The sequence below is a fragment of the Vibrio sp. T13N genome, assembly GCF_032970445.1.
GTDB lineage: Bacteria > Pseudomonadota > Gammaproteobacteria > Enterobacterales > Vibrionaceae > Vibrio > Vibrio diabolicus.
On sequence record NZ_JAWJYE010000006.1, the window covers coordinates 115,343 to 173,013 of the forward strand.

Annotated in this window: 51 protein-coding genes and 1 other RNA gene (2 of these 52 running past the window's edge); 13 read left to right on the forward strand and 39 right to left on the reverse strand. The window is 46.3% G+C overall.

The window, feature by feature from the left end:
* The 15 genes from ftsZ to rsmI all read right to left on the reverse strand — a co-directional run.
* Positions 1-345: the beginning of a cell division protein FtsZ gene (gene ftsZ / locus R2S67_RS11815; RefSeq protein ID WP_012842149.1), read on the reverse strand. It extends 894 nt beyond the left edge of the window; only the first 345 of its 1,239 coding nucleotides appear in the window; it begins with the start codon at positions 343-345; its stop codon lies beyond the left edge, outside the window.
* A 30-nt stretch (positions 346-375) separates the two neighbouring features.
* Positions 376-1,638: a cell division protein FtsA gene (gene ftsA / locus R2S67_RS11820; RefSeq protein WP_012842150.1), complete on the reverse strand. Its 1,263-nt coding sequence runs from the start codon at positions 1,636-1,638 to the stop codon at positions 376-378.
* A complete protein-coding gene (locus R2S67_RS11825) occupies positions 1,631-2,413 on the reverse strand; it encodes a cell division protein FtsQ/DivIB (RefSeq protein WP_012842151.1) in 783 nt (260 codons plus the stop codon). The genes ftsA and R2S67_RS11825 overlap by 8 nt, the downstream gene beginning before the upstream one ends.
* A gap of 192 nt (positions 2,414-2,605) precedes the next feature.
* A complete protein-coding gene (murC, locus tag R2S67_RS11830; RefSeq protein WP_237284632.1) occupies positions 2,606-4,063 on the reverse strand; it encodes a UDP-N-acetylmuramate--L-alanine ligase in 1,458 nt (485 codons plus the stop codon).
* Positions 4,064-4,085: 22 nt separating this feature from the next.
* Positions 4,086-5,153, reverse strand: coding sequence for an undecaprenyldiphospho-muramoylpentapeptide beta-N-acetylglucosaminyltransferase (gene murG, locus R2S67_RS11835; RefSeq protein ID WP_317344419.1), 1,068 nt, complete (start codon positions 5,151-5,153; stop codon positions 4,086-4,088).
* Positions 5,140-6,336 (reverse strand): cell division protein FtsW, encoded by a 1,197-nt coding sequence (ftsW, locus tag R2S67_RS11840; RefSeq protein WP_005396444.1) that lies wholly within the window; start codon positions 6,334-6,336, stop codon positions 5,140-5,142. The genes murG and ftsW overlap by 14 nt, the downstream gene beginning before the upstream one ends.
* An 18-nt stretch (positions 6,337-6,354) precedes the next feature.
* Positions 6,355-7,668: a UDP-N-acetylmuramoyl-L-alanine--D-glutamate ligase gene (gene murD, locus R2S67_RS11845; protein ID WP_317344421.1), complete on the reverse strand. Its 1,314-nt coding sequence runs from the start codon at positions 7,666-7,668 to the stop codon at positions 6,355-6,357.
* A 39-nt stretch (positions 7,669-7,707) separates the two neighbouring features.
* Entirely contained in the window at positions 7,708-8,790 is a 1,083-nt protein-coding gene (gene mraY / locus R2S67_RS11850) for a phospho-N-acetylmuramoyl-pentapeptide-transferase (protein WP_005372931.1), read from the reverse strand.
* A complete protein-coding gene (locus R2S67_RS11855; protein WP_203342985.1) occupies positions 8,790-10,154 on the reverse strand; it encodes a UDP-N-acetylmuramoyl-tripeptide--D-alanyl-D-alanine ligase in 1,365 nt (454 codons plus the stop codon). The genes mraY and R2S67_RS11855 overlap by 1 nt, the downstream gene beginning before the upstream one ends.
* Positions 10,151-11,632 (reverse strand): UDP-N-acetylmuramoyl-L-alanyl-D-glutamate--2,6-diaminopimelate ligase, encoded by a 1,482-nt coding sequence (gene murE / locus R2S67_RS11860; protein WP_317344427.1) that lies wholly within the window; start codon positions 11,630-11,632, stop codon positions 10,151-10,153. The genes R2S67_RS11855 and murE overlap by 4 nt, the downstream gene beginning before the upstream one ends.
* A 62-nt stretch (positions 11,633-11,694) precedes the next feature.
* Positions 11,695-13,488 (reverse strand): penicillin-binding transpeptidase domain-containing protein, encoded by a 1,794-nt coding sequence (locus R2S67_RS11865; protein ID WP_006743237.1) that lies wholly within the window; start codon positions 13,486-13,488, stop codon positions 11,695-11,697.
* On the reverse strand, positions 13,485-13,802 hold the full coding sequence (ftsL, locus tag R2S67_RS11870) for a cell division protein FtsL (RefSeq protein WP_012842154.1): 318 nt from the start codon (positions 13,800-13,802) through the stop codon (positions 13,485-13,487). Before ftsL ends, R2S67_RS11865 begins: the two co-directional genes overlap by 4 nt.
* Before the next feature lie 5 nt (positions 13,803-13,807).
* Complete coding sequence (rsmH, locus tag R2S67_RS11875) at positions 13,808-14,758, reverse strand: 16S rRNA (cytosine(1402)-N(4))-methyltransferase RsmH (protein ID WP_006743238.1); 951 nt, start codon at positions 14,756-14,758, stop codon at positions 13,808-13,810.
* Positions 14,759-14,987: 229 nt separating this feature from the next.
* Positions 14,988-15,415, reverse strand: an RNA gene (rnpB, locus tag R2S67_RS11880) — RNase P RNA component class A.
* Positions 15,416-15,581: 166 nt separating this feature from the next.
* The gene (rsmI, locus tag R2S67_RS11885) at positions 15,582-16,445 is read right to left on the reverse strand and encodes a 16S rRNA (cytidine(1402)-2'-O)-methyltransferase (RefSeq protein ID WP_006743239.1); all 864 of its coding nucleotides are present in this window, start codon (positions 16,443-16,445) and stop codon (positions 15,582-15,584) included.
* A gap of 68 nt (positions 16,446-16,513) precedes the next feature.
* On the opposite strand from rsmI, the gene R2S67_RS11890 reads away from it, so the two are divergent.
* The 4 genes from R2S67_RS11890 to R2S67_RS11905 are packed head-to-tail and all read left to right on the forward strand — an operon-like array spanning position 16,514 to position 19,961.
* A complete protein-coding gene (locus tag R2S67_RS11890) occupies positions 16,514-18,325 on the forward strand; it encodes a penicillin-binding protein activator (protein ID WP_164666731.1) in 1,812 nt (603 codons plus the stop codon).
* Complete coding sequence (locus R2S67_RS11895) at positions 18,312-18,680, forward strand: YraN family protein (protein ID WP_012842156.1); 369 nt, start codon at positions 18,312-18,314, stop codon at positions 18,678-18,680. The genes R2S67_RS11890 and R2S67_RS11895 overlap by 14 nt, the downstream gene beginning before the upstream one ends.
* Positions 18,681-18,683: 3 nt before the next feature.
* A complete protein-coding gene (locus tag R2S67_RS11900) occupies positions 18,684-19,274 on the forward strand; it encodes a phosphoheptose isomerase (RefSeq protein ID WP_005372901.1) in 591 nt (196 codons plus the stop codon).
* 21 nt (positions 19,275-19,295) lie between these two features.
* Positions 19,296-19,961 (forward strand): BON domain-containing protein, encoded by a 666-nt coding sequence (locus R2S67_RS11905; RefSeq protein WP_005396458.1) that lies wholly within the window; start codon positions 19,296-19,298, stop codon positions 19,959-19,961.
* A 70-nt stretch (positions 19,962-20,031) separates the two neighbouring features.
* Here R2S67_RS11905 and sspB read toward each other — a convergent pair whose 3' ends face one another.
* From sspB to zapE, 8 genes are all read right to left on the reverse strand, one after another.
* Complete coding sequence (sspB, locus tag R2S67_RS11910; protein ID WP_031780550.1) at positions 20,032-20,517, reverse strand: ClpXP protease specificity-enhancing factor; 486 nt, start codon at positions 20,515-20,517, stop codon at positions 20,032-20,034.
* Between the two features lie 17 nt (positions 20,518-20,534).
* The gene (gene sspA / locus R2S67_RS11915; RefSeq protein ID WP_005372897.1) at positions 20,535-21,170 is read right to left on the reverse strand and encodes a stringent starvation protein SspA; all 636 of its coding nucleotides are present in this window, start codon (positions 21,168-21,170) and stop codon (positions 20,535-20,537) included.
* Between the two features lie 96 nt (positions 21,171-21,266).
* A complete protein-coding gene (locus R2S67_RS11920) occupies positions 21,267-22,004 on the reverse strand; it encodes a cytochrome c1 (RefSeq protein ID WP_005372881.1) in 738 nt (245 codons plus the stop codon).
* On the reverse strand, positions 22,001-23,266 hold the full coding sequence (locus R2S67_RS11925; protein ID WP_005372880.1) for a cytochrome b: 1,266 nt from the start codon (positions 23,264-23,266) through the stop codon (positions 22,001-22,003). The genes R2S67_RS11920 and R2S67_RS11925 overlap by 4 nt, the downstream gene beginning before the upstream one ends.
* Complete coding sequence (petA, locus tag R2S67_RS11930) at positions 23,266-23,856, reverse strand: ubiquinol-cytochrome c reductase iron-sulfur subunit (protein ID WP_005396462.1); 591 nt, start codon at positions 23,854-23,856, stop codon at positions 23,266-23,268. The genes R2S67_RS11925 and petA overlap by 1 nt, the downstream gene beginning before the upstream one ends.
* Positions 23,857-24,474: 618 nt before the next feature.
* On the reverse strand, positions 24,475-24,867 hold the full coding sequence (gene rpsI / locus R2S67_RS11935) for a 30S ribosomal protein S9 (protein WP_005372876.1): 393 nt from the start codon (positions 24,865-24,867) through the stop codon (positions 24,475-24,477).
* A 15-nt stretch (positions 24,868-24,882) separates the two neighbouring features.
* Complete coding sequence (gene rplM / locus R2S67_RS11940; RefSeq protein WP_012842158.1) at positions 24,883-25,311, reverse strand: 50S ribosomal protein L13; 429 nt, start codon at positions 25,309-25,311, stop codon at positions 24,883-24,885.
* Between the two features lie 250 nt (positions 25,312-25,561).
* Positions 25,562-26,665, reverse strand: coding sequence for a cell division protein ZapE (gene zapE / locus R2S67_RS11945; RefSeq protein WP_005395918.1), 1,104 nt, complete (start codon positions 26,663-26,665; stop codon positions 25,562-25,564).
* Between the two features lie 195 nt (positions 26,666-26,860).
* Here zapE and zapG point away from each other — a divergent pair, with 195 nt between their 5' ends.
* The 3 genes from zapG to degS all read left to right on the forward strand — a co-directional run bounded on the left by zapG (position 26,861) and on the right by degS (position 30,130).
* On the forward strand, positions 26,861-27,304 hold the full coding sequence (gene zapG / locus R2S67_RS11950; RefSeq protein WP_005395919.1) for a Z-ring associated protein ZapG: 444 nt from the start codon (positions 26,861-26,863) through the stop codon (positions 27,302-27,304).
* Positions 27,305-27,507: 203 nt separating this feature from the next.
* Positions 27,508-28,875 (forward strand): Do family serine endopeptidase, encoded by a 1,368-nt coding sequence (locus R2S67_RS11955; protein ID WP_317344438.1) that lies wholly within the window; start codon positions 27,508-27,510, stop codon positions 28,873-28,875.
* Between the two features lie 190 nt (positions 28,876-29,065).
* Positions 29,066-30,130, forward strand: a complete 1,065-nt coding sequence (degS, locus tag R2S67_RS11960; protein WP_046873999.1) for an outer membrane-stress sensor serine endopeptidase DegS — start codon at positions 29,066-29,068, stop codon at positions 30,128-30,130.
* Between the two features lie 38 nt (positions 30,131-30,168).
* Here degS and parC read toward each other — a convergent pair whose 3' ends face one another.
* The 6 genes from parC to nudF form a co-directional block, all read right to left on the reverse strand.
* Positions 30,169-32,454: a DNA topoisomerase IV subunit A gene (parC, locus tag R2S67_RS11965; RefSeq protein ID WP_006743360.1), complete on the reverse strand. Its 2,286-nt coding sequence runs from the start codon at positions 32,452-32,454 to the stop codon at positions 30,169-30,171.
* A gap of 3 nt (positions 32,455-32,457) precedes the next feature.
* Positions 32,458-34,338 (reverse strand): DNA topoisomerase IV subunit B, encoded by a 1,881-nt coding sequence (parE, locus tag R2S67_RS11970; protein ID WP_006743361.1) that lies wholly within the window; start codon positions 34,336-34,338, stop codon positions 32,458-32,460.
* 249 nt (positions 34,339-34,587) lie between these two features.
* The gene (yqiA, locus tag R2S67_RS11975; protein ID WP_046874000.1) at positions 34,588-35,172 is read right to left on the reverse strand and encodes an esterase YqiA; all 585 of its coding nucleotides are present in this window, start codon (positions 35,170-35,172) and stop codon (positions 34,588-34,590) included.
* Between the two features lie 47 nt (positions 35,173-35,219).
* Positions 35,220-36,026, reverse strand: a complete 807-nt coding sequence (gene cpdA, locus R2S67_RS11980; RefSeq protein WP_005395929.1) for a 3',5'-cyclic-AMP phosphodiesterase — start codon at positions 36,024-36,026, stop codon at positions 35,220-35,222.
* A gap of 61 nt (positions 36,027-36,087) precedes the next feature.
* Positions 36,088-36,531 carry a DUF1249 family protein gene (locus R2S67_RS11985; RefSeq protein WP_005395930.1) on the reverse strand — a complete coding sequence of 148 codons (444 nt, stop codon included), beginning with the start codon at positions 36,529-36,531 and terminating at the stop codon, positions 36,088-36,090.
* On the reverse strand, positions 36,531-37,181 hold the full coding sequence (gene nudF, locus R2S67_RS11990) for an ADP-ribose diphosphatase (protein WP_074192032.1): 651 nt from the start codon (positions 37,179-37,181) through the stop codon (positions 36,531-36,533). The genes R2S67_RS11985 and nudF overlap by 1 nt, the downstream gene beginning before the upstream one ends.
* Positions 37,182-37,410: 229 nt before the next feature.
* On the opposite strand from nudF, the gene tolC reads away from it, so the two are divergent.
* Positions 37,411-38,739: an outer membrane channel protein TolC gene (gene tolC / locus R2S67_RS11995; RefSeq protein ID WP_012842165.1), complete on the forward strand. Its 1,329-nt coding sequence runs from the start codon at positions 37,411-37,413 to the stop codon at positions 38,737-38,739.
* A gap of 178 nt (positions 38,740-38,917) precedes the next feature.
* On the opposite strand, the gene hldE is transcribed toward tolC, so the two are convergent.
* The 3 genes from hldE to R2S67_RS12010 all read right to left on the reverse strand — a co-directional run bounded on the left by hldE (position 38,918) and on the right by R2S67_RS12010 (position 44,629).
* Entirely contained in the window at positions 38,918-40,348 is a 1,431-nt protein-coding gene (gene hldE / locus R2S67_RS12000) for a bifunctional D-glycero-beta-D-manno-heptose-7-phosphate kinase/D-glycero-beta-D-manno-heptose 1-phosphate adenylyltransferase HldE (protein WP_012842166.1), read from the reverse strand.
* Between the two features lie 67 nt (positions 40,349-40,415).
* Positions 40,416-43,259, reverse strand: coding sequence for a bifunctional [glutamate--ammonia ligase]-adenylyl-L-tyrosine phosphorylase/[glutamate--ammonia-ligase] adenylyltransferase (gene glnE, locus R2S67_RS12005; RefSeq protein ID WP_317344441.1), 2,844 nt, complete (start codon positions 43,257-43,259; stop codon positions 40,416-40,418).
* 113 nt (positions 43,260-43,372) lie between these two features.
* Positions 43,373-44,629 (reverse strand): methyl-accepting chemotaxis protein, encoded by a 1,257-nt coding sequence (locus R2S67_RS12010; RefSeq protein WP_005395942.1) that lies wholly within the window; start codon positions 44,627-44,629, stop codon positions 43,373-43,375.
* Between the two features lie 105 nt (positions 44,630-44,734).
* Between R2S67_RS12010 and R2S67_RS12015 the strand changes: the two genes are divergently transcribed.
* Positions 44,735-45,508 (forward strand): potassium channel family protein, encoded by a 774-nt coding sequence (locus tag R2S67_RS12015; protein ID WP_006743197.1) that lies wholly within the window; start codon positions 44,735-44,737, stop codon positions 45,506-45,508.
* 40 nt (positions 45,509-45,548) lie between these two features.
* Here the strand turns inward: R2S67_RS12015 and R2S67_RS12020 are convergent, their stop codons facing one another.
* Complete coding sequence (locus R2S67_RS12020) at positions 45,549-47,081, reverse strand: inorganic triphosphatase (protein ID WP_005395946.1); 1,533 nt, start codon at positions 47,079-47,081, stop codon at positions 45,549-45,551.
* Between the two features lie 212 nt (positions 47,082-47,293).
* Here R2S67_RS12020 and R2S67_RS12025 point away from each other — a divergent pair, with 212 nt between their 5' ends.
* The 3 genes from R2S67_RS12025 to R2S67_RS12035 all read left to right on the forward strand — a co-directional run bounded on the left by R2S67_RS12025 (position 47,294) and on the right by R2S67_RS12035 (position 50,155).
* The gene (locus R2S67_RS12025; protein WP_031780508.1) at positions 47,294-47,974 is read left to right on the forward strand and encodes a TIGR00153 family protein; all 681 of its coding nucleotides are present in this window, start codon (positions 47,294-47,296) and stop codon (positions 47,972-47,974) included.
* A gap of 131 nt (positions 47,975-48,105) precedes the next feature.
* On the forward strand, positions 48,106-49,365 hold the full coding sequence (locus tag R2S67_RS12030; protein WP_005395948.1) for an inorganic phosphate transporter: 1,260 nt from the start codon (positions 48,106-48,108) through the stop codon (positions 49,363-49,365).
* A 178-nt stretch (positions 49,366-49,543) separates the two neighbouring features.
* A complete protein-coding gene (locus tag R2S67_RS12035; protein WP_031780509.1) occupies positions 49,544-50,155 on the forward strand; it encodes a TIGR04211 family SH3 domain-containing protein in 612 nt (203 codons plus the stop codon).
* Positions 50,156-50,245: 90 nt separating this feature from the next.
* On the opposite strand, the gene ggt is transcribed toward R2S67_RS12035, so the two are convergent.
* From ggt to R2S67_RS12050, 3 genes are all read right to left on the reverse strand, one after another.
* Entirely contained in the window at positions 50,246-51,976 is a 1,731-nt protein-coding gene (ggt, locus tag R2S67_RS12040) for a gamma-glutamyltransferase (RefSeq protein ID WP_317344443.1), read from the reverse strand.
* A gap of 279 nt (positions 51,977-52,255) precedes the next feature.
* Complete coding sequence (locus R2S67_RS12045) at positions 52,256-52,939, reverse strand: general secretion pathway protein GspB (protein WP_005395951.1); 684 nt, start codon at positions 52,937-52,939, stop codon at positions 52,256-52,258.
* Positions 52,939-54,555: an ExeA family protein gene (locus R2S67_RS12050; protein WP_150916238.1), complete on the reverse strand. Its 1,617-nt coding sequence runs from the start codon at positions 54,553-54,555 to the stop codon at positions 52,939-52,941. Before R2S67_RS12050 ends, R2S67_RS12045 begins: the two co-directional genes overlap by 1 nt.
* Positions 54,556-54,693: 138 nt before the next feature.
* Here R2S67_RS12050 and R2S67_RS12055 point away from each other — a divergent pair, with 138 nt between their 5' ends.
* On the forward strand, positions 54,694-55,914 hold the full coding sequence (locus R2S67_RS12055) for a multifunctional CCA addition/repair protein (RefSeq protein WP_317344445.1): 1,221 nt from the start codon (positions 54,694-54,696) through the stop codon (positions 55,912-55,914).
* Between the two features lie 218 nt (positions 55,915-56,132).
* On the opposite strand, the gene R2S67_RS12060 is transcribed toward R2S67_RS12055, so the two are convergent.
* The 3 genes in view from R2S67_RS12060 to folB are tightly spaced (at most 9 nt apart) and all read right to left on the reverse strand, a layout consistent with a single transcriptional unit that may run on beyond the window.
* The gene (locus R2S67_RS12060; RefSeq protein WP_006743204.1) at positions 56,133-56,936 is read right to left on the reverse strand and encodes an undecaprenyl-diphosphate phosphatase; all 804 of its coding nucleotides are present in this window, start codon (positions 56,934-56,936) and stop codon (positions 56,133-56,135) included.
* Between the two features lie 9 nt (positions 56,937-56,945).
* Positions 56,946-57,434: a 2-amino-4-hydroxy-6-hydroxymethyldihydropteridine diphosphokinase gene (gene folK, locus R2S67_RS12065; RefSeq protein ID WP_012841141.1), complete on the reverse strand. Its 489-nt coding sequence runs from the start codon at positions 57,432-57,434 to the stop codon at positions 56,946-56,948.
* Positions 57,431-57,671: the 3' portion of a bifunctional dihydroneopterin aldolase/7,8-dihydroneopterin epimerase gene (gene folB, locus R2S67_RS12070; protein ID WP_005436044.1), read on the reverse strand. Its footprint extends 119 nt past the window's final position; the window shows 241 of its 360 coding nt (coding positions 120-360); its start codon lies beyond the right edge, outside the window; the stop codon is at positions 57,431-57,433. Before folB ends, folK begins: the two co-directional genes overlap by 4 nt.

Genomic DNA, 57,671 nt, shown 5'->3' on the forward strand with positions numbered 1-57,671 from the left:
AGGTGCTGCACCAGTACCTGTACCGCCACCCATACCAGCTGCGATAAACACCATATCGGCGCCAGTTAGGGAATCTTTAATTCTATCTCTGTCTTCGAGAGCTGCGTCACGGCCAACCTGTGGATTAGCACCTGCACCCAGACCTTTGGTGATATCGCCACCGATCTGAATAACATTGCCAACGCTTGTCTTACGAAGTGCTTGCGCATCAGTGTTGACGCTGATGAATTCCACACCTTCGATGGATTCACGCACCATGTGTTCAACGGCGTTACCACCGCCGCCACCAACCCCAACGACCTTGATTACTGCATCGTCAGACATTTCCATCATCGGTTCAAACATGTGTTGTCTCCGTTTATCCTGCAACTCAGGTTAAAACTCTTTTTGTATCCAGTTACGCAATTTATCGAAAAAGCCAGTAACAGATGAGCGTTTAGGTTCATTATAATCGCTATCGTCGCTAGACTGCATGTCTCTTGCGTAATGAAGTAATCCAACTGCCGTAGAATGGTACGGCTCTTTTACATAGTCAGTTAATCCGCTGACTTCGAGCGGTTTGCCGACCCTTACTTGATTGCGGAATACGCGTTCCGCACATTCTATCACTCCGTCCATTTGCGCAGCACCGCCGGTGAGTACAACTCCCGCAGCTAGATGGTGCTTTATACCCTCTTCGCGCAATTTCGCTTGTACAGAGTCAATAGTTTGGTTAACCAGTCCCATAAGCTCAGAGTAGCGTGGCTCAATCACTTCTGACAACGTTTGACGTTGCAGACTACGTGATGGTCGCCCACCTACGCTTGGTACATTAACCGTGTCATCCTTACTGACCAGTTCACTCAAAGCACAGCCATATTTGACTTTTATTTCTTCAGCATCGCTCACTGGCGTACCAAAAGCAAAAGCAATATCGCTGGTTACAGCATTTCCTGCGTACGAAAATACTTCTGTGTGACGTAACGCACCGCCAGTCCAGATGGCCACATCCATCGTGCCGGCGCCAATATCCACCACACAAACTCCAAGCTCTCTTTCATCCTCGGTGATTACTGCATTACTTGCAGCAAGCCCAGAAAATACGAGTTGCTCTACTTTAAGGCCGCATCGTTCTACCGCCTTAATAATATTGCGTGCCATGTCATTATGGCATGAGATAAGGTGGACACTTACTTCCATTCTTACCCCAGATAAACCAAGCGGATTTTTGATTCCCTCTTGGTAATCAATGGTGAACTCTTGCGGAATCACATGAAGGATTCGCTGTTCATCACCGATTTTAATCGATTTTGCGGTATGGATAGCGCGATCCATGTCTTCTTGAGACACTTCTTCATCTGAAATCGTGCCCATACCTTTTTCAATTCGGCTTGCGATATGCTTACCAGACAACGAAATGAAGACTCGGCTGATCTGGCACTCGGCCATCAATTCAGCTTGATCAATTGCACGTTGTACTGATTTTACAACCGACTCCAAGTCATTCACGCCACCTTTATCCATGCCACGTGAAGGGCTACTACCTGCGCCAATAATATTAATTTGACCGTCTGGTAGAACCTCACCCACTAGAGCCGATACGGTTGCAGTGCCTATATCAAGACCAACAATAATGTTGTCATCAGCGGCCTTAGTCATCTGTACTCTCTTCTAACTCTTGTTCAGGAAACCAACCAACTGCGGCTCCTGTATCGTACCTAAGATCGATATAACTGATTCTTTGCGTGTCACTGCCAAGCTTGTTATAGAGCTTAAAAAATCGCTCTATACGCTCAAGAAGAGACTCTTTACCGAGCTCTAATCGAATACCGTTATCAAGGATGATTTGCCAAGCTCGTCGCTCGTTTAATACCAGAGACGATATCGCTAAACCCAATTGCTGAAACTTAGGACTCAAATCACGGTAAGTCTGTAAGACTTCTGGTCCGCTGTCTTTGGGTCCGTACAGTTTCACTTTTTCTTCTTGTAACAGAGCCACATCGCCATCAAAAACAAACCCGTTTTTATCTAACAGTTCGTTGCCATTCCAAATGGCTTCAGGTTGATGCTCTGTCAAAAAAACTTTTACTGTATCCGGCCACTGCTTTCGGATTGCGGCATGCGCCACCCACGGCAGAGCTTCGACACTTTGCTGTAATACATCAATATCCTGAGACATAAATGTACCGATGTGATCTATTCGACTAAATGCAGCCTGCACATCGTCAGCTTGGACATACTCCAGTTTTCCCTGAAGTACTATTTTGGAGAGAGGTAACCTTTGGTCATCCCACATCCAACTGATCGCCGAGTACAAAACAGAACTAATTAAGGTCACAACCACAACGAAAAATAACGCACCCAAGATTTTCTCTTGGCGACCACGGTTATTATCCGTGTTTGGTCGCTCGTCATTCAGTGCAATATTCAACAACGTCTTCGTTTCCTGACTTTTGTCGTGTACTTTTTACCCACATAATTACGCAGAGGTAAAAGTCTTGACTTTAACCTTGGGATTATACTGAGCTCTTGTAAACTATCAAACACTGATAGCAATAAATCACAATGATATTGACGCAAAATCGAGATCTGAGTCTTTATCTGTCCTTCGCGCCAACAATCTATGTTAACCAAGCATCTTGTTTATATTTAATTCAAGACCTGCCAGTTGTTTCGCCACTTTACCAACATCACCCGCACCTTGCGTTAAGATTAGGTCGCCGTCTTGTATAACGTTAGCTAAAACTGAAGGTAATTGCTCGATTTCTGGAACAAAAATCGGATCTACCTTACCTCGGCTGCGAATTGTGCGACACAATGAACGTCCATCAGCTCCTGCAATTGGCTTTTCACCTGCGGCATAAACATCCAACATGATTAATACATCAACTTGCTCTAGAACATTCGCAAAGTCATCGTACAGATCACGAGTACGGCTATAACGGTGTGGTTGGAAAATCATAACGAGACGTTTATCTTGCCAACCGCTTCGCGCAGCATTAATGGTCACATCAACTTCTGTTGGGTGGTGTCCGTAATCATCCACTAACATGGCATGACCATTACCGGTATCAAACTCGCCAAGGTGATCAAAACGTCGTCCCGTGCCTTGCGTTCCGGCCATTGCTTTTAGAATTGCATCGTCTTCAATGTCATCTTCGGTAGCCACTGCAATCGCAGCCGACGCATTAAGTGCATTGTGACGACCTGGAATGTTCAGAGTGATATCTAGGTTGGCACGCCCTTTACGTACTACCGTAAATTTGCCTTGCTGACCTTCTTGACGATAGTTTTCAATGCGTACGTCAGCATCTGCGGAGAAACCGTAAGTAATCACTTGACGACTAATACGTGGGATTAACTCTCGAACCACAGGATCATCAATACAAACAATAGCTTGGCCGTAGAACGGTAGATTGTGTAGAAAATCAATGAAGGTTTGCTTTAACGTTTCAAAGTCACCCCCATAAGTATCCATATGATCGGCTTCAATATTAGTGACGATACTTACCATTGGTTGCAGGTGCAGGAATGACGCGTCGCTCTCATCCGCCTCAGCAATTAGAATACGACTCGAGCCTAAACGAGCATTTGTACCTGCGCTTTTCACCAAGCCGCCGTTTACAAACGTTGGATCAAGACCGGCTTCAGAATAAATTTGTGTCACGAGCGCCGTCGTCGTCGTTTTACCGTGCGTGCCCGCAACGGCAATACCATGACGGAAGCGCATCAATTCAGCCAACATCTCTGCGCGGCGTACGATTGGGATACGTAACTCCCGCGCAGCTATCACTTCTGGGTTTTCTTCGTTGATAGCGGTTGAAACCACAACCACACTGGCTTTTTCAACATTGCTAGCTTGGTGCCCGATAAATACCGTCGCACCTTTTGATACTAAACGCTCTGTCACAGGGTTTTCTGATAGGTCAGAACCCGTGATTTGATAGCCTTCATTCAACAGCACTTCTGCAATGCCGCTCATGCCCGCACCACCAATACCGATGAAGTGGATGGATTTCACGCGGCGCATCTCTGGCACCATGGCGCGAATCTGAGCTAAGTCTTGTGTATGTTGGATTGTCATCAATTCTATTCTCAATAATTCGTTAACGCTTTTCGGTCAAAGCGACAATGGCTTGTGCGACAACTCGGTCGGCATTCAATTTAGCAGCGCCACGCGCTTGCTCAGCCATCGTAAGTAAAGCTTGGCGATCCAATTGTTGGATCTGCTGAGTCAAAGACTCAACGGTTAAATCTGGTTGTTCAATCATTTTCGCTGCGCCGCATTCTACTAGATGATCGGCATTCAGTGCTTGTTGGCGATCTTTATGCATAAAAGGAACAAAGATAGCCCCTACGCCTGCCGCTGATACTTCAGAAACGGTTAACGCCCCTGAACGACAAACTAAAAGGTCAGCCCATGCATAAGCCTCTGCTACGTCGTCAATGAACTCTGTGACCTCTGCATTTACCACACCATTAGCTTGGTATGCGGCGTTCACTTCTTCGGCGGAACCTTTGCCCGCTTGATGACGAATACAGTAATCACCGCCCAACTTTGACATCACTTCTGGCAGAGTTTGGTTAAGAATGCGTGCACCTTGGCTACCGCCCATCACCAGAATACGAATTGGGCCTTGGCGATCTTGCATTCGCTCTGCAGGCGCTTCTAATCTTGTTAGGTCTTCACGCACAGGGTTACCGACTACCTCAGCATCAGGGAACGCGCCAGGAAAGGCCTGAAAGACTTTCTTAGCAATTTTTGATAGCCATTGGTTTGTCAAACCCGCAACCGCGTTTTGTTCGTGCAGAACAACAGGAATACCGCTCAACCAAGCCGCAATACCACCGGGACCACTCACATAACCACCCATACCTAACACGGCATCGGGCTTCCAATGCTTCATGTGCGCCCGAGCTTGCATGATGGCATTAATAATTTGAAATGGAGCTGCAAGCAGACGCTTTACGCCTTGACCTCGTAACCCTTTCACTTTGATAAAATCGATTTCAATGCCATGTTTTGGCACCAAATCCGCTTCCATTCGATCCGCCGTGCCTAACCAACGGATCTCCCAGCCTTGCTCTTGCAGCTGTTTTGCTACAGCTAACCCTGGGAATACGTGACCGCCAGTACCACCAGCCATCACCATCAAACGTTTATTTTGTTTCATTAGTTTGTTGTTCTGATTGTTGTTGCTCGCGTTTCAAGCGGCATTCGTAATCGATACGCAGCAATATGGACACTGCGACGGACATAATAATCAGACTGGAACCACCATAACTGATTAGCGGGAGTGTTAAACCTTTGGTTGGTACGATACCGGCTGCAGCACCAACGTTAACCAACGTCTGGAACGCAAACCAAATACCGATACCGAAAGCCAGATAACCGCCGAACATTTCGCCTTCTTCAAACGCACGCTTGCCTATGTAAACCGCTTTTAACACTAAGCTAAAAATCAACATTAAGACCAACACAACGCCAACAAAACCGAGCTCTTCAGCAAGTACGGCAAACACAAAGTCGGTATGCGCTTCCGGTAGATATTCCAGTTTTTGAATTGAATTACCGAGACCTTGACCGAACCATTCACCACGACCAAACGCCATCAAAGACTGAGTCAACTGATAGCCACTGCCAAATGGGTCTTCCCACGGGTCAAGGAAGGAGGTTACTCGTCGCATACGGTATGGTTCGACTAAAATCAAACCTACCACAGCGCCGATACCTGCCACCATCAACGCGAGAAACTGAGTCAGTTTTGCGCCTGCGATAAACAGCATGCCAAACAGTGTTACTAGCATCACGACGACCGTACCCAAGTCTGGCTGACCAAGCAGTAATACTGCGAAGAAAGCAAACACCATGATTGGCTTCATAAAGCCACCAAAGAAGGTTTGTCGTACTTCGTCTTGCTTTCGAACTAAGTAACCAGACATGAAGATAAACAGCGATAGCTTCGCGACTTCCGCTGGCTGAAGGTTAAACAGCCCAAGGGGAATCCAACGAGACGCACCATTAACCGACTTACCCGCCAAGAGCACGATGATCAACAGCGCGAAAGAAGCCCAAAGTAAGTAATGGCTCTTCTTAAACCACTCTTGCAAAGGCACTTGCAAAATAACAGCGGAGGTCCCTAACGCCAGCACGAGAAACGTCGCATGACGAAACATAAAGTGGAACGGCTGTTCCGTTAATCGAGAGCTGATTGGAAATGATGCAGAGGTTACCATGACCAAACCAGTCAACATCAAACCCAGTGCAATCCACACTAACTGACGATCAAACATCGCCTCTGGTGCTGGATGCTTGAGCCAATTGCCAATACTGCGTTTAACGTTACCTAAACCCACGAAGTGTGTAACCTTTAATTATGCATATTTCTGAGCAAGAGCAGCGAAAGCATCACCTCTTGCCATAAAGTTGTCGAATTGATCAAAGCTAGCACATGCAGGAGACAGCATCACCATATCACCTGGTTTTAACTGCGAAGATACTTGTTGAATCACATCTTCCATGGTGTCGAAACGTATTGCAGATTCATGCAGTGGCATAAATTCATCGCCATCAGCGCCAAAGCAGCACAGTTGCAAGTTAAGCGTCGCGAAGATCGGTTTTAATGGCGAGAAGTCAGCACCTTTGCCAACACCACCAACGAGCAAGTAGAGCTTACCTGTCGACTCCAAACCAGATAGCGCAGCCATAGTGCTCGCAATATTAGTTGCTTTAGAGTCATTCACCCATTTTACGCCTTGATTATCCGCAACCACCTGGCATCGGTGTGTCAGTCCCGTGTAATTTTTAAGTGCATTCAATGCGTTGTGATAATCAACGCCCGCAGCCTTTAAGAGCGCTAAAACGACCAATGCATTGGATAAGTTGTGTTTACCAACCAACTTAAGCTCATCACTTGCGACAACTCGTTGACCATGATCGAGTAGCCAAGTGCGATTGCCATCCACCTCGAGACCAAAGTCCTGATTGTCGCTGCCAAATGTCACCAATGGCATCTCTGCGTCTGGGAAGGTTTCTTGATCATCACGGTTCACTACCGCAAGAGCAGCGTTGTCAAAAATACGCAACTTGGCTTGTCGATAATCAGACATGCCTTGATAACGATCCATATGATCTTCAGAAAGATTCAGGAACGCTGCAGCTTTGAGCTTTAAGCTTGACGTTGTTTCCAACTGGAAGCTTGAGAGTTCAAGCACATATAGGTCTGCGTCATGTTCTAGTAAATCCAAGGCAGGAACGCCGATATTGCCACCAACGCCAACTTCCAAACCCGCGGCCTTAACCATCACGCCTGTGAGATCGGTGACAGTGCTCTTACCGTTTGAGCCCGTAATCGCAATCACAGGCTTCTGCACCGCCCAGGCGAATAACTCAATATCACCAACTACTGTCGTGCCTTTTTCCAATACGGCTTGGATCTCTGGTGTCGCTAGCGCAATACCAGGGTTGGTCACGATAAGATCCGCGTCAGAAAGCCAGTCTGTATTCCAACCACCACTATGCAGTTGAACATCTTCCGGCAAACGCTCTGCACCCGGAGGGTTTACGCGAGTATCAATGACTTTGACCACAAGCTGTGGCTGATTTTTTCTTAGGTGTTTAACGACAGAGAGCCCGGTAATACCGAGCCCTACGACGACAACACTATGTATGTTTTGCCAACGTTCCATATTTGATCACACTGTAAATCTTGTTCTTGGAAAGTGCGATTAACGCACTTTCAATGTCGCAAGACCAATCAGAACAAGAACCATAGAAATAATCCAGAAACGCACGATTACGCGAGGTTCTGGCCAACCTTTCAATTCGTAGTGGTGGTGAATAGGTGCCATACGGAAGATCCGCTGACCACGCAGTTTGTATGAACCCACCTGTAGAATTACCGACAGCGTTTCCATCACAAACACACCGCCCATGATCACCAACACCAACTCTTGACGAACGAGAACAGCAATAGTGCCTAACGCGCCGCCAAGCGCTAGTGAGCCGACATCACCCATGAACACTTGTGCTGGGTACGTGTTAAACCACAAGAAACCAAGGCCTGCACCGACGATTGCTGTACATACGACAACCAACTCAGAAGCATGTGGTAGGTATGGAATATGAAGGTATTCAGAGAAGTTAACGTTACCCGTCGCCCATGCAATAACCGCGAAGCCTGCAGCAACAAGAACCGTTGGCATGATTGCCAAACCGTCTAGACCATCGGTCAGGTTAACCGCGTTACTCGTACCGACAATCACAAAGTAAGTCAGGATAATGTACATCAAACCAAGTTGCGGCATGATGTCTTTAAAGAATGGCACCACGAGCTGAGTGGCTGCAGTGTCTTTACCGTAAGCGTACAATGCAAAAGCCACGACAAACGCGATCAACGATTGCCAGAAGTACTTCCAACGCGCGATCAAACCATCGGTATTTTTGCGCACCACTTTACGATAATCATCAACAAATCCGACTGCACCGTAGCCAAGCAAGACCGTCAATACCGCCCATACATATGGGTTGGATAAGTCAGTCCAAAGCAAGATTGTGATTGAGATGGCCGCTAAGATCATGATACCGCCCATCGTTGGAGTACCACGCTTACTAAAGTGAGATTCAGGACCTTCGTTACGTACTACCTGACCAATTTGCAGCATTTGCAAACGCTTGATCATGATTGGTCCCATCCATAATGACAGACCCAGAGCGGTTAATACGCTTAGAATTGCTCGAAAAGACAAGTATTCAAACAATCGGAAAAAAGACAGGTATGGCTGTAGCAGCTCGGCAAGCCAAATAATCATTAATAATACTCCTTCAAAGCAGCAGCGACTTCAAACATACGTGCACCGTTCGCTCCTTTCACCAAAATCGTATGGTTTTCAGGAACGGCTTGGTCTAGATGCTGCTTGATGTATTCAATCATCTCTTGGTGCGTCTCAAAATGAATGCCTTGGCAAAGCTCACTGATCACCTTGGCGTCTGCACCATATGTGAGAACATGTTCAAATTTTTGTGGGGCAGCATGTTCCCCGACTTGACGATGAAGTGCAAGACTTTCCTCGCCCAATTCCGCCATATTACCTAAAATCAGCCAGCGCTGACCTGGGAAAGCAGCTAATAAGTCAACCGCCGCTTTCATGGCTGGCACGCTTGCGTTGTAGCTGTCATCAATCAATTTGATTTTTTCGCTCAGCGCTTCAACCTCGACGCGACCTTTCACTTTGTTTAAATGTTTAAGGCCAGCGCGAACCTCTTCTAATGTGGCGCCCATTTGCAACGCAATAATAGAAGCTGCGATTGCATTCGCCACGTTGTGTTGACCTATAATACCCAGAGACAGTTCAATTTCTTGTGAGCTTGCTGCGATATGTAGGTTAAAGCTGGCCTCTCCCGCGGCATTCATCACGATATTTGATGCATAGTAATCAGCCGCAGAATTACTTTGTGAGAAGGTGATAACTTCCTTATCCGCCAGCACGCTTTCCCACTTTGTTTCGCCATTGCTGTCTAAATTGACAATCGCAATACTACCTGCAGCAAGACCTTGGTAAATTTCACCTTTGGCTTGTTTCACGCCATCAATAGAACCAAAGCCTTCAAGGTGCGCGGCGGCTACATTATTCACTAACGCGATATCTGGTTTTACTAACTGCGTTGTGTAAGCAATTTCACCGATATGATTAGCACCAAGCTCAATCACGGCATAATCGTCATCCTGCTGTGAGCGCAATAACGTCAACGGAACACCAATATCATTGTTGAAGTTACCTGCAGTAAACAGCACTTTGCCTTTCAATTGCAGAATGCTCGCGACCATTTCTTTGACGGTCGTTTTACCGCAACTGCCTGTGATGGCAACGGTAGGTGTTTGGCAAGTTTGATGCACCCAAGAGGCTAACTCACCCAGTGCCATTTTGGTGTCCGACACCACGACTTGTGGCACATTCACATCTAGACGTTTTTGTACGAGTAAAGCACCAGCGCCTGCATCCACCGCTTGCTGGCAAAAGTTGTGCGCATCAAAGCGCTCACCCACCAGCGCAACAAATAAAGCACCGTGGTCAATCGCTCGTGTATCAGTAGAAACCGCGCCGATAAGTAGATCATCGCCGAATAGCTCACCGCGAGTGATGTTGGCAATTTGAGATAACGTTACTTTGATCATGAGGACAATCCTAAAAGCTGCATAGCAGACTCACGGTCGGAGTAATGAATCGTTTCGCCATTCCGAATTTGATAATCTTCGTGGCCCTTACCCGCTAACAAGATGATGTCTTTCGGCGAAGCATTCTCAACCGCATAAGACAGTGCTTTGAAACGATCATGCTGCACAATCGCTTCGGCAGGTTTTGACAGCCCGGATAACATGTCTTTTACAATCTGAACCGGATCTTCACTGCGTGGGTTATCGTCAGTCAACACCACTCTGTCGCCTAGACGCTCTGCAATTTCCGCCATCATTGGGCGCTTACCTGCATCGCGATCGCCTCCGCAACCAAAAATAGCCCAAAGCTGCCCCTCACAGTGAACTCGTAAAGCTTGCAGTGCTTTTTCTAGTGCATCAGGAGTATGGGCATAATCGACCACGACTTTGGCACGGTCCTCTGTCTGGAATAACTCCATTCGGCCGAGTACAGGTTGTAACTGACCTGCGGTTTCGAGTAACGCTTGTTTATCCTTACCCAAGCTTAATAAGGTCGCAAAAGCGAGCATTATGTTGGTTGCGTTAAACTCACCAATCAGTGGCGCGTGCAATTGACCTGAGCCAAATTTACCATCAAATTGGATAGTAATCCCCGACTCCGCGTAACGGACATCTGTCGCCCAAATAGCGCTTTCAAATTCAGTGTTCGGTTTGAGTGACACCGCAATCGCATTGCTTAACTGCGACGCCCATGCATGACCGACTTCATCATCGATATTGATAATGGCACGTTCACATTGATGTTGTGTAAACAACCCCAGCTTTGCATTGGCGTACTCTTCCATCGTGCCATGATAATCTAGGTGATCACGACTTAGATTAGTAAACACACCCGCCGCAAACGACAACGCCTTGACACGGCCTTGCGTTAAGCCATGAGAAGAGACTTCTAGCGCGGTGTATGCGGCTTGTTGATTTGCGAGAGAGGAGAGCGTTTTCTGAATTTCTACAGCATTCCCTGTTGTATTCGCGGCTTGCTGTAAATTGTCGAGAAAACCATTTCCCGTCGTGCCCATCACTGCCGCTTTGTGGCCAAGTAGCTCTAGCCATTGTGCAATTAGCTGAGTAATGGTGGTTTTTCCGTTGGTGCCGGTGACACCAATCAAATCCATATCTGGGTAAGCATAGAGCTTTCCAGCAATTGCAGATAAACGTTGATCCAACGTATCGAGGTAAATAACGGGAACGTCATCGATGATTTCCACCGTGCCGTGTGCTTTTACATCACAGGCTTGCGCTAGAACCGCATTGGCGCCTTGCTCAATGGCAGAAGCAATGAAGTTACGCCCATCCACAACATGGCCAATCACCGCGACAAACGTGGTTCCAGGTTGAACTCTTCGGCTGTCGAGCTCCAATTCAGAAACAAGAACGGACGATAAGCTAGGGCAATCCACCCAAGGGGAAAGCAGCACGTCCATACTGATGGCTTTAGTCATATTTGTTCTCCGAGCTTTGGCTCAGGTTTTCTTAATTTTGTTTGCTCAGTAAGCCACTCGGCTTACTGCTGGAATTTGTTTTCGTCTGGTGCAACATTGAGTATTTGTAGCGCGCCTTTCATGATTTCAGAGAAGACAGGAGACGCTACCGAACCACCATAGTAATCATCACCTTGAGGCTCGTTTACGATCACAACCAATGCAATTCGCGGATCGCTAACCGGAGCAAGCCCTGCCGTATAAGTGATGTACTCATCGCTGTATCCACCTGCAGACGCTTTACGTGAGGTACCTGTTTTGGCTCCCACTCGATAACCAGGAACTGCCGCTCGACGAGCTGAGCCTCCTTTTTGGGTTACGGTTTCCAGCATGTCCAAGACCTGGCGTGCGTACTTTGCACTCACTACTTGGCGCGACATGTCATGATCATTGCTTTCGATAATATGGATTGGCTCGTATTTGCCGAGATTTCCAAGCGTCGCATAGGCATGCGCTAACTGGATTGGCGTTATCGATAGACCATAACCAAACGCAATCGTGGCACGTTCAATAGGAGACCATCGTGTTCGTGTCGGGAAGATACCAGTCACTTCCCCAACGAGGTTCAGACCAGAAAGCTCACCAAAGCCCACAGAGCTGTACAGACCGAGCAGCGCCTCTACTGGCATTTGCATTGCCAGCTTCGTCACACCGATGTTACTCGATTTTTTGAGGATCGTGGTCAAGCTCGCTTTACCCACGCGGGATACATCTCTTACTCGGCTACCACCTAAACGAAGTACACCATTACCGGTATCTACGATGGTATCTTTATCGGCTACCCCATTTTCTAAGGCGGCTAAAATAACGAAAGGCTTAATGGTAGAGCCTGGCTCCATCGAGTCCGTGATCACTCGGTTACGCATTTTATAGCTTTGCCAGTCGCTACGATTGTTAGGGTTGTAGGAAGGCGCATTCACCATGGCCAATACGGCGCCGGTTTTCACGTCCAACATAACAACGGAGCCTGACGTGGCGCGATGGTCCGCAACAGCTTGTTTAATAGCACGATAAGCAATCGCCTGTAGGCGCTGGTCGATTGTCAACTGGAGTGACTTACCTTCTTGCTTGTCTTGCCACGCAATGTTTTCTACGACGCGACCATAACGGTCTTTACGAATGGTTTTCTTACCTGCGGCGCCAGTAAGCCACTCATCGTAGCTACGCTCAACACCCTCTAGACCATGCCCATCAATCCCCGTCACCCCAACTAAGTGAGCACTAACCTCACCGGCAGGATAGTAACGACGAGATTCTGACTTAAGACCCACACCAGGCAGCTTTAGCTCACGAATATAGTTCGCCATGGCTGGACTCACTTGGCGCTGCAAGTAAATAAAGCGGCGCTTTTCATTGTGCTTGATCTTGTCTATCAACCCTTGTCGGTCAACACCAAGAACATCCGCTAATGCATACCAACTCTTGGTCTGGCTTAAGGCATTTTCTTTAAATATCGTCGCGGGATCCGCCCAAACGGCCTCAACAGGCACACTGACAGCGAGCGGCTCACCATTTCGGTCCGAAATAATACCGCGTGCAGAAGGAATGGATTTCACACGAACCGAGCGTAGGTCACCTTGTTTAATCAGGTTATCCGGTTCAATGATTTGAATATAGGCTACGCGCGCCACCAAAAGTGCAAATGCACAAAAGACAAAAAACAGTAATAGATGGAAGCGCCAACGAATCAGAAAGGATTCTTCAACCGCCACTTTCACTGCTTTTTTCTCGGTTTTCGTATCCCCCGAAGCGTTTTTTTCTTTCGCGACAGGTTTACGCTTGTTGCTTGGTTTCGTGTTGGTTTTCTTTCTAATCATTTGAGCGTGACAACCACTTCTTTATCGCCATCAGGTCGTTTCATTTCAAGTTCTTTTTTGGCAAGGTCTTGAACACGACTGTGTTCCGCGAGGGCCGTTTCTTCCAACATCAGGTTGCGCCATTCGCTATCTAAACGCTCTCGTTCAACCAAAGTGTGATCTTTTTCGGTGATCGCTTGACGCGCATGGTGGGTAGCAAATACCACTCCCATTGCCGATGCCACGATCAATAGCAACAACAGTAATGGCCAGCGACCAACGGTGATAAGATCCGTTGCAATCAACTTAGCAAGGTTAGGAGTGGGCTTAGTCATAATAATTAAAGCTTTTCTGCAATTCTTAGCACAGAGCTGCGCGAACGAGGGTTCATTTCAATTTCTTGTTTGCTTGGCTTAATCGCTTTGCTCACCGCTTTCATATTCGCACTACCAAGAGCACGAATTTGCTCTTCAGTCATTGGAATGCCGTGTGGCACTTCAGGTCCTTTGCTCTCTTTACGGATAAAACGTTTGACCATACGGTCTTCCAGAGAGTGGAAACTGATGACAGATAAACGACCTTCAGGAGCCAGAATGCTTGCCGCACCTTTTAATGCCGTATCAATTTCTTCTAACTCACTGTTGATGTAAATACGAAATGCCTGGAACGCACGAGTCGCAGGGTGTTTTTTCTCTTTAAAGCTTTTGGGTGCAGCATCTGAGATCAGCTTCGCGAGCTGGCCAGTACGTACCAAAGGTTCATTTTCTTCGTCTTCACGGTAGGCAACAATCGCTTTGGCAATGCGGCGCGCGTGTTTGTCTTCACCAAACTCACGAATCACCCAAGTAATATCATCTAAGTCAGCTTCCATTAGCCATTGAGATACGGGAATACCTGATGTTGGGTCCATACGCATATCTAGCGGGCCGTCTTTCATAAAGCTAAAGCCACGCTCTGCGTCGTCTAACTGCGGAGAAGAAACACCTAAATCCAGTAGAACGCCATCAACTTTGCCAACCAAGTCATACTCTTCAGCATACTCAGCAATACCAGAAAATGGACCATGAATGATGGTGAAGCGAGGATCATTGATTTTGCCTGCTTCAGCTATCGCTTGAGGGTCACGATCGATACTGTACAGTCGGCCGTTTTCTCCGAGTTTAGATAGAATAGTCCGGCTGTGACCGCCACGGCCAAATGTTCCATCGATATAGATACCGTCTGGTTTGATAGCTAAGCCATCAATGGATTCATTTAATAACACGGAAATATGTTGGAAGGTTTCGGTCATAGCTTTCTCGTTGAATGATCTTGAAGCGATTTTAAGATATGTTGCTCTCTCATGCTGAATACTTATAGCAAAAGATCAACCTACCATAGTGTACTGATTTCCCACATCATCGCCACCTCAAGTCTAAAGTCAGACGTGATTTAACGCCAAGTTTATTGGTAATGACAGGGTTTGCGTCAATAAAATGCAAAAAACCCATCACTACAAAAAGTAGTGATGGGTCTCGAATAGTTGGAGTCGACACATAAGCCGGGTTCTGTTCCGCTTGCGCGGCGGTAGCCATTCGTCTAGGCCAGCAATCGCTCACTGGCTCAAGCAACCTACCCGCCTCCTTACGCGAGCAACGCAATGTGGAGGCCTATTTGGTCTTGCTCCGGGTGGAGTTTACCCTGCAACGAACTATTGCTAGTCGTCCGGTGCGCTCTTACCGCACCCTTTCACCCTTACCTGTGCCCTAGGGCCATCGGCGGTCTTCTCTCTGCTGCACTTGTCGTAGGCTTGCGCCTCCCAGGCGTTACCTGGCACCCTGCTCTATGGAGCCCGGACTTTCCTCCCCTTTACCAGTCTCCCGAAGGACGTCAACGTCAGTCTCCCAAAGGACTTCAACGTCAGTCTCCCGAAGGACATCAGTAAAGCAGCGACTACCCAGTCAACTCCGAGGGCGGATTGTATAGAGTTATCCACTCTGAGTCTAGTGAGATCACAGATATGATGAAATGAATGCATTGAGTGGTGTTTTTTTAACCTAACCATCAAACATTGAGCCTAAAAAGGCCGATATTTTCACATCGACCCGCTTTACCATGTGTCTCGTTAGCAGTGCTTAGTCTAAGTTTTCTAAGCCCCACTTATACAACGCATTCTTCTTCAAGTTATGAATTTCTGCCACCAAAGCCGCTGCTTTTTTCAAAGGCAGCTCTTTGGTTAAAATCCCTAATGTACGCAAAGCATCATCTGGCAATGAGTCGTCCGCGGTTTCGCGATGGCCATGCACCAACAATACCATTTCGCCACGCTGTTGGTTATCGTCACCTTTCACCCACTCAATTAACTCACCTAATGGCATGCCTTGAATGGTTTCAAAGGTTTTCGTTAGTTCTCTCGCCAACACGACTTCTCTATCTGGGCCAAGAACGTCTAACATGTCTTGTAGAGAGTCCAAAATACGGTGCGGTGACTCGTAAAAAATACACGTACGCTCTACCGAAGCAATCTCTAGGAATTTATCCTTACGGCCTTTGCTTTTCGGTGGTAAAAAGCCTTCGAAGCTAAAGCGATCGGATGGCAAGCCTGATGCACTTAACGCCGTAATGACCGCGCAAGCACCAGGAAGCGGCACAACTCTAACGCCCGCTTGACGACATTTTGTCACCAAATGGTATCCTGGGTCGCTGATAAGTGGCGTACCAGCGTCAGAAACTAACGCGATAGACTGACCGGAAAGCAGCTTTTCTACCAAAACCTGTGCTTTTTGCTGTTCATTGTGATCATGCAGAGCAAAAGTTTTGGTTTGAATATTGAAGTGAGACAGTAATTTACCCGTATGTCGAGTATCCTCAGCAGCAATGATGTCCACCGTCGACAGAATTTCGATAGCACGTTGGGTGATATCCGCTAAATTTCCGATTGGAGTCGGTACGATATAGAGAGTTGGCCCCTCATTCGGCAACTTATTTTTATCTGTCATTTGTTTACCATCACTTCAACGATTAATATAGAGACAATTTTGTACAAAATTATAGAGAACTCACGGCAATGATTAACCATAAGAGACTCAGTGTACCACGCATACTTACTCCTGTTGCACTAGCAATTACGCTCGCCGCCTGTTCTTCAGGTCCAAGACAGCCTGATGGCGTTGATGTAACACTTGAGCCTACTCAGTCTGTTCAGAACTATATGATCCAAGCTGATAGCACGGAAGGCAGTTTACAAAATGACTGGTTGATCATGGCAACCAAAGCCGCTATTCAAGCGAACCAGTTTGATCAAGCAGAACTGTTGATCAAACGTCTGGCTCGACAACAGTTGACCGAAGTTCAGCAAGCGGAGTGGCAACTGGCGCGTGCGACCATACAGCAAAAGCAAGGCAATTACTCGCAGTTGCTGCAATTGTTAAACTTTAAACCTTGGTGGAAATTGCCAAACGAGCAATGGAAAGACTATTACTTGATGCGTGCCGACGCTTATCAAGGCCTCAACCAAGCGTTTGAAGCAAACCGCCAGCTGGTTGCATTTGGTCAATACGCCTCGTCAGCAGAGCAGAGGGAAATCTCTAGCCGTATTTGGATGAACTTTGGCAGCTACTCAGAATATGAACTCACCTCATTAGAAACAGAGCCGAATGAGGATGTTCTAGACGGCTGGCTTCAGCTGGCTGTTTATGCAAAAACGCTGTCGGGCAACCTGTCCCAACTTAAAAATACGCTAGAGCGCTGGTTAAGCGAAAACCCTTCGCACCCAGCTGCTATCTATACACCAGAAGAGATTCAAAACATTCTCTCTCTTGATATCGTGAAGCCAAACAATACTGCTTTATTGCTGCCGCTGACGGGTAAGTTCTCGCCACAAGCGCAATTAATTCGTGATGGTTTTGTGTTTGCGATGATGAATGATCGTAATCGAGATCCTAGTGCAACACTTACGGTGATTGACACCAATGCGTATAACGCTGACCAAATTAAACAACGCTTGATCAATGAAAACATCGATTTTGTTGTTGGCCCTCTAGAAAAAGAGAACGTGGAGTTGTTGCACACAACCATGGATGGCTCAGCAAATGGCCCTACCATTCCAGCCCTTGCGCTAAATATCCCCGAGGATGTGCAACCAGATAGCAATATTTGCTACTTGGCATTATCACCGGAACAAGAAGCCGCACAAGCTGCAAAACACTTGTTCAGCGAAGGCTACAACTTCCCTCTTATTCTTGCACCAAAAGGCAGCTTTGGAGAGCGTGTAACTGAGGCTTTCAACAAAGAATGGCGAAAGTACAGCTCTAACAAAGTCGCAGCAAGTTACTTTGGTGACAAGCGCCAACTTCAAAAAGACATCAATGAAGTATTTGGCCTGCAAGAGAGCAAGCAGCGTATCGCCCAGATGCAATCATTAATGCGAGTTAAGCTTGAAACACAGCCACGTAGCCGTCGTGATGTTGATGCGGTTTATATCGTAGCTAGAAGCACTGAGCTGACTTTGATCAAGCCGTTTATCGAAGTAGCGATTAACCCTGATGCGAAAGCACCACAGATCTTCTCTAGTTCGCGTAGCAACAGTGGCGGCGCGACATACGAAGATCTAACAGGCATCATCTACAGCGACATTCCATTGCTGATTGACCCAGATCCTAGCGTAACCGCTGAAATGAACGAGCTTTGGTCAGAGCAATCTAACATGGAAAAACGTTTGAAAGCACTCGGTATGGATGCATATAAATTGATCGGTGAACTTCCACAAATGAAGGTCGTTCCTGGTTACTCAGTCGGTGGCCAAACCGGTATTTTAAGTATAGACAACAACTGTGTTGTACAGCGTGAATTGAGCTGGGCTGAGCGTGGGGCTCTTTAGTAAGCGCCAAATCGGAAATCAATATGAAGCTCTGGCGAAGCACTATTTGCAACGCCAGGGCTTGCGCTTTATTGAACAAAATTTCCTGACCAAGGTCGGTGAGATTGATTTAATCTTCCAACAAGGTGAAACTATCGTGTTTGTTGAAGTCAAATATCGTAAGAACGATCACTTTGGCTCAGCAGCAGAAATGGTAACGCACGCAAAAATGCGCAAGCTAATCAAAACTGCACAAGTTTGGCTTAGCCAACAAAAGCGCTTAAAACACAATATCGATTATCGGTTTGATGTCATCGCTATTCATGACAATGGGCGAGATATCAACTGGATAGAAAACGCAATCTCTGAAGGATAAGCGATGCTAGACAGCATTAAAGACAGCTTTACAGAAAGTATTCAAATTCAAATCGCAGCAGCAGAGGCGCTGCCCGATGCCATTACTCACGCGGCCCAAGCGATGGTCTCAAGCTTGCTCAATGGCAACAAAATTTTATGTTGTGGTAATGGCGGCAGTGCTTCAAACGCTCAACAATTTGTTTCTTGTCTTTTAAACCGTTTTGAAACTGAGCGCCCTAGCCTACCTGCAATGGCCTTAACAGCCGATAATACAACCCTGACCGCTGTTGCAAACGACTACCACTACCAGGAAATTTTCTCAAAACAGGTACGAGCGTTTGGCCAGCCAGGCGACATTCTGCTTGCCATGTCGACTAGCGGTAACAGCAAAAATATTATCAAAGCGATGGAAGCGGCCGTAACTCGAGACATGACGATTATCGCGCTAACAGGAAAAGATGGCGGTGAGATGGCAGGACTGCTTGGTGAGAACGACGTCGAAATTCGCATTCCATCACACCGCACTGCACGTATTCACGAAGTACATATGGTGACACTCCATTGTCTTTGTGATCTTATTGACCAGGTGCTTTTCCCTGCTCATGAAGAGTAACCAAGACTGAGGGTCAGAATTATGATACGTAGCCTCGTTATCTTATTAACAGCATTGAGTTTAAGTGGTTGCGCTGGCTTGTTTATCGCTGGTGCTGCTACCACAGCAAATATTGTCACGGACACACGCAGTACAAAACAAATTTGGCAGGACAACAACATCGAATTCGAAGTTGCAGCGATCGGTAACAAGGCGCCGTTTAAAGGTGAAGTTCGTGTGGTTGCCAGCTCCTATAACGGTACGGTTGTTCTTATGGGTCAGGCTCCAACGCAAGACCTTATCCATGCTTTGGAGCGAAGAGCTCGAGAAGTTAGTGGTGTGAAAGTCATACACAATCAAATCAAACAAAAAGAGCCACTCACTGTCACTCAAATTAGCAACGACAGCTGGATCACAACCAAAGTAAAATCAGCCTTGCTGACCGACTCTGAACTCAATGGCGTTAAGGTTAAAGTGATCACCGAAGACGGCGACGTTTTTCTGTTTGGTTATGTCACACCAGAGCAAGGCGAGCGAGCGACAGAAATCGCGCGCAATATCTCTGGCGTAAAACAAGTCATTAAAGGGTTCCAATATGGCGAAATGGAACCTGTTGAAGTGGACTTACCGAGTGACGGTGTACAAACAATAGAAAGTGAGACAAACGCGGAAAATGAAGCCAACGTCGAAGCATTTACGATTGAGTAATTGCGAAACATCACTTGAAAACACGTCAAGACACCAAAAAGAAAAAAAGCAGCGTTACGCTGCTTTTTTATTATTTAATCACTCTTAAGCTTGGTTTGCCTTTTGGTCGAGGAGCATCGTCCTCTTCGGCATCCGAATCAGAGGCTAACTCAGAAGGCTCATCGCTAACCGTTGTAAACGATGGGGATGATTCTTCCTCGGTCATCGCTTCTTCTTCGATGTGAGTGTACGCTTCTTCTGGTTCAAACATAGTACCAGCACCATTCTCACGCGCATAAATAGCTTGGACAGCATACACAGGCACAATTACTGAGTGTGGACGACCGCTAAAGCGAGCATGGAAGGTAATCGCATCATTACCTAACTCAAGATTACCCACCGCACGTGGTGCAATATTCAAAATAATTTGACCATCTTGAATAAACTCAACCGGTACACGTACGCCCGGCATCGTTGCATCCACCACCAAGTGAGGAGTCAAGTCATTGTCTACTAGCCAATCGTAAAATGCACGAAGCATATACGGACGGCGAGCAGTCATTTTTGCAATATCCATAACGTGTTCTAAATCGCTTAGCGAACTAGGCGCATTTCACGTTCAGCTTCAGTTAAAGAAGCAAGGAACGAATCACGTTCAAATACGCGGTTCATGTACACCTTGATTTCTTTTGAACCAGGGCCAACCAGATCGATACCAAGTTGAGGCAAACGCCACAATAGTGGAGCCAGGTAACAATCGATCAAGCTGAATTCTTCGCTCATGAAGTACTCATATTCAGCAAAAATTGGCGCTAACGTCAGAAGATCATTACGCAGCTTTGTGCGTGCTTTTTCTGATTCTTCTGCATTACCTTTCATCACTTTTTCAGCGAGTGAATACCAGTTGCGTTCGATACGGTACATCATCAAGCGGCTGTTGCCACGAGCAACAGGGTAAACCGGCATTAGAGGTGGATGAGGGAAACGCTCGTCCAAGTACTCCATGATGATTTTTGAATCGTAAAGAGCTAGCTCACGGTCAACAAGAGTTGGCACTGATTTATATGGGTTTAGCTCAACAAGCTCAGCAGGAAGGTTTGCTTCGTCAACAAGCTCAACTTCAACACTTACGCCTTTTTCAGCTAGTACAATGCGAACCTGATGGCTATACAAATCTGATGCACTTGAGAAAAGAGTCATCACAGAACGTTTATTGGCAGCTACAGCCATGGAGCCCTCCAGTACACTTACAAATAAAAACAATGGAGGCTAAGCCTCCATTGTACATCAATTAAAATTGGGAATTAGCACGGTATTTTAGCACAATTAATGCACATCGCGCCAATACTCTTTCTTGAGCATCACGACAACGATAGTTAGAAGCACTAAGAAGCCCATTACCCACCAACCTAAAGCATGACGCTCAAGCTGTACTGGGTCACCTGAATAAACCAAGAAGTTCACTAGGTCGCCAACCGCTTTGTCGTATTCGCCTTCGCTCAGCTCCCCCGTACCGTCTGTTTCAGTACCAACAACAACTTGTACTTCTTCGCCATCTACGATTTTCGTATCGTAAATCGGCGTCGGGATACCTTGTAGCTCTTCGAGCACATGTGGCATACCAACACTCGGGAAGACAATGTTGTTCACGCCGAATGGACGAGATGGATCAACATAGAAAGAGCGTAAGTAAGTGTATAACCAATCAGCACCACGAACTCGTGCAACCAACGTAAGATCTGGTGGTGGAGCACCAAACCAGTTTGCCGCTTGCTTCGGTGGCATTGCGTTGACCATTAGATCACCGATTTTCGCTTCAGGATTGAAAATCAGGTTTTCTTTCATTAAGTCTGTTGGAATTTCCAAGTCTGTTGCTACACGCTCATAACGCTGATACTGCGTTGAGTGACAAGCAAAACAGTAGTTCATGAACAACTTCGCACCGTTTTGTAGCGAAGCTTTATCCGTTAGGTCAACATTCGCTTTATCCAGCGGAACATTGGCCCCAGCTGCCATCGCTAGTGATGGCAACATCGCAAATAGAATTACAATCCACTTCTTCATTTGAATGTCACCCTCTCTGGTAATGGTTTGGTTGCTTCATTTTTGCTGTAGAAGAACAGCAACACAAAGAACATGAAGTAACACAAGCTAAAGATCTGAGATAGTAGTGTGTACGTTGGTGTTGCAGGTAACGCACCTAAAATACCCAGAGCGATAAAGGCGATAGTGAACTGTACAATATTCAACAGATGAAGTTTGCTACGGTAACGGTATGAACGAACTTTACAGCGATCCAACCAAGGTAGAACAAACAGCACTGCAATTGACGCACCCATTAGGATAACACCTAATAGTTTGTCTGGAACCGCACGTAAGATTGCGTAAAACGGCGTGAAGTACCATACCGGAGCAATGTGCTCTGGTGTCTTCAGTGGGTTGGCCGCTTCAAAGTTAGGCGGTTCAAGGAAGTATCCTCCCATTTCTGGGTTAAAGAACAGCACGTAACAGAAGAAGAACAAGAAACCAGCCACACCAACCAAGTCCTTAACCGTACCGTATGGGTGGAAAGGAATAGAGTCGATAATGTCGTATTTCTTCGTGTAGTAATCGTGGAACTTGAACTGTGTCTTGTAATCATCGCCCATTGAACCTTTTGGTAGCTTAGTTTCGATACCATCAGGGTTGTTTGAGCCGACTTCGTGCAGCGCCAATACGTGCAGAACCACAAGAAGAAGTAGAACGATAGGCAGTGCAATAACGTGTAGTGCGAAGAAACGGTTTAACGTTGCACCAGAGATGATGTAGTCACCACGGATCCAAAGCGTTAGGTCATCACCGATAACAGGAATCGCACCAAACAAAGAAATGATTACCTGCGCACCCCAGTATGACATCTGACCCCATGGCAGTAGGTAACCCATGAATGCTTCAGCCATTAGAACGAGGAAGATCAACATACCGAAGATCCACAGTAGTTCACGAGGTTTTTGGTATGAGCCGTAGATCAGGCCACGGAACATGTGCAAGTACACAACAACGAAAAACGCAGATGCGCCAGTTGAGTGCATGTAACGTAGAAGCCAACCGTACTCTACATCACGCATGATGTACTCGATAGAAGCAAACGCACCGTCACCAGAAGGAACGTAGTTCATCGTTAGCCAGATACCCGTTAGGATTTGGTTAACCAGAACCAGCATCGCCAGAGAACCGAAAAGGTACCAAAAGTTGAAGTTCTTAGGCATTGGGTATTCAGACAAATGCTTTTTATAAGCATTCATTGCAGGAATACGCTTTTCAACCCAGTCTAACATTGCTTGCATTATGCATCCCCCTCATCAACACCCACAATGAGCTTGGTGTCGCTCAAATACATGTGCTTAGGAACGACAAGGTTCAATGGAGCAGGTACCCCTTGGAACACTCGACCAGCCATATCGAACTTAGAACCATGACAAGGACAGAAGAAGCCAGATCTTACGCCCTGGACCTGCTCTGAGAAAGAGTCTGGTAGATAGGTTGGTGAACAACCTAGGTGAGTACAGAAACCAACAGCGACAAAAAACTCTTCCTTAATCGAACGAAACTCATTCTGAGCGTACTCAGGCTGCTGTTCCATTTCAGATTGCGGATCACGAAGCTTATCGCCGATCGTTTTTAAGTTATCTAGAACGCTTTGAGTGCGGCGAACAATCCATACAGGTTTCCCCTGCCACTCGACACGAACCAGTTGACCTGGTTCAATTTTACTTATATCCACTTCCACCGGTGCACCTGCCGCTTTGGCTTTAGCACTCGGATTCCATGATTTGATAAAAGGCACGGCGACGGCGACTGCCCCTAACCCACCAACAACTGCCGTTGTAGCGGTTAGAAAACGCCTGCGACCGTTATTTAAAGGCGCGTTGCTCATCCAAACATTCTCCCATTTGCTCCCTTTGGATCGTTATTATTCCGCTTATAAGAGCATGGCTAACAAATAATGAATTTAGTTCTATTTATTGGAGGGAAATGATAAAGAAAACCCTACTTTTTGACAAGATAAAGCTACCTTTTTGTAACATTTGTGAGGCAAATCGCTCGCGTCGTCACAAAAGCGGCAGAATTATAAAAAATTGATGTGATTTGTAACAAGAAAGCACAACATGGAAGTTCTGCTGAAAGCTATTCAAACCTTTTATCTTGGTAGTTTTCAGTTAATTACACAGCAAAATATTTCTTAATGCACATTCAACTTACGTTATTTGTATTTTCACTTTTGTAGCACGCCGCATACGCAAAAAAGACGAGTAGGCATTTTAAAACATGTTGCAGGGATATTAAGACGCAAAGGCACCCACAGCAGATAAATAAGCTTATGACGTATGGTAAGGAAGAAGCCTTACTCTGAGCCTAGTTATAAGTGAATACAAATGGATATTGATAGGCAGGTATTATTTCTTTAAAAACAAAAAAGCCCGGCATAGAGCCGAGCTTTTGGTACACAGTTTCCAGAATAACTCTGAAAAGCAGAATTTCCAATAAGAGGAAATTAACGCTTAGAGAACTGTGGACGACGACGTGCTTTACGTAGACCAACTTTCTTACGTTCAACGCAACGAGCGTCACGAGTAACGTAGCCAGCTGCGCGTAGAGCAGGACGTAGAGACTCATCGTATTCCATAAGCGCGCGAGTGATACCGTGACGGATAGCACCAGCTTGACCAGAAATACCGCCGCCTTTAACTGTTACGTAAAGGTCTAGCTTTTCAGTTAGTTCAACAAGTTCTAGAGGTTGTTGTACAACCATGCGAGCTGTTGGACGACCGAAGTATTCGTCAAGGTTACGCTTGTTTACTACAATGTTGCCGCTGCCTGGTTTAATAAAAACACGTGCAGCTGAGCTTTTGCGACGGCCAGTGCCGTAGTATTGATTCTCTGCCATTTTCGAAATCCCCAATTAGATGTCTAGTACTTGTGGTTGTTGAGCAACATGGTTGTGCTCAGCGCCTGCGTAAACTTTAAGCTTACGGTACATAGCACGGCCTAGAGGACCACGTGGAAGCATGCCTTTAACTGCAAGCTCAAGAACCATCTCAGGTTTACGATCGATCAACTTTTCAAAAGTGATAGATTTTAGACCACCTGGGAACTCAGAGTGACGGTAGTACACTTTGTTCTTAGCTTTGTTACCAGTTACAGCAACTTTCTCAGCGTTGATAACGATGATGTAGTCACCAGCGTCAACGTGAGGAGTGTATTCAGCTTTATGTTTGCCACGTAGGCGAGATGCAATTTCACTTGCTAGACGACCAAGAGTTTTACCTTCAGCGTCTACAACGTACCAGTCGCGTTTTACAGTTTCTGGTTTAGCAACGAAAGTTTTCATGCTAATAATAACCCGTTAATTAAAATTTAAACTTTAAGGAACACCGTTCTGGTGCTCCCACACTGTCTAAGAGCCCAGTCATCACCCCTTCGAGTCGTTGGTACTCTCGACCTTCAATTTCGAAATAACTTCGATAATCCGGTCTGCAGTAACGGTGGGTCGCAGGATTATAGAGAAGAGCGAAGAAAAAATCACCTTTTTTTGCGCCAAATCACTAATTTTTTCTTCACTTTTTAAGAACACACTAGATTTAGGCCAAATGCTCACGCGCGAGGTACTCATGACTTTGCATCTCAGTGAGCCGAGACAAACAGCGCTTAAATTCAAACTCGAGCTGCCCCTCAGTATATAAGTCTTCCATTGGTACTTCAGCAGAAATAATCAACTTCACATTGCGCTCGTAAAACTCATCGACCAGTGCAATAAAACGCCTCGCAGCGTCATCTATTTTTCGGTTCATCTGTTGAACGTCCGCCAATAATACCGTGTGATAAATTCGGGACAGCTCAATGTAGTCATTTTGACTGCGAGCGGTTTGGCATAACTGAGCAAAAGACGCATGCAGAACCCCATCACTCGCTTCAATTACCTCAAGCTGACGGTGATTAACTTCGATTTGATGAGCGACGATCTGACGTTCGCCCGTCAGCTGCTGATAATACTTGTTGAGGTTAATGTTGGCCTGTTCATCAAGTGGATAATGGTATATTTCGGCCTGTTCAAGCGTTCTTAAGCGATAATCAACGCCACTATCAACATTCAACACGTCACAGCGTGCCAAAATCATATCAATTGCAGGCAAAAAGCGCGCTCTTTGTAAGCCATTACGATATAAGTTCTGCGGTTCGATGTTTGAAGTCGCGACTAGGATCATCTGCCGCTTGAACATCTCTTGGAGTAACGTTGCAAGGATCATCGCATCCGTAATGTCAGAGACAAAAAATTCATCAAAGCAAACCACATCCGCTTCTTCTTTGAATTTATCCGCTACTTTTGCTAGCGGATTTTCGACATCACCTAACAGCTTCAACTCATCATGTACTCGATACATGAAGCGGTGAAAGTGTACGCGCATTTTTCTTTGGGTTGGTAAAGCATCAAAAAACGCATCCATGAGGTACGTTTTACCGCGTCCGACTCCTCCCCAAAAGTAAAGACCTTTTGGGGGCTCAGGCATGTCGATTTTTTTTCCCATGAGCTTTTGCCATTTGGAAAGCTGGGGCACAGGAGCTGACTGAAATTCAACGATAGCATGGTAAAGCTTATCTAATGCAACGACCGCTTGATACTGAGCTTCATCACGCTGAAACCCGTGTTCTGCTATGTCTTTTTGATATTGTTGTAGTGGTGTCATCGTATTAAGTCGTATAGAGGTACTGGGAAAAGGGTTACCTCGGGGTCAACTTTGAGAATAGAGAGAAGTAGTTATCAGTCCCCGAAGACATACTGCTATTTTTCTTTATCGGCTGTTCAAGCCATAGTAACATGGACTAGCACCGCGTGTAACTAAGTAGTAAAAGACTTGTTAAAACAACTATAAGGAGCAGTTATGCCTTGGATTTATGCCATTGTGGGTTTGCTGGTCGGTACAATCGTAGGCGTAGTCATTAGTAGACTAACCACCCCTGAATACAAGAAACAAAAGTCTGTGCAGAAAGAACTTGAAGCGGCCAAGTTTGAACTAGAGCAACAACGTCAAGAGCTCGTCGATCATTTTGCACAAACCGCAGAAATGTTGGATACACTAGGTAAAGATTACACCAAGCTGTACCAACATATGGCTAAGACCTCTTCTGAGCTTTTGCCAAACTTGCCAGAGCAAGACAACCCGTTTGATAAGAAAACGGCAATGTCTTCTGAAGCTATTGCAGAAGATCAACCAGAGTTTAACGAACAGCCAAAAGACTACGCCAATGGCGCAACGGGTCTTTTAAAGGATCAAGAGAAAGAAATCATTAATGCTCCCGAAGCGGTAACCGCAAAAGCATCATAATCTTCTCTTACCTCTACCTACTAGGGCCGATACATTTGTATCGGCCCTTTTTTGAACTTTTTCTCCTTACCTTTGCTCTAACTTGGATGTGAACTGCCTCCCCCTTTGATTATCCGAACTAGGCCCTATATTAGTTATTAACAAAGTGAACTAGCCGTTCGGATATTTCTTTTTGGCAGACATGTTTCAAGAGGAGTTATTGGATGAAAAAACCACTGCTTGCGCTCACCGTTCTATCTCTGAGTTTGGGCTCTATTATTGCGCCAGTTCAAGCCACCGCCGCATTACCTTTAAATGTGGATGGCCAACAGTTACCTAGCTTGGCGCCCATGCTTGAGAAAGTAACCCCTGCTGTTGTGAGTATTGCTGTAGAAGGCAAACAAGTACAAACCAGCCGTATTCCCGAACAATTTCAATTCTTCTTTGGACCGGACTTTCCGATGGAGCAAAGGCGCGAGCGCCCGTTCAGAGGTTTAGGTTCTGGTGTCATTATTGATGCGAAAAAAGGGCATATCGTCACTAACTACCACGTAATCAAGGGCGCGGAAGAGATTCGAGTTCGCCTCTATGATGGTCGCGAGTATGACGCTACGCTCGTTGGCGGAGATGAGATGGCCGATGTTGCGTTGCTTAAATTAGAAAAAGCGAAAAACTTAACGCAAATTAAAGTCGCAGATTCCGATAAACTTCGCGTAGGTGACTTTACGGTTGCGATTGGTAACCCATTCGGACTTGGTCAAACCGTGACGTCGGGCATCGTCTCAGCGTTAGGCCGTAGTGGCTTAAACGTTGAAAACTTCGAAAACTTCATCCAAACCGATGCCGCAATTAACAGCGGTAACTCTGGTGGTGCATTGGTCAACCTTAATGGTGAGCTGATCGGTATTAATACTGCGATTTTAGGCCCTAACGGCGGTAACGTGGGGATTGGCTTTGCGATTCCGTCCAACATGATGAAAAACCTCACCGAGCAAATTCTAGAGTTTGGTGAAGTCAAACGCGGCATGTTGGGTGTACAGGGCGGTGAAGTAACCTCTGAGCTGGCTGATGCATTAGGTTACGAGTCAAGTAAAGGGGCCTTTATTGGTCAAGTCGTACCAGACAGCGCAGCCGATAAAGCTGGATTGAAAGCCGGTGATGTAATTGTATCGGTAAACGGCAAAGCGATTAATACTTTCTCAGAGCTCCGCGCAAAAGTGGCAACGCTGGGCGCAGGAAAAGAAATCACATTAGGTGTGGTTCGAGATGGTAAGAATAAAACCTTTGATGTAACGCTTGGCGAATCTACAAATATGAAAGCCAAAGCCGAAACATTACACGAAGGGCTCAAGGGTGCGGAATTAAGCAATACGACACCAAGTGATGCAATTCAAGGCGTTAAAGTATCGAGCGTTGCAGATAACTCTCCGGCCGCTCAATATCAATTACAACAAGGAGACATCATTATCGGTGTGAACCGCCAGCGCGTGAAAAACCTTGCTGAGCTTCGTGCAATCGTGGATAAACACAAAGGCGTATTGGCTCTGAATATTCAGCGTGGCGAACGTACTATTTATCTTGTTATTCGTTAGTCACTTTCAAAGTGATAGGAAATAAGGTTTTCGATGCATAGCACCGAGTAATAAGCCTCGAATACTTTTCCTTATCGCTCAATAGCTAATGAAAAGGGCAGCACGATTCCGTGCTGCCCTTTTGTTATTTTTCAATGTAATGCTATTCTTCATCTTCTATGCCATTTTGGCGCTCATGCATGGAGAGGATATGCTCAGCTTTTTATTACGTTCTGTCTTTTTAGGCTTGGCTACTGCCGCAGTGGTATTACTGGCGGTGCCATCTTTGCGCCACAACGTAATTCCTGCCGCGCTAGATCCGCAACCTGTTAATATCGCGTCCGTTGAGTTGACATTTAATCAGGCGGTGCGAAGAGCAGCACCTGCCGTAGTAAACATCTACAGCCGTAAATATGTTGAAAATGATCGCAGTAAACTCTCGACTCAAGGTCTGGGTTCAGGTGTTATTGTCAGTGAGAAAGGCTACATCATTACCAACTACCATGTGGTTGCTCAAGCAGACCAAATTGTTGTCGCATTACAAGACGGTAGAGCCGCGGCAGCTCAGCTAGTTGGCACGGATAAACGCACAGACATTGCCGTACTTCGTGTCGAAGGTTCGAATTTACCTGTTATTCCTCTTAACTCTAATTACAAACCACAAGTTGGTGATGTGGTCCTAGCCATCGGTAACCCATACAACCTTGGGCAAACCACAACGTTCGGTATTATTTCAGCAACAGGACGCTCATCTATTAGCGACGGTCGCCAAGCATTTATTCAAACCGATGCCGCCATCAATGAGGGGAACTCTGGTGGCGCCCTAGTGAATACTCAAGGTGAGCTCGTCGGCATCAATACCGCCTCTTTCCAGCAAGCGACCGATTTAGAAACTTACGGTATTTCCTTTGCGATCCCTGCGCCACTAGCCAGCAAGATCATGCAGAAAATCATCGCTGATGGTCGCGTGATTCGTGGCTATATTGGTATCGACGGCCAAGACATTAATGCGGTCACTGCTCGCCTACTTGGAAATGAACACATAGGTGGTATTGTCGTGCTTGGTATTGATCCAAATGGTCCAGCCAATGCAGCAGGCTTCCAAAAGCAGGACATCATTATCAGTATTGATGGCAATAAAGTGCAAGGGCGTCAGAGCGTCATGGATATCGTCACCGATTTACGTCCTGGCACCACCGTGGACGTCGGCATCATTCGTAAAGGAAAAGAGATGAGCTTGAAAGTCACCATTGCCGAAGACAAGCAAGAAGCATAAAAAATCCCAGCCAWTGGCTGGGATTTTTTATTTGTGCGTTACTCGCTATCGCTCGGTGCTTCCGTCGTATCGGAATCATCCAGCTCAACTTCAATGCGAGTGACTCGCTGCAAACCTCTTGGTAATAACCCACCTCGGCGACCACGTTCGCCACGGAAGTTATCAAGGTCAGACGGTTTAAGACCCAACTTTCGCTTACCCGCGTACAGCGTTAACGATGCACCTTTTGGTAAAGACATTAAGTGAGATAGTACTTCTTCTCGCTCTTTTGCTTTAGCAGCAGGAATGTTGATGATCTTATTCCCTTTACCTTTCGCCAGTTGTGGCAGGTCTTTGATTGGGAACAGCAGCATGCGACCTTGGTTAGTAATTGCTAAGATTTCATCAGAATCTAAATCTTCAATCGCTTTTGGCGTCATGACCTCAGAGTTAGCCGGCAAAGTGACCAGCGCTTTACCACTGCGGTTTTTAGACAGCAAGTCAGCGCCTTTACATACAAAGCCGTAACCTGCATCAGAGCCCACCAGCCACAGCTGATCTTCTTCACTCATGATCACTTGGCGAATACTGCTACCAGCCGTAATATTCAAACGACCGGTAATCGGCTCACCTTGACTACGAGCAGAAGGCAGTGAGTGCGATTCCAGAGAGTAACTTCGACCGTCACTACCTAGGAATACCGCTGGCTGATTACTCTTACCTCGAGCATGCGCTAAATACTTATCACCCGACTTATAGTTCAAGCCTTCTGCATCCACGTCATGGCCTTTCGCGTGACGAATCCAACCTTTCTCAGAAAGCACAACCGTGATTGGTTCGCTTGGAACAAGATCACGTTCAGTAAGCGCTTTTGCCTCTGCACGCTCAACCAATGGAGATCGACGGTCATCACCGTATTTCTCAGCATCCGCTTTGATTTCTTTTTTCAGTAGTGTGTTTAGACGACGCTCAGAACCGAGTAGCTGTTCTAGCTTCTCACGCTCTTTCTCTAGCTCGTCTTGCTCACCACGGATCTTCATCTCTTCTAGTTTGGCTAGGTGACGAAGTTTGGTGTCTAGAATCGCATCCGCTTGGATATCGGTAATACCAAAACGTGCCATCAATACCGCTTTAGGATCATCTTCAGTACGGATGATCTCAATCACTTCATCTAGGTTTAGGTAAGCAACCAGCAAACCTTCCAAAATGTGTAAGCGAGCCATGACTTTATCTAGGCGGTGTTGTAGACGGCGACGTACGGTCGTGCGACGGAACTCAATCCACTCTGACAGAATTTGCACCAGACCTTTAACTTGAGGACGATTATCCAAACCAATCATGTTCAAGTTAACGCGGTAGCTGCGCTCAAGATCCGTTGATGCGAACAAGTGGTTCATCAACAAATCACAATCAACTCGGTTTGACTTAGGTACCACAACGATACGCGTTGGGTTCTCGTGATCCGACTCGTCACGAAGATCGTCAACCATTGGCAGCTTCTTCGCTCGCATCTGGTTAGCGATTTGCTCAAGCAGTTTTGCACCCGATACTTGGTGTGGCAGAGAGGTGATAACGATATCAGAACCTTCTTTGTGCCACACCGCGCGCATCTTGATGCTGCCGCGACCGTTGCGGTAAATCTTCTCAATATCCGCTTGCGGCGAGATGATTTCTGCTTCTGTTGGGTAATCCGGACCTTTAACATATTGCATCACGTCCGGCAGTTCTGCTTTCGGGTTGTCGATCAAATGAATAGTCGCATCTGCGATTTCACGAACGTTATGCGGTGGGATATCTGTTGCCATACCAACCGCAATACCGGTTACACCGTTAAGCAGGATATGAGGCAGACGTGCTGGCAACATTTGTGGCTCTTTCATTGTGCCATCAAAGTTAGGTTGCCATTCAACCGTACCCTGGCCCAGTTCGCCTAGCAATACTTCAGCAAACTTAGACAGTTTTGCTTCGGTATAACGCATTGCCGCGAATGATTTCGGGTCATCTGGCGCACCCCAGTTACCTTGGCCATCCACTAATGGATAGCGGTAAGAGAATGGCTGAGCCATCAATACCATCGCTTCGTAACACGCTGAATCACCGTGCGGATGGTATTTACCTAGCACGTCACCAACGGTACGTGCAGATTTTTTGTATTTTGCTGATGCAGAGAGACCAAGCTCTGACATCGCATAAATGATGCGTCGTTGAACCGGCTTTAAGCCATCACCAATGTATGGCAAGGCGCGGTCCATGATAACGTACATCGAGTAGTTCAGATAAGCGTCTTCAGTGAACTTGCGCATTGGCAATTGTTCGACGCCATCGTAGGTAATTTCTGTAGACATCCGTTACACCTCTGCCAAGTCGCCGTTGTTTTGTAGCCAAGAACGACGGTCATCTGCACGCTTTTTACCTAGCAGCATGTCCATCATTTCCATGGTCGCCGTAGAGTCGTCAATGGTTAACTGCACTAAGCGACGCGTGTTCGGATCCATGGTGGTTTCACGCAACTGAAGTGGGTTCATCTCACCCAGACCTTTGAATCGTTGCACGTTGATTTTGGCTTTCTTCTTCGACAAGCGCTCTAAGATGCCATCTTTTTCATCGTCATCGAGGGCGTAGAACACTTCTTTCCCGCAATCGATTCGATACAGAGGTGGCATCGCCACATAGATATGACCCGCTTCCACTAGTGCGCGGAAGTGACGAGTAAATAGAGCACAAAGCAGCGTTGCGATGTGAAGACCATCCGAGTCCGCATCGGCAAGGATACAGATCTTACCGTAGCGCAACCCCTCAAGGTTATCGCTGTCAGGATCAATCCCCAAAGCCACTGAGATATCGTGTACTTCTTGAGACGCAAGAACTTGATCGGCAGAGACTTCCCACGTGTTCAAGATCTTACCACGCAGTGGCATCACGGCTTGGAATTCACGGTCACGTGCCTGTTTTGCCGAGCCACCCGCAGAGTCCCCCTCCACAAAGAAGATTTCAGTGCGACTTAAGTCCTGTGCTGAACAGTCGGTCAACTTGCCTGGCAGTGCCGGGCCGGACGCCACTTTCTTACGTACGACTTTTTTCGCTGCACGCATACGACGGTGCGCGTTAGCGATACAGACTTCTGCCAATTGCTCTGCTAGCTGAGGCTTTTCGTTCAACCAAAGACTGAACGCATCTTTGACTACGCCAGAGACAAATGCCGCGGTTTGACGAGAAGACAGACGTTCTTTGGTCTGGCCTGCAAATTGCGGATCTTGAATTTTAACCGACAACACGTAAGAACAGCGGTCGAAAACGTCATCACCCGTTAGCTTCACGCCACGAGGTAATAGATTACGGAACTCACAGAATTCGCGCATCGCTTCTAACAAGCCTTGGCGTAGACCATTAACGTGCGTACCACCTTGAGCGGTTGGGATCAGGTTAACGTAGCTTTCGGTGATCATCTCACCACCTTCTGGCTGCCAAATTACCGCCCAGTTTGCCGCTTCGGTATCCGCCAAGAACTCACCAGTAAATGGTTCTTCAGGAATAACTGGGTAGCCTTTTACGCCTTCCGCAAGATAGTCTTTAAGACCGTCTTCGTAGTACCACTTATAGTCTTTACCATTAACTTTGTCGGTTAATGTAATCTCTAGACCCGGGCACAAAACCGCTTTTGCGCGCAGGTTGTTGACTAGGCGCGTAACAGAGAAGTTAGCCGAATCGAAGTACTTCGCATCAGGCCAGAAATGCACGCTGGTACCGCGATTGCGACGACCACATGTGCCGGTTACGGTCAGGTCAGAGACTTTATCACCGTGCTCAAATGCAATTTCATACACTTGACCATCACGACGAACGGTTACTTCAACGCGTTTTGACAACGCGTTTACTACCGAAATACCTACCCCGTGCAAACCACCAGAGAATTGGTAGTTTTTGTTAGAGAACTTACCACCTGCGTGCAGCTTGCATAGGATTAACTCTACGCCTGACACTTTCTCTTCTGGGTGGATATCAACAGGCATGCCTCGACCATCATCGATCACTTCTAGTGATTGGTCGGCATGTAGGATGACTTGTACTTTTGAGGCATGTCCGGCTAGCGCTTCATCGACACTGTTGTCGATAACTTCTTGGCCCAAATGGTTTGGGCGCGCTGTATCCGTATACATCCCTGGTCGGCGACGTACTGGCTCTAAGCCATTCAGTACTTCAATGGCACCAGCATTATATTGTTCAGTCATAATACGGAATTATTCTCAAAGTTTACTTGTTGCCTGAATATCACCAATGGGTGAACCCATACTCAGGAAACGAAAAAGCCACCCTGTTCACATCACTAAGTGCTTGTAAACATGATGCATAACAAAGTAGCCAGGGTCCTCGACCCTTAAGATCTTTTGGCAAAACATAGTCGGAAAGCATACCGCCCATGTCAAGAAACGGTTGGATATATCAATAAAAACTATGAGCCTTTTCCAATCGCTTTCGAATTACAGTTCTAGAAATTCGATAATCTGTGCAGGATAACGCTCAAAGCCTACAAAACTGTGATCACCGCCTTGTTCTACTGTTTGCTTAGCGTCTGCAAACTTATCTACCGCTTGTCGATAGTCTAAAACCTCATCTTCTGTCTGCTGTAACAACCAGAAAGAATGTGGCGACGCGATGCTTTGTACATCAAGAGCTTTTAACTCGTCAATATGACAAGCTTCAAGTGTATAGGTTTCGTGCGTATAAGGGTTAGTTTGCTCACCCAAATAATCTACTAACAACTCATAGGGCTTAACCGCGGGGTTGACCACAACCGCTTTAAATCCAAACTTGTCATTTAGCCACATTGACATAAAGCCGCCTAATGAGCTGCCCACCAGACCAATGTTATAGTCGTCTTTATATTGCTCGATGATATCCAACAACATTTTCGCCGCTTGTTGAGGATAACAAGGTAACTGGGGAACAATCACTTTGATATCAGGACGATGCTGCTCGCAGTATGCTCTCATCACATTGGCTTTCATTGAGAGTGGGGAGCTGTTAAAACCATGGATATACAGAAGAAGTGAAGGTTTACTCATAGATATCTCGCACAAAAAAGCGAGCCCGAACATAGAGCTCGGGCGCGTTAGTATCCGTTAGAAGAGAAGTCTGGTTGGAACTGGCCGTCAGGAAGTCGACCCACTTGGGTCGTAATCTCACCACAAGCGTGCAACTGCAGTTCACGCCAACCAGGCGAAGTCGTATCGAGGGCAAAATCATCCGAGTTGGGCTTAAACTGAACACACGTCGAGGGTGTTGCCATCACTCGAATACCATTATGAAGCACATTCATGTCTTGATGAACATGACCACAGAGAATGCCCTTCACGTTATCAAAACGATCGACAACTTGCCAGAACGCTTCGGCATCTTTTAAGGTATGTTGATCAAGCCAGGCGCTTCCCACCAATAATGGATGGTGATGCAGCAACACAAGTGTGTGCCTTTCTGGGTGTTCTGCTAACTTTTCTTCGAGTAACGCTAACTGCTGATCACTCAAGCGTCCGTGGGGAACGCCAACAACTTGCGAGTCTAAAAGAACCAACTGCCAATGCGCGCCAAGCAATACATGCTCTGCCGCTTTGATTTGTTGCGAAGGTAATACACTGCCCATATTGGGCTTGTAGTCATGATTACCAGGCAGCCAAAAGCAGTCTTTCTCTAGCGGTTCAATGCCTTCGGCAAAGCGCTGGTAAGATTCTGCACTATGGTCTTGGGAAATATCCCCTGTCGCCAAGATGTAATCAAACGTCACGTTGCGGCGTAAAACATCAGCAACAACAGCGTTAAAGCTATCGGCCGTTTTTACGCTCAGCAAACTTCCCTCATCGGCAGCAAACAGATGAGTATCCGTAATTTGTAAAAGTTTGATGCTGTCACTAGATGATTGCAAAATGAAAACCTGATTCGTCCACTATATCGTTATTTGTTATTTTCCTTTCGTGACGTGACGATCAATTGAAGGCAAGTGGTGTTCTACTGATACCACTTCGTAAACAAAACGTCAGCCATTCACCGAGGAATGTGTTTAGTTGATGCTTTTCATCTTTCTGCATCAGTTGGTCGTTGGGATAATCATACTTAGCTTTTATGCGAGAGAACTCTCCGCTTGAGCATACTTCGGCTACTCTCGCATCGTGATAAAGCCTGACAGACATCGTCGGTAAAGGAAACACTGGCGTTTCATCACTCTGACATATCTCAACAACTGTGGTGTATTTTGTGATTTCATTCACGGTCAGTTGGTAAACCATGTTCGCCGCTTGATAGCAGCGTACATCCCCAACTTCGGCAGAAGCAGGCAATAAGGCGTTCAATTTAGCGTAGTTGGTCTCATAGGTTCTCATTAGACCCGCTAAATCAACATGATACCTCTGTTTTTCAGCCACTTGTGCCATTACTTACTCTCCACCATTTGGGGTTGCCCCCACTGTGACTTCAACTCTCGATGGTTTAATTGCAACCATTGCAACGCAATAATCGACGCACCATTTTCAAATTTTCCGTCTTTCACCCATTGATATGCTTGCTCACGACTCAAAACATGTACGCGAATATCTTCATTCTCATAGTCTAAACCATGAATGCCGTGCGCTTTAGATGCGTCCACTTCACCAACAAATACGTCCAACTTTTCCGAGCAACCGCCAGCAGAAGGATAATAAGAGGTGACTGGCGCAACACGCCCCACTTGTATCCCCGCCTCTTCGACAGCTTCTCGGCGAATGACGGCTTCAGCTGATTCATCACGGTCAATCATACCCGCGACAATCTCTAGCTGCCATGGGTGTTGATGCTCTAAGGCTCCTACTCGAATCTGTTCAATGATAACCACTTGATCCGTATTTGGATCATAAGGAAGCATCGCTGCAGCATGACCACGCTCGAACATTTCTCGTTCGACAACCTCGCTCCAACCTCCAGCAAATAGCTTATGCTGAAAGCGATATTTCACCATTTTGAAAAAGCCTTCAAATAAGGTTTCTTTCGAGATGACTTTTACATCTTGCGAAGTAAAATCCTTTTGTTGTTTGTCACACTGTTGCATTCGACACCTCTCTGAGTGAATCTTGTAGTTTACTCATTGTTATTCGCTTGCTCAAAGGACTTGGCTCAACTTTTTGTACAATAGTTACAAATTAATTTAAGTCTTTGGTGAAAATTTATTGCACAACTGGATAATTACGTGTAAAAAAGTGCAAACTTTAGAGTAAATATCGTGCAAATTGAGTTAAACTACTGAGAATTAACCAATCTATTGACCGCGGGAATAGAAAATGAAAAAATTGCTTCCACTATTTATCAGTGCAGCGCTAGGTAGCATGAGTACGTCTGCGTTCGCAGACTCTTTGGCTGAAATCTACGACTTAGCAAAACAAAATGATCCACAATTGCTCAGTGTAGCAGCACAACGTGACCAAGCTTTCGAAGCAATCACCTCAAGCCGTAGTGCTCTATTACCACAAATTAACCTAACAGCAGGTTACAACTTAACTCGTGGCGATACTGAATACGACTCAAATCTAGTCAATGACGTATCAAACGATGCCAACGCTCTAACCGCTGGTGTTAGCTTTTCACAAGCACTTTACAACCGCGCATCTTGGATCTCGCTAGATACCGCTGAGAAAAGTGCTCGTCAAGCAGACGCAACTTACGCTGCGACTCAACAAGCACTAATTCTTCGTGTTTCACAAGCGTATTTTGAAGTTCTACGCGCACAAGACAACCTTGTCTTCGTCCGTGCAGAAAAAGCCGCAGTGGGTCGTCAACTAGAGCAAACAAAACAGCGTTTTGAAGTAGGTTTATCTGCGATCACTGACGTACACGACGCGCAAGCTCAGTACGACCAAGTACTGGCGGATGAGGTGTTAGCAGAAAACGCACTGACTAACAGCTACGAGTCATTACGTGAAATCACCGGTCAAGAGCACAAAGATCTCAACATCTTGGACACTCGCCGCTTCACTGCTAGTCCATCGACCGTGCCTGCTGAATCACTAATTGACGAAGCAAAAACCAAAAACCTGACCTTGCTATCTTCACGTATTCTTCAAGATATCGCACGTGACAATATTTCACTAGCAAGTTCTGGTCATCTACCAACGCTGTCTCTAGACGGTGGTTACAACTACGGTGATACGTCTCATAGCTCTCGTGACAACACCACAGACAACTTCAATATCGGTGTGAACCTTGCGGTGCCGCTATACACAGGTGGTAACGTCACCTCTCAAACCAAACAGGCTGAATACGCGTACGTGGCTGCAAGTGAAGATCTTGAAGCACAATACCGTAGCGTAGTAAAAGATGTTCGCGCACAAAACAACAACATTAACGCCTCTATCGGCGCACTACGTGCTTATGAGCAAGCCGTTATTTCTGCGCGCTCTGCACTAGAAGCAACAGAAGCAGGTTTTGATGTGGGTACTCGTACTATCGTTGACGTGCTAGACGCAACTCGTCGTCTATACGATGCGAATAAAAACCTATCGAACGCTCGTTACGACTACATCTTAAGTGTTCTTCAGCTACGCCAAGCCGTTGGTACGCTAAGCGAACAAGACATCTTAGACGTTGATGCAGGTTTGAAAGCAGCAAAATAATTGCTGACTGAATACTTCAGTTCTCAATAAATAAAAACGCCAGTTGATTTATCAGCTGGCGTTTTTTATTGCTTGCCGTTAAGAGACGAAAAGTATCTCAGAACATCAAGTATCAAAAAGGCCGCACTTGGCGACCTTTTACAAACAAATAGCGTTTCAATGCCAACAAGTCGTAGGCTTAGCCCTTACCGCCTTTGATTGCATTGATGATTTCACTGGTTGAGCACCCATCCTCAAAGTTCAATACACGAACTTCGCCACCTGCAGCAATGACTTCTTTACCACCAGCAATTTCTTCTGGTTTGTAGTCACCACCTTTTACTAGCAAGCTTGGCAGAACTTCCGAGATCAAACGTTGCGGCGTATCTTCACTAAATGGTACTACCCAATCCACAGCGCCCAAACCTGCCAATACCGCCATGCGGCGATCGGTTGGGTTCACAGGACGACCAGGCCCTTTAAGACGCTTCACTGATTCATCGGTATTCACCGCAACAATCAGGCGATCACCAAGTTCAGCAGCATGGTTTAAGTAAGACACATGCCCAGCGTGAAGAATATCAAAGCAGCCGTTTGTCATAACGACTTTCTCGCCACGTGCACGGGCTTTTTTCACTGCTTCAATCAGCGCTTTTTCTGAAATCACACCGTAATCCGTGTCTTGGCTGCCATGTACCGCTTCTGCCAGTTCAATTTCAGACAAGGTCGAGGTACCAAGCTTGCCAACAACAACGCCTGCCGCCGCATTCGCTAGTGCACACGCTTCTTCGAAGGATTTACCCGCCGCAACTGAAGCTGCAAGTACAGAAATCACCGTGTCACCAGCACCTGTCACGTCGTACACTTCTTTCGCTTGAGTCGGAAGGTGGAATGGCTCCTGACCACGGCGGATCAACGTCATGCCGTTTTCACTACGCGTAACCAGTAGCGCTTCAAAATCAAACTCTTCAACAAGCTGAAGTGCTTTTTCAACCAGCTCTTGGTCTGATTTTACTTTGCCAACGACATCTTCAAACTCTTTCATGTTTGGTGTTAAGAGTGTCGCGCCGCGGTAGCGTTCAAAATCCGCACCTTTAGGGTCAATGAAAACTGGAATGTTTGCTGCGCGCGCTTTTTGGATGTATGCCTGAACATGCTCTAACGAGCCTTTTGCGTAGTCAGACATAATCACGGCTTTAACGTTTGGCAGAGCGGCATCCATACGCGATAGCACAGGTGCAGAATCCGTGTTTTCAAACTTATCTTCGAAGTCGAGACGAATAAGCTGTTGTCCACGGCTCATTACGCGAAGCTTCGTGATCGTTGGGTAATCAGGCAGTGCAACGAAATCGCACTTCACATTGAGTGAGCTCAGCGTCTCCGTCAGCACTTTTGCAGGCTCATCTTCCCCTGTTAGACCAACAATGTGAGCATGGCCACCTAGTGATGCGATGTTCATCGCAACGTTCGCAGCACCACCAGGACGCTCTTCATTGTTTTCTACTTTTACAACAGGAACCGGCGCTTCAGGAGAAATGCGTCCGGTTGGGCCATACCAGTAACGATCTAGCATGACATCACCGATGATGAGCACACCAGCGCTGTTGTAATCAGGTAGAATTGGTTTCATTATTGGTCTCCAAAAATTAAATCGAAGTGAGTTTATCACAGCCCTTATCGAGGCTAAATATATGGTCTTAACTGAACCACTGATTCCAAGCCTGTTTTACCCACTCCCTTTCGGCAACAAACTTATCTTCCACCACATCAGCATCTAAATTGAGTAGATTTCTTCGGTGTATTTCGTTTCGCATTGTCGTGTAGGCACGTATCAACTGCATTGCCTGGTCTTCGTCCATGACATTTTGTGCAATGAGCGTTTCAAAGATGCGCACATTATCACACCAACGCGTTAATTTCGGCTTATCGTGACTATAGTTGAGCACTAAGTACTGAGCGAAAAATTCGATATCGGTAATCCCTCCCACATCTTGCTTGAGCATAAAACGGCCGGGCTTTTTCCCCCCAAGATGACCGCGCATTTTCTCTCTCATTTCGACAACGGCTTTTTTCAGTTCCGCCCGATCGCGCGCTTTGCACAACACATCATGTCGCGTATTGTGAAATGCAATGGCAAGGGGTTCATCGCCGTAAATCAAGCGCGCGCGCACAAGTGCTTGATGCTCCCATGTCCAGGCTTCTTGATGCTGATAATCTTCAAACGCATCGGTTGGGCTAACCAACAAACCTGACGCGCCAGATGGGCGCAAGCGGGTATCGACTTCGTACAAAATGCCGGAAGCGGTGCGAGTCGAGAAAATATGGATGATGCGCTGCGCTAGGCGAAGGTAGAACTGACGACCGTCGATTTCCTTTTTGCCATCTGTATAGACATTGACTGGGCAGTCATGCATGAAGACGATATCCAAGTCGGAGTTATAGCCGAGTTCCCAACCACCGACTTTGCCATAGCCAATGACGGCAAAACCCTTGCCTTCACGATCTTTTACATGCGTTGGCTCGCCGTATTTTTCGGACACTTGCAACCAAGCCTGACTGACCACCGCATCAACGATAGCTTCCGCCAAATAGGTTAAGTGATCACTCACTTTCATCACCGGCAATGCACCAGCAATATCCGCCGCCGCAATACGTAAAATGCAGATTTGCTTAAACTGGCGCAACGCTTCCATTTGCTGCTCCATATCATCTTCTGGAATACGGGCCAGATAATCACGCAGCTCTGTACGGTAACTGTCTAATGGGATTGGATTGTACAACTGTGCAGGGTCGATCAACTCATCGAGTAAGATCGGATACCGAGATAGCTGCTCTGAAATCATTGGGCTTGCGGTACACAAACGCACGAGCTGTACTAGAGCCGCTGGATGCTCATCCAATAACTCCAGATAAGTCGTACGAGTGCAGATATTGTGCAGTAAATGCAGCACTCGCGGTAAACCAAACTGTGCATCAGGGTGGGCAAACACCGCATCAAACACCTTCGGCATCAAACGGTTTAACACTTCGCGTCCACGCGGTCCTAACGTTTTTTTAGCCAGATCGGTTTTAAAGTTGATGATGGTTTTCGCGCATGAAGCAAAGTCTTCAACCTGAATATCCTGCTGCAAGATATGTTCAAGCACATCTTGTTTGTTCGCCATATCCCATAACTCATGAAAATGACGAGCAACCGTAGCACCCTCGTCTTCTTCATCATCACCAATTAACGACTCAAATACTTGATGGACATTCGCCATGTGCTGCTGAGTTTGCTCAATCAGTTGGTCCCAAGAGGTCATTTGCATCGCGGTGACGAGCTTTAAGCGTTCGGTTTCGCAATCAGGCAGCGTCTGGGTTTGCTTGTCCGCCATCGCTTGCAACAAGTTTTCTAATTGACGCAAATACTTGTATGCGGCTTCTAGACTGCTGACTTCTTGCGAAGTGAGTAACGCCAGCTCTTCAATGCCTTGCAGCGTTTCCAACAACCCTCGATTACGAAGAGAAGGCTCGCGCCCCCCTCGAATTAATTGAAAAACTTGGGCGATAAATTCAATTTCTCGGATGCCACCTGCGCCTAACTTGATGTTGTTGTTCAAACCTCGGCGGCGAACCTCACTACTGATCATCGATTTCATCCGACGCAAAGACTGAATCGCACTGAAATCAATATAGCGACGAAAAACAAAAGGACGCAGCATTTGGCGTAGCTCTTGGTATTGCGGGTACATTTCGCACCCCATCACTCGAGCTTTGATCATCGCGTAACGCTCCCAGTCACGTCCCTGTTCTTGATAATAATCTTCAAGCGCAGCATAGCTCATGACTAATGGACCACTCTCACCAAACGGACGCAGTCGCATGTCGACACGGTAACAAAAACCATCGAAGGTTTGTTGATCGAGCGCTTTGATGATGCGTTGACCAAGGCGAGTAAAGAACTGGGCATTGGCAATACTGCGGCGCGCGCCTTGTGTCTCACCGTTTTCTGGATACGTGAAAATCAGATCGATATCGGAAGAAAAGTTTAACTCGCCGCCACCCAGTTTCCCCATGCCGATAATCAACATCGGCTGTACTTCACCTTCCTCACTCGTCGGCGTTCCCCACTCCTGACAACACGCTTGATATTGCCATTGATAGGTTTCAAAAATCATCGCTTCAGCCAATTCGGATAAGTGGCTTAAAGACGTTTCTAGCGACCATGCATGCATGAAATCCTTCCACGCAATGTACACCATTTCTCGGTTGCGAAACTGACGCAACACGCGATGACCAGACATCTCATCCGGGCATTGTCCCAGCAGTGCCGCAAGACGTGAACGGTAAGATTCCTGACGACTTGGTTGCGCTAACATGTTTGGCAACTCACGCGCTAGGACTTCATCGCGATGAATGGCTTCGGTAATAAACTGGCTTAAGCCCGCCACATAGCGAAATTGCTGCGCAATCTCATCTGGCCAAAGGGGAAAATAACCTGCCTCTTGAGCATTTTGTACGGCAGATTCAGCGATAGAAATCAGTGGCGAAGGCAGCTGCATTTTTCTTCCTTGTTTGAAAAGCACGGTAACTCATTCTTTATACCAGACTTAAAGCAAATAAAAACGCCCACAAAAGGTTTGTGGGCGTTTTATCAAAAGTTCTGGATGGAATATTAAACTTGGAAAGATTTGATCTTCTTATCTAACTCGCCAGCATTATTTTGCATCATTTCAGAAGTTTCTAGCAGCTCTGTCACAACCACAACCGAGGCTTCTACCAGCTCACGTACATTGGTGAGGTTTTGACTCATCTCTTCTGCAACACTGCTTTGCTGACCAGACGCCGTCGCGATTTGGAAGTTCATGTCATTGATTTGCGTCACTTGCCCAACAATACCATCGAGCTCAGATCCAGCATTAGAAACCAGCTCGTTTCCGTCGGCCGCTTCCACTACGCTTTTCTCCATGAGTTCTACAGCAGATTCTGCACTGGTTTGCAGCTGAGCAATCATCTCTTGAATTTCTACCGTCGCTTGTTGTGTACGTTGTGCAAGGTTACGAACTTCATCTGCAACCACCGCAAAACCACGACCCGCCTCGCCAGCTCGCGCCGCTTCAATCGCCGCATTCAGTGCAAGCAGGTTAGTTTGTTCAGAGATACCTTGAATCGTACCCACAACACTACCAATGGATTCAACACGTTCTTCGACCTGGTTAACCGCCTGCGCCGATGAAGCGATGTCCGACGAGAGTTCACTCATTTTCGCCATCGTACTTTGCAAGAACTGTTGACCAGAAATCGCTTGTGCGGAAGCTTGCTCTGTAAGAGAAGACGCCGTCTGAGCATGTTCTGCGACGGTTTGCACCGTCGACGACATTTCACTCATCGCCGTCGCAAGTTGATCAATTTCGTTAAACTCTTCTTGCGCCGATTCCTTCGTTTCCGACATGCTCAGCGTCATCACTTCCGTGAGTGTGGATAACTCATCAGAAGCGTTGATTTGCATTTGAATCACATCGTGCAATTGGCGACGTGTCTTTTCTAATTCACGTGCCACGTCTCCGTATTCATCTTTACAATCCATACCAAATGGTACGGAGAGGTTCTTGCTCGCCATCAGTTTGATCGCGTCGCTCAGATACTGTGTTTGACGCAGCATCACTCTAGCCGCCGCTAATAAGAGCACGACAAAAACCACAATCAATAAGGCAGTTTGCCAAGCAACTTGCGTTAAATATGCTTCGTAATGCTGTTGGGCAACTTGCGCGTTTTGTGTCGCCGCTAAAAGTGAATCGTAAAAGGTGTTCGCGTCCCACAGTTGTTTTGCCACTATCAGGACAGTACTGAAGACCATCAACATGACCATTTTAGGAACCAGTCGAATGTCGGATATGACCCTTTCCCATGGCTTAAATGCCAGCTTTTCCATTGTCAGTTCTCCACCGAGTCTTATATAGTCTTTATCTATAATCTTTATATTACTTATAGTTATGTTCGCGTTTAGCGTGGTTACGCGATTTATTTCGAGCTTCGTATGAAAAACAATGATATCAAAGACAGCACACGACCGATGGGCCTGTTGTCACTAATATTGTCTTTTATGGCACTATTTGTGATCTCTGGCTTGTTGTTTTTCCCGATCGATCACGAAACCCGTCAAGTTCTTATCGGTCTGGATTTCATAATCTGTAGTATTTTTCTATTACAGCTCACCATTGATTTGATCCGGTCCACAGATCGGTGGTTATTTCTTAAACGTCATTGGATAGATTTCGTGGCGAGCATCCCATTAATAGAGCCACTGCGCTTTGCTCGTATCTTTCATATTCTTCGAGTGGTATTAGTACTGCGCTCGTCGAAGTTCATTTTGCATCAGCTCAAAGAAAACCGCCGCGAAACCACGGTCGCCTCAATATTACTGTTGATGGTGATCCTCATTACGCTCGGTTCTAGTGCAATGCTGTTTATCGAAGCGAAAAACCCAGAAGCGAATATTCGCACTGGCGCCGATGCTTTGTGGTGGGTATTCGTAACGATCTCAACCGTTGGTTACGGCGATCATTATCCGGTGACCTCAATAGGAAAGTTTTTAGCCGTCATCATCATTGTTTGTGGTGTGGGGATCTTTGGTATGATTTCGGGTCTTATCACCTCTATTCTTACCGCTCCGACGAAACAACAGACGCACAGCTTAATCAATAAAGAACGTATGCTCGAGCAGCTCCTGAATCAACAAGCCCAAATACTAGAACGACTCGACTTCATAGAAAAAGAACTGCAACAAAGCAAAACAAAGACAAAAAAATAGGACCATGCGGTCCTATTTTTTGTACAGGTAGTCAAGGTGATCATTCACGCCAATAAGGCTGAACTTCCACACTGATCGCTCGGGTTTGATCCATTGCATGCAAAATTGAACGCTCTTGACGGTGCAACCAGCGTTCTAATTGCTCTTTTTCTGCGTCTTCCAACATATCTACCAACGGAAGCAAGTGGTTCAGCATTAGCAGATCATCGATACCATGCACCAGATCCGCCCATGGCAAACGGAAGCTGTTACGCTCATCCGAGTTATATAGACTCGCGAAACCAATACCAGTATAGAGATTACGCAGCAAGCGATAGCGCTGATCAACGTACTCTTGCGCCGTCAGGTCGCGCTCTGCAGGGAAAGCTTCCATTAGTTCTGCCCAAGTGCGATCGAGCTGAGTGACTGAAAACGGCATGATGTTACTTGCCATTTTTTCACGTGCTTTTTCATCAAGAAATGGCTGCCAACCGCGTGCTAAGATCCAGCGGCTTAGATCCAGCAGTAACCCTGTGTAACGTGCGGAATTGAGCAACCCTAGCACTTCTTCACGGCTTGGCAACTCTTGTAACTGCTGAGTCAACTCAGATACTAAGAACTTACGCGCATCCAACTTACGCAGCACATTGCCTTTGTCATCCAAAAGTTCTTCAAGATGCGCGTGCTCATCCAACCAACTCAGCTCTTCTTCCAACCATTTGAGCTCTTGGCGCAGGATAGCGCTAGCACGACGAGGAACAACACCACCAAAAATGGTCAATGTTTGACGAATAAAACGAATGGCATTGCTGATTTCACGTAGCGCTTCCACATTGTCACGCTCAGCATAAATTTGCTCGTGATAATGCCAGTGAGATAGGGCGTGTTCTAAAGAGTTGATCAAGCAGTATTCAACGGTATCCGTCGGGCTACTGTCCACAAGTGCCAACGATTTTACTTCATCACCTGCATAGCCACTTGCAAGTCGATAGCCTTTCGCCGCCTTACTCAAGTTACCCAAACGCATGCCACCTTGCTCGCAAAAGCTACGTGCTAGTGTAAATAGGGCATCGGTTTGGCCCGATTTAAGTTCCAGTTCAACTTCGCAAATCGGTTCTTGTTTCTCTTCCCCATCTTCACCTTTGGCGACGACCATACCTTGGTCAAACGCCACTTCTATTTGGCTACCGTCTGGCATGCCAATCAGCCACTGTTCACGTGTGAAGTTGGTCGAGAATAACGGCATAAGCTCAGATTGCAGCGTTGCTGCGTCTTTACCTGGCGGCCAAATGTCTACAGGATGAAGCGACAGATTAGGCTCGTCGCTAGTGTGCTCAGCATTGTATTCTGGTCTTTGATGTAAGCCTGCGACGACGCGTCCTGCTGTCTTTACGGTTTGGACGAATACATCATCAAAACGGCGAATTCTTAAACCAATGTCGTGCTTTCTCAGCCATTTATCGGCGGTATCAAAGTAGGTGTTACCCAAGTCACGACAACTATGCTGAAGTACTTTTGTCTCAGAAATTTTTTCTTTTAAAGTTTCTGAAAATTCAGGAGAAACAAAAAACTTCAGTTCTATTTCGGTTTCCATAGCTATACCTTTCAAAGCAGATAGAAACAGGATATTGCGTAATTTCTCGCACGGCAAGAGAGAAATATCGCCGGAATGATGATCTAAAACAGTTTTAATGAGCGATTTAATGCGTTACCATGCGCGCCTTTATAGCCATCGTTCAACATTTCGCCAAGCACTCAGAAATGGTGTATGTTTTTTTAAGGTTATAGTTATTAGGTTGAATGACCATGCCAGTAAATACAATTATGGGGTTATTTGCAAAGTCCCCAATTAAGCCTTTGCAACGCCACGTTGTGTGTGTCAACGAATGTTGTTCACACTTGGTGAAATTCTTTGAAGTATCTTCAAAGGGTGACTGGGAAAAAGCATCTGAAATCCGTGCACAAATTTCTCACCTAGAGAAAGAAGCGGACGTGCTGAAACGTGAAATCCGTCTAAAACTGCCTCGCGGTTTGTTCATGCCAGTAGACCGTACTGACATGCTTGAGCTTCTGACTCAGCAGGACAAACTTGCAAACCTGGCAAAAGACATTGCTGGCCGTGTATATGGTCGTCAACTTGTCATTCCTGAGGCTCTCCAACCAAACTTCCTCGCTTACGTTCAACGTTGTCTTGATGCGGCCGATCAGGCGCAAAAGGTAATCAATGAACTTGATGAATTGCTAGAAACCGGCTTCAAAGGTCGTGAAGTGACGCTCGTCGCTGAAATGATTCATCAATTAGATGTCATCGAAGATGATACCGATGCTATGCAGATTGAACTTCGTCAACAGTTGATGGCGATTGAGTCTGACATGAACCCTATCGATGTCATGTTCTTGTACAAGATTCTTGAATGGGTAGGTGGTATTGCCGACCAAGCGCAGCGCGTAGGTGCTCGTTTGGAAGTCATGCTATCTCGATCTTAAAACATAAAGTTAACGACATAACGAAGAGCATAATAAACACGTGTCATAGGGACGATGACTATTTTCATCGTCTTATGGTTTGGCGCGCGTAAAATTTTGTTCCGCTTGTTATAAAACAACTAGGTATTACGATGGATATCCTTGCGAACTACGGCACTGTCCTGATTATTGTTGCAGCGATTTTTGGTTTCATGATGGCGATTGGTATTGGCGCGAACGACGTTGCTAATGCGATGGGTACATCAGTAGGTTCAAAAGCGCTAACCGTAAAACAAGCTATCATCATTGCGATGATCTTCGAATTTGCAGGTGCTTACCTTGCAGGCGGTGAAGTAACCGACACTATCCGTAAAGGTGTAATCGAAACTTCTTTATTTGCTAGTCAACCTGACGTTCTTGTCTACGGTATGATGTCTGCTCTTTTGGCTGCGGGTACATGGTTACTTCTTGCCTCTTACATGGGCTGGCCAGTATCTACGACTCACTCAATCATCGGTGCAATCATTGGTTTTGCATGCGTATCAGTAGGTACTGAAGCGGTTGACTGGGGCAGCGTTCAAGGCATTGTTGGTAGCTGGATTATTACACCAGTGATTTCAGGTTTCTTTGCTTACGTTATCTTTGTCAGCGCACAACGTCTGATTTTTGATACTGAGAACCCGTTATTCAACGCCAAACGTTTTGTTCCTGTTTACATGTTCATCACAACAATGGTGATTGCACTTGTAACTATCAAAAAAGGTCTAAAACACGTTGGTCTTCACCTAACCAATGGCGAAGCTTGGATGTGGGCAGCAGCAGTTTCAGCACTCGTGATGGTTGGCGGCTACGTATACATCCAGAAAAAATTCGCTAATCGCGAAGAAGACCGCAGCTTTTCTGGCGTGGAAGGTATCTTCAGCGTTCTGATGGTTATCACCGCTTGTGCAATGGCATTTGCACACGGTTCAAACGACGTTGCAAACGCCATTGGTCCACTGTCTGCTGTAGTATCGACTGTTGAACATATGGGCGAAATCAGCACGAAAAGCACCATCGCTTGGTGGATTCTACCTCTTGGTGGTATTGGTATCGTGGTCGGTCTTGCGACACTGGGTCACAAAGTAATGGCAACCGTTGGTACAGGCATCACTGAGCTAACTCCTAGCCGTGGTTTTGCAGCTCAGCTAGCAACCGCTTGTACTGTTGTTCTAGCTTCTGGTACTGGTCTGCCAATCTCAACCACTCAAACATTGGTTGGTGCGGTTCTCGGTGTTGGCTTTGCTCGTGGTATCGCGGCACTAAACCTGGGCGTAGTTCGTAACATCGTGGCATCATGGATCGTTACACTACCAGCAGGTGCGCTATTGGCCGTTGTATTCTTCTACGGACTTCAAGCGATGTTCGCTTAAGACACTCGTCAATAGAATGTAAGCGCTTTGTCATTATTGACTCAAACGCACAGAAAGGGAGGCTTTGCCTCCCTTCTTTGTTGCACCGAAGTTTGAAACTGCATACTATTCGTCTATTTCCGGCTCCAATCATTCGGTGCCAACGCTGTCTCCAAGAAAAATCGTTAAGGGATTTACTGTGAAAAAACTAATCATCACGGTTTTGTTTACTTTGCTAGCAGCGCCAGCGGCCCTAGCAGCAGACCGTTATATTTCTGATGACCTCTTCACTTTTATGCACTCAGGTCCAAATAACACCTACCGTATTATTGGTAGTGTTAACGCCGGTTCTAAAGTACAACTGATTAAAACCAACCGAGATACTGGCTATACGCAAGTTCGTGATGACCGCGGTCGTACTGGTTGGGTACAAAGCAAGTTTGTGACAAACCAAGAAAGTATGGCGATTCGCCTTCCTCGCATTGAGAAAGAGCTAGCAGAAGTGAAAGAGCAGCTTGCTAACGCTCGTAAAACTTCTGATGCAGAGAAAGCCGGCCTTGTTACCTCTCTAGAAACGCGTAACCAACAAATTTCCGATCTTGAGAATAAATACTCTGAGATCAGCGACCAGCTTACTTCTGTTGAGACAGAAAACCGCGAGCTGCGCGCTAAACTGGATACACAAAAAGACGACATGCTGCTTAAGTACTTCACTTATGGCGGCGGTGTTGCAGGTTTAGGTTTGCTATTTGGTTTGATTCTTCCGCATGTCATGCCTCGTAGAAAACGTTCACCTGCGGGTTGGGCATAAGTCCTTCGCCCTTTTATCTATAAAAAAGAATGCAAAAGCCAGTCGATATCGACTGGCTTTTTTGTTTACTTAGTTTTACGGAAATCTGCACTACTCCCCCATTGAACTAGACGCTCGACGACGATCCGTTGCGCCATAAAGCTTGCCATCTTTTAGCTCAATTGCATTCAAACCACTTACCACTGGAATAACGTGTACTGGGTAGCCAAGCGCCATAAACTCCGGCACCAACATTTCTGCGAAGGTTTTCTTCTCCACTAGCAAGCCTGTTGGGTCATACGGCTTCGTGCGGTCTATCTTGGTACCGTACTGGATGTTTGGTAAGTCAATAGCCTCTTGCGCTGATAAGTTCCAATCCAGCACGCCAACCACGGTTTTGAGTACATACCCCGGGATTTGCGAACTTCCTGGTGAACCGACAACCAAACGCAAGTTATCATCACTGTCCATCACCATTAATGGCGTAATGGCTGAGCGTGGACGCTTACTCGCTTCAATCGAGTTTTGAGTAGGCTTACCGTTAAGCGTAGGTTGAGGTGAAAAGTTTGCCATTTGTGCATTCAAGATAACGCCATCAACCATGACACCAGAGCCCATTCCCGTGCCAACGGTGCTGGTCATAGCAATCGCATTACCTTCCCTATCAACAATAGAAATGTGCCCTGTATCTTTGCTCTCGAAGCCTTGATATTGCGCATACTGAGTTTGCGTTATCTGTCCGGCTTTTGGATTCTCTTTCGAGGTGCCATTATCAGGGATTAAATCACGTCTCTGGTCCAAATAGGTTTTAGATAACAATTGTTCAACTGGTGCTTCCACATAATCCGGATCTCCGGCATACGCAATACGATCAGCTTTTGCTAAGCGCATCGCCTCAGTCATTAAACGCCAAGGCTCTACATCAGTTAATGCCATCTGAGATATATCGTACGGCTCCAGCAATTTCAGACTTTGAGCAACCATCACACCGCCAGAGGCCGGGTAACCAAACGAAACGATTTTGTTGCCTCGATAATCGCTTTCAATAATATCGCGAGATTTCACCTGATAGTTTTTAAAGTCCTCTAACGACAATTTCTCATGCTGATCGTTAATACGACTATTCACCGTATCAACAATATGTTGACCAAGTGCACCACCATACAAATAGCGATCGCCTTGCTGAGCTATTTTCTCTAGCGTCTCAGCCATTTTAGGGTTCTTCATTAACGTCCCTGTTGGCTTCACTTCATCATCTTGCCAATACAAGGCTTTAATTTCTGGGTCGCGAGCCAAACGCGTTTGCTCTCGCACGACGATATCATAGGTATAGCTATTCATCGCGTACCCATCACGCGCGAGCTTAATCGCAGGTTGAACCAACTCAGACCATGGTAATTTGCCGTATTGCTCATGAGTGGAATAAAGCAAACGTAAGGTGCCCGGTACCGCAACGGAGCGAGGCCCCAAAATTTCATCGCGGCTGAGTGCTTTCCCATTTTCAATAAACATCTCAGGGTGAGCGCTAGACGGCGCTTCATCTCGCCCATCAAGGGCTAAAAACTTCTGCTTGTCATGTTGATAAAACAGCACGAAAGTACCGCCGCCAATTCCCGTCATATCCGGTTCAACCACAGACATCACCATCTGCATCGCGACCATGGCATCAACGGCGTTCCCGCCCTCTTTCAATATTGAATAACCAGTGCTGCTCACGTAAGGGTTGGTCGCACTGACCATAAAATCTTGTCCGTTATTATCTGGTGTTATAGGGAAAGGGGCCGGCTTTGCTGCGTAACTTAACGACGCAACAACACTTAAAGAAAAAATCAGAATACGCATGTATCTCTGTGTAGACTCCTGTTATTTCATGGGGTCTAACGTGGACCAGGTCGTGATGACGAAGTTCGTCAATGTGGCGTTTTTTTACACAACGCTGACTGGAGTCATTCTACTAATACATGACTGATATTGATGTAATTTAAACGACTGAGAAAAGCTATATTTTGCTTGTGTGAGTCCTTAAAAATCATCACTCAAATAGATGAAAAAAGGCCTTATGAGAAACAAAAAAGCCAGCGGCATGACCTCGCTGGCTTGATGATTTACTATAAAAAACGGCTACCCTTTCCACTCATACAACGCTGGGATACGAATTTGCTCACCTTGGAACTCGACAATCACCGCTTGCGGTTGTATTTCTCTTAATGTGACCTGCCCATCAACAACGTCTCCTTGATGATATTCAACATTGTTAATTTTCACCCAGCGGCGATTTTCATCACTGGCGTACATGTGAGTTTGCAAATTGAGCGCAGGTAAACGCCCTTGCCATTGGTGAGCGTTGCGCTCTAAATCGTTCACGCGCACCGTTTGTGGTGAAGGCGCATCATCTCGGGATAACGCATTTTCGACCTTTCGCGCCAAATCAGGAGATAATGAGGACAAGTCAAGATCATCCAGAGACAAACCTAGGTCCTCTTCAACTACTGAAGTGCCTTGAGTTGATACAGATGTTTCTATCTCGTCTTTGTTTGCTGTATTACTCACGTATTCATCAGATGTTGCAAACGTACCAAAATCACGAGACAGCTCTGCACTTGGCCACTCTCTTGGCAATTGCGCCAACTGAGTAGTTTCAGGATAGTCCAATGCTTTGAACGGTTGTTCCGCTTCCATCTTAGCCTTAGGGGCGGAAGTACTAGCTTCAGCATGAGGCGTAAGGAGATCTAAATACCAAGCAACTCCGATTGCAGCAACGGTGATCGGCAACAAGAACAAACCAATATGTTTCATGGCTGACATTATGCGTCCTCCTTCTCGATTCGTGCCAGTTGAGGCGCATCTGGCTGCACGTTTTGTTGAAGACGATCTAGCGTCCGCTTACCTGCAATGCCGTCGACCCCAATACCTTGCCAACGTTGGAATAACTCAACTCGCTCTCTCATCGCACCATCAAAAATAGACGTTTCAAGCAGTGGCTCACTTACCGCTTCTGCTAATAGTCGGTCTAATACTTCGATCGCAGGGCCTTCCATGTCTAAACGTAATGTCTCTTTCAACGGCGCTTGCCACAGTTCAATGATATTGCCTTGCCACATCGGCTTTAGCCACGAAATAGGCAGACGCAGACGCTGCTTGCCATTGAGCACTTCGACTTTGTCATTGCCGACGGCGTACAAAATGACATACCCAACATCACCTTGATAATTCAACTCCAAAATTACAGGGCGATTTTGTTGCATCAGCAGCGGCCAGGTCGCCATTTTACGCTCACAACGCATGGTCGATTGGGGTTCTGATAAACAAAGATTGTCGCGAACCGATGCTTGATAACCCCACAAACGATACAAATCATTCACGGCGAGATTCGACTGTTTTTGTGCTAACAATAAGTCACGCTGATCATCTGTCAATTGTTGGTTGACGACTATTGGCGTTGGCTCCTCTCTTGGTGCGGTCACTTGCGCCAACACTGACGTTGCTTGAGCTGGCATATAATTCACGACCGCCCACCCCGTACCTAATGCAGCAATAAGACCCACCGTGACTGAGCCCCAAGCAGGCCAACGGAAAGTACGGCGCTCTTTTTTATCTTGCTGATAAATATCTGCCTGAAACTGCATCACCTCTTCACAGGCCTGCTGAACGGTTTGCTTATCCACCACCACATTACCTTGGTGATAACTGATGTTGAGAGATTTATCACAGATAAGATTAATCAAGCGCGGGATGCCGTGACTGTATTTGGCAATGAGTTTACAAGAAGCACGATTAAACAGTTGCTGGTCACCACCTGCCGTATGTAATCGAAACGCGATGTAATCTTCTGTCTCTTTTTCATCCAACGGCAACAAGTGATAACGCCCAGTAATGCGCTGAGCGAGCTGGCGTAGTTGCGTCGTTTGTAATAGCCGCTGTAATTCAGGCTGTCCGACCAACAACACTTTGAGCAGTTTTCTGGTATCGGTTTCCAAGTTGGTCAACAAACGTAACTGCTCTAAAACGTCGGCAGCAAGGTGTTGAGCCTCATCAATGACCAGCAATGTCTGCCAGCCTGAACGATAATTACGCAGCAAGTATTTGTGAATCACTTGGTTTAGCTGTTTGAGGTTTGCATCTGGCGGGTAAGTAATTTTGAATTCATCGCAAATAGCTTCGAGCAAGTCTCGACTCGAAAACGTGGGATTTAGGATCAGGCCCGCTTTGGTGTTATCACCTAAATTCGCCAGCATCGCTTTTGCGACGGTCGTTTTGCCTGTACCCACTTCGCCAGTAAGCATAGCAAAACCACCGCCATCGCCTAGCCCGGCTTGGAGATGTGTGATTGCCTCTTTGTGACGTTGGCTTAAATACAAATAACGCGAGTTTGGAACAATCGAAAATGGTTGTTCTACAAACCCAAAAAAGTCCTTATACATTAGGCTCTCCAGCTAAAAAACCACCAGGGAATAGTCAGATATAATATAAACATAGCTGCATCTACTCTCGGGAGTAAAGAAAAGTACCATTGCTTGCTACAATGTCCAACGGCATATCAATAAATTAAGAGGTAATTCGTGCAAGTTTATTTAGTAGGTGGCGCAGTTCGAGATAAATTGCTCGGAATTGATAGTTATGACAACGACTGGGTGGTCGTAGGTGCGACTCCCGAGATGATGCTGTCCCAAGGGTACACCGCCGTTGGTAAAGACTTTCCTGTATTTTTGCACCCAAAAAGTAAAGAAGAACATGCACTTGCGCGAACAGAAAGAAAATCAGGCTCTGGTTACACTGGCTTTGAGTGTTTCTTTGATCAAAGTGTCACCTTAGAAGAGGATTTAATTCGTCGTGATTTAACCATTAATGCAATGGCAATGGATGATGCAGGTAAGCTCCATGATCCTTACGGCGGCCAGAAAGATCTCAATAATAAACTCCTACGCCATGTCTCAGACGCCTTTGTCGAAGACCCTCTACGCGTTTTACGTGTCGCTCGCTTTGCTGCCAAGCTGGCTGATCTAGACTTTACGGTTGCCGACGAAACCATGCAGTTAATGCGCCACATGGCAGAATCTGGAGAGCTGAGCACACTGACTCCCGAGCGTGTTTGGCAAGAATGGCATAAGTCCCTCTCCACCCCTCGCCCTGATATTTTCTTATCGGTCCTACGAGACTGTGGTGCATTGGCCGTTGTTTTACCCGAAATTGATGCACTATTTGGCGTACCTCAACCAGAAAAATGGCATCCAGAAATCGATACGGGCATCCATACTTTGATGGTGGCAGAGCAAGCCGCAAGATTGAGTGACTCACTCCCCGTCAGATTTGCCGCTCAAGTGCATGACTTGGGCAAAGGGGTGACGCCAGAGAGCGAATGGCCAAGCCACAGAATGCATTGTCATACAGGATTAAAACTGATCAAAAATCTGTGCGAGCGTGTCCGTGTACCGAATGAGTTTCGTGATTTAGCCTTGATGGTGTGCGAACAGCACTCCAATATCCATCGTGCGGCCGAGTTAAAGCCGCAAACCATCATAAAAATACTCAACAAATTCGATGTGTGGCGCAAAGCTGAGCGCTTAGAAGATATTTTAATATGCTGTCAGGCTGACCATGCAGGTCGAAAAGGGTTAGAAGAGAAGCCTTATCCTCAAGCTGAGATTTTTACCCGCGCTTATCAAGCCGCAGCCGCCGTAGATGTTCAGAGCATCATTAAGGATGGATTTAAAGGCCCGGCAATACGTGATGAACAAGAAAAGAGACGGATTGAAGCGGTAAGAGTCACTTTGAATAAGTGATCTGAGCTCAGATTAATTAACCGAATTGTATTCATGCCAGGTCATTCCAGCGAGACTAGGAATCTAATATCAGCACGCAGGGAAGTTTTAGAAATGGCCAACGCTACAAGAAACTCTGAGAGAAGGTTCTGAACCTCGCTCCTTCGTCGCTGTTCAGAATGACGTTGTGGTTTAGGTATGCAGCTTGCGGTTAAGCAAGCTGCCAATCCGTCGCGTTATCAGGCGCTAAGCAAGAACGCAAACAAGCCGAAACCTAGAATCAGACGGTAAATCACAAACGGTGTCATGCCCATGCGTGAAATCATCTTTAAGAAGAAGTGGATACAGATGTACGCACTGATAAACGATGTGATGATACCAGTCAGCAAGAAGCCAATATGGACAGGTTCACCACTGGTCACTAGCTTCATGCCTAAATAGCTACCAGCTAATGTAATGATCGGGATCGACATTAAAAATGAAAAGCGCGCAGCCGCTTCTCGAGTAAAGCCGAGGTAAAGTGCAGCCGTAATGGTCGCCCCTGAACGCGACGTTCCAGGAATCATCGCTAAGGCTTGAGCAATACCGATAAACACGGCTTTCTTCCAACCCGTTTGGTATTCATCCGCAACCAACTTAGCGTTTTTGTCTACCCACCAAAGCAACAAACCAAATACGATCGTTGTGGTCGCGATGACATAAGCGCTACGTAGATATACTTCAATGATGTCTTTCATCAACAAGCCAAACACACAAGCTGGAATCGTGGCGATCACGATCATCCAAGCAAGTTTTGCTTCTTTACTCCGATCTCCTTTAAAGATCGAAGCAAATAATGCCTGGAACAGAGTGATCACTTCATGGCGGAAATAGATCACTACCGCCATTAATGTACCGACGTGAACAGCAACATCAAAGGCTAGACCTTGGTCTTCCCATCCCAAAATGGCGGAGGGCAGGATCAAATGGGCTGAGCTCGAAATAGGCAAAAACTCTGTCAGACCCTGAATCAGAGCCAGAATAAAGGCTTCAAAATAACTCATGTAAACAACTCAAATTAAAAATGAAAAAGAAACAGGTTTGAGTGAATCGACTGGCTGCATTGCATGCCAAATATCTGCGACTGTGCGTCCATCGCCTGGGATCACTAATTGAGGTTCGAGATCATACAGAGGCTTTGTGACAAAAGGATATTTGTAAATATCACTGCGAGGTAGCTCAGGTTTTTTCTTGGAGACGCATTCACCGAACAACACTATATCGAGATCCAGTGTTCGATCCTGATACTTTTGCGCATTTTCTTCGCGTCCCCACTTAAATTCAATCTCACGTAGCTGATGACTCAACTCTTCTAATGACAACTCGGTACGCATTGCAACGACAAAGTTGTAGAAGTTCTGGCTGCTAAAGCCAATAGGTTCACATTCATATACCGGCGATACGAGGAGACTTTCTCCAAGCTGTAGCAGCTCCTGATACGCAGCGAGCGCATGTTGCTCTCTTTCTACATTCGTACCAACACCGATATAGGTGGTGATCATGCTTGACCTCGCTCAATCACGACACCAACAGCGCGTGCTTGTGGCACGGCACCAGGTTTTGCTAAACGGATTTTCACCCAAGGCACAGAGAAACGCTGCATGATAAGCTCTGCCACTTCTTCGGCTACGCGCTCAACCAACAGAAAACGACCATTTTCAATATGGTTCAGTACCGCCTCACTCACTTGCGAGTAATCCAACGCATCTTGCACATCATCACTTTTACCCGCAGGCTTA

Bases quoted from the DNA above. Each gene is read 5' to 3' on its own strand.
- murG (WP_317344419.1), bottom strand. From the start codon at position 5,153: ATGAAACAAAATAAACGTTTGATGGTGATGGCTGGTGGTACTGGCGGT.
- folK (WP_012841141.1), bottom strand. From the start codon at position 57,434: ATGATCACCACCTATATCGGTGTTGGTACGAATGTAGAAAGAGAGCAA.
- ftsA (WP_012842150.1), bottom strand. From the start codon at position 1,638: ATGACTAAGGCCGCTGATGACAACATTATTGTTGGTCTTGATATAGGC.
- rplM (WP_012842158.1), bottom strand. From the start codon at position 25,311: ATGAAAACTTTCGTTGCTAAACCAGAAACTGTAAAACGCGACTGGTAC.
- R2S67_RS11955 (WP_317344438.1), top strand. From the start codon at position 27,508: ATGAAAAAACCACTGCTTGCGCTCACCGTTCTATCTCTGAGTTTGGGC.
- R2S67_RS12050 (WP_150916238.1), bottom strand. From the start codon at position 54,555: ATGTATAAGGACTTTTTTGGGTTTGTAGAACAACCATTTTCGATTGTT.
- glnE (WP_317344441.1), bottom strand. From the start codon at position 43,259: ATGCAGCTGCCTTCGCCACTGATTTCTATCGCTGAATCTGCCGTACAA.
- R2S67_RS12025 (WP_031780508.1), top strand. From the start codon at position 47,294: ATGCCAGTAAATACAATTATGGGGTTATTTGCAAAGTCCCCAATTAAG.
- R2S67_RS11855 (WP_203342985.1), bottom strand. From the start codon at position 10,154: ATGATCAAAGTAACGTTATCTCAAATTGCCAACATCACTCGCGGTGAG.
- yqiA (WP_046874000.1), bottom strand. From the start codon at position 35,172: ATGAGTAAACCTTCACTTCTTCTGTATATCCATGGTTTTAACAGCTCC.
- R2S67_RS12030 (WP_005395948.1), top strand. From the start codon at position 48,106: ATGGATATCCTTGCGAACTACGGCACTGTCCTGATTATTGTTGCAGCG.
- R2S67_RS12020 (WP_005395946.1), bottom strand. From the start codon at position 47,081: ATGGAAACCGAAATAGAACTGAAGTTTTTTGTTTCTCCTGAATTTTCA.
- zapE (WP_005395918.1), bottom strand. From the start codon at position 26,665: ATGACACCACTACAACAATATCAAAAAGACATAGCAGAACACGGGTTT.
- R2S67_RS11905 (WP_005396458.1), top strand. From the start codon at position 19,296: ATGATACGTAGCCTCGTTATCTTATTAACAGCATTGAGTTTAAGTGGT.
- rpsI (WP_005372876.1), bottom strand. From the start codon at position 24,867: ATGGCAGAGAATCAATACTACGGCACTGGCCGTCGCAAAAGCTCAGCT.
- sspA (WP_005372897.1), bottom strand. From the start codon at position 21,170: ATGGCTGTAGCTGCCAATAAACGTTCTGTGATGACTCTTTTCTCAAGT.
- R2S67_RS12010 (WP_005395942.1), bottom strand. From the start codon at position 44,629: ATGGAAAAGCTGGCATTTAAGCCATGGGAAAGGGTCATATCCGACATT.
- ggt (WP_317344443.1), bottom strand. From the start codon at position 51,976: ATGCGTATTCTGATTTTTTCTTTAAGTGTTGTTGCGTCGTTAAGTTAC.
- R2S67_RS12015 (WP_006743197.1), top strand. From the start codon at position 44,735: ATGAAAAACAATGATATCAAAGACAGCACACGACCGATGGGCCTGTTG.
- murC (WP_237284632.1), bottom strand. From the start codon at position 4,063: ATGACAATCCAACATACACAAGACTTAGCTCAGATTCGCGCCATGGTG.
- tolC (WP_012842165.1), top strand. From the start codon at position 37,411: ATGAAAAAATTGCTTCCACTATTTATCAGTGCAGCGCTAGGTAGCATG.
- petA (WP_005396462.1), bottom strand. From the start codon at position 23,856: ATGAGCAACGCGCCTTTAAATAACGGTCGCAGGCGTTTTCTAACCGCT.
- murD (WP_317344421.1), bottom strand. From the start codon at position 7,668: ATGGAACGTTGGCAAAACATACATAGTGTTGTCGTCGTAGGGCTCGGT.
- R2S67_RS11865 (WP_006743237.1), bottom strand. From the start codon at position 13,488: ATGATTAGAAAGAAAACCAACACGAAACCAAGCAACAAGCGTAAACCT.
- R2S67_RS11920 (WP_005372881.1), bottom strand. From the start codon at position 22,004: ATGAAGAAGTGGATTGTAATTCTATTTGCGATGTTGCCATCACTAGCG.
- murE (WP_317344427.1), bottom strand. From the start codon at position 11,632: ATGACTAAAGCCATCAGTATGGACGTGCTGCTTTCCCCTTGGGTGGAT.
- R2S67_RS11900 (WP_005372901.1), top strand. From the start codon at position 18,684: ATGCTAGACAGCATTAAAGACAGCTTTACAGAAAGTATTCAAATTCAA.
- mraY (WP_005372931.1), bottom strand. From the start codon at position 8,790: ATGATTATTTGGCTTGCCGAGCTGCTACAGCCATACCTGTCTTTTTTC.
- R2S67_RS12045 (WP_005395951.1), bottom strand. From the start codon at position 52,939: ATGTCAGCCATGAAACATATTGGTTTGTTCTTGTTGCCGATCACCGTT.
- ftsL (WP_012842154.1), bottom strand. From the start codon at position 13,802: ATGACTAAGCCCACTCCTAACCTTGCTAAGTTGATTGCAACGGATCTT.
- hldE (WP_012842166.1), bottom strand. From the start codon at position 40,348: ATGAAACCAATTCTACCTGATTACAACAGCGCTGGTGTGCTCATCATC.
- R2S67_RS11890 (WP_164666731.1), top strand. From the start codon at position 16,514: ATGATTAACCATAAGAGACTCAGTGTACCACGCATACTTACTCCTGTT.
- parE (WP_006743361.1), bottom strand. From the start codon at position 34,338: ATGACTGAACAATATAATGCTGGTGCCATTGAAGTACTGAATGGCTTA.
- parC (WP_006743360.1), bottom strand. From the start codon at position 32,454: ATGTCTACAGAAATTACCTACGATGGCGTCGAACAATTGCCAATGCGC.
- rsmH (WP_006743238.1), bottom strand. From the start codon at position 14,758: ATGACCGAAACCTTCCAACATATTTCCGTGTTATTAAATGAATCCATT.
- zapG (WP_005395919.1), top strand. From the start codon at position 26,861: ATGCCTTGGATTTATGCCATTGTGGGTTTGCTGGTCGGTACAATCGTA.
- nudF (WP_074192032.1), bottom strand. From the start codon at position 37,181: ATGCAACAGTGTGACAAACAACAAAAGGATTTTACTTCGCAAGATGTA.
- sspB (WP_031780550.1), bottom strand. From the start codon at position 20,517: ATGGATATTGCAAAAATGACTGCTCGCCGTCCGTATATGCTTCGTGCA.
- rsmI (WP_006743239.1), bottom strand. From the start codon at position 16,445: ATGACAGATAAAAATAAGTTGCCGAATGAGGGGCCAACTCTCTATATC.
- R2S67_RS12060 (WP_006743204.1), bottom strand. From the start codon at position 56,936: ATGAGTTATTTTGAAGCCTTTATTCTGGCTCTGATTCAGGGTCTGACA.
- R2S67_RS11925 (WP_005372880.1), bottom strand. From the start codon at position 23,266: ATGCAAGCAATGTTAGACTGGGTTGAAAAGCGTATTCCTGCAATGAAT.
- degS (WP_046873999.1), top strand. From the start codon at position 29,066: ATGCTCAGCTTTTTATTACGTTCTGTCTTTTTAGGCTTGGCTACTGCC.
- R2S67_RS11985 (WP_005395930.1), bottom strand. From the start codon at position 36,531: ATGGCACAAGTGGCTGAAAAACAGAGGTATCATGTTGATTTAGCGGGT.